General features: G+C 63.0%; 51 protein-coding genes and 2 pseudogenes (1 of these 53 cut by a window edge). 23 read left to right on the forward strand and 30 right to left on the reverse strand.

Going from position 1 to position 57,445, the window contains the following annotated elements; all coding sequences use genetic code 11:
* Positions 1–850: 850 nt before the first annotated feature.
* Positions 851–1,612 (reverse strand): Crp/Fnr family transcriptional regulator, encoded by a 762-nt coding sequence (locus tag FXV83_RS21865; RefSeq protein ID WP_148741449.1) that lies wholly within the window; start codon positions 1,610–1,612, stop codon positions 851–853.
* A 732-nt stretch (positions 1,613–2,344) separates the two neighbouring features.
* Positions 2,345–2,776: a site-specific integrase gene (locus FXV83_RS42905; protein ID WP_347341076.1), complete on the reverse strand. Its 432-nt coding sequence runs from the start codon at positions 2,774–2,776 to the stop codon at positions 2,345–2,347.
* Between the two features lie 44 nt (positions 2,777–2,820).
* On the opposite strand from FXV83_RS42905, the gene FXV83_RS21875 reads away from it, so the two are divergent.
* Positions 2,821–3,684, forward strand: coding sequence for an aldo/keto reductase (locus FXV83_RS21875; protein WP_187436066.1), 864 nt, complete (start codon positions 2,821–2,823; stop codon positions 3,682–3,684).
* A 281-nt stretch (positions 3,685–3,965) separates the two neighbouring features.
* Here the strand turns inward: FXV83_RS21875 and FXV83_RS21880 are convergent, their stop codons facing one another.
* On the reverse strand, positions 3,966–4,277 hold the full coding sequence (locus FXV83_RS21880; protein ID WP_235940039.1) for a DUF992 domain-containing protein: 312 nt from the start codon (positions 4,275–4,277) through the stop codon (positions 3,966–3,968).
* Between the two features lie 470 nt (positions 4,278–4,747).
* On the opposite strand from FXV83_RS21880, the gene FXV83_RS21885 reads away from it, so the two are divergent.
* From FXV83_RS21885 to FXV83_RS45465, 3 genes and pseudogenes are all read left to right on the forward strand, one after another.
* On the forward strand, positions 4,748–5,638 hold the full coding sequence (locus tag FXV83_RS21885; RefSeq protein ID WP_148741453.1) for a S41 family peptidase: 891 nt from the start codon (positions 4,748–4,750) through the stop codon (positions 5,636–5,638).
* Positions 5,635–5,952, forward strand: a complete 318-nt coding sequence (locus FXV83_RS21890; protein ID WP_148741454.1) for a S41 family peptidase — start codon at positions 5,635–5,637, stop codon at positions 5,950–5,952. Before FXV83_RS21885 ends, FXV83_RS21890 begins: the two co-directional genes overlap by 4 nt.
* 126 nt (positions 5,953–6,078) lie before the next feature.
* Positions 6,079–6,353 (forward strand): annotated as a pseudogene (locus tag FXV83_RS45465) (transposase); the annotation flags it as partial.
* 366 nt (positions 6,354–6,719) lie between these two features.
* On the opposite strand, the pseudogene FXV83_RS21905 reads toward FXV83_RS45465, so the two are convergent.
* Positions 6,720–7,049, reverse strand: a pseudogene (locus tag FXV83_RS21905) (enoyl-CoA hydratase-related protein); the annotation flags it as partial.
* Positions 7,050–7,199: 150 nt separating this feature from the next.
* Positions 7,200–9,290 carry a molybdopterin-dependent oxidoreductase gene (locus tag FXV83_RS21910; RefSeq protein WP_148741457.1) on the reverse strand — a complete coding sequence of 697 codons (2,091 nt, stop codon included), beginning with the start codon at positions 9,288–9,290 and terminating at the stop codon, positions 7,200–7,202.
* Between the two features lie 234 nt (positions 9,291–9,524).
* Between FXV83_RS21910 and FXV83_RS21915 the strand changes: the two genes are divergently transcribed.
* The 4 genes from FXV83_RS21915 to FXV83_RS21930 are packed head-to-tail and all read left to right on the forward strand — an operon-like array spanning position 9,525 to position 13,809.
* Positions 9,525–10,499 carry a Bug family tripartite tricarboxylate transporter substrate binding protein gene (locus FXV83_RS21915; protein WP_187436067.1) on the forward strand — a complete coding sequence of 325 codons (975 nt, stop codon included), beginning with the start codon at positions 9,525–9,527 and terminating at the stop codon, positions 10,497–10,499.
* Positions 10,500–10,514: 15 nt separating this feature from the next.
* Positions 10,515–10,985: a (2Fe-2S)-binding protein gene (locus FXV83_RS21920; protein WP_148741459.1), complete on the forward strand. Its 471-nt coding sequence runs from the start codon at positions 10,515–10,517 to the stop codon at positions 10,983–10,985.
* A complete protein-coding gene (locus tag FXV83_RS21925) occupies positions 10,982–13,114 on the forward strand; it encodes a xanthine dehydrogenase family protein molybdopterin-binding subunit (protein ID WP_187436068.1) in 2,133 nt (710 codons plus the stop codon). The genes FXV83_RS21920 and FXV83_RS21925 overlap by 4 nt, the downstream gene beginning before the upstream one ends.
* A complete protein-coding gene (locus FXV83_RS21930) occupies positions 13,111–13,809 on the forward strand; it encodes a molybdate ABC transporter substrate-binding protein (RefSeq protein WP_148741460.1) in 699 nt (232 codons plus the stop codon). The genes FXV83_RS21925 and FXV83_RS21930 overlap by 4 nt, the downstream gene beginning before the upstream one ends.
* Before the next feature lie 15 nt (positions 13,810–13,824).
* On the opposite strand, the gene FXV83_RS21935 is transcribed toward FXV83_RS21930, so the two are convergent.
* The 4 genes from FXV83_RS21935 to FXV83_RS21950 form a co-directional block, all read right to left on the reverse strand.
* Positions 13,825–14,631: an SDR family NAD(P)-dependent oxidoreductase gene (locus tag FXV83_RS21935; protein ID WP_148741461.1), complete on the reverse strand. Its 807-nt coding sequence runs from the start codon at positions 14,629–14,631 to the stop codon at positions 13,825–13,827.
* 78 nt (positions 14,632–14,709) lie between these two features.
* On the reverse strand, positions 14,710–16,002 hold the full coding sequence (locus FXV83_RS21940; protein ID WP_148741462.1) for a TRAP transporter large permease: 1,293 nt from the start codon (positions 16,000–16,002) through the stop codon (positions 14,710–14,712).
* Positions 15,993–16,541, reverse strand: coding sequence for a TRAP transporter small permease (locus FXV83_RS21945; RefSeq protein ID WP_148741463.1), 549 nt, complete (start codon positions 16,539–16,541; stop codon positions 15,993–15,995). The genes FXV83_RS21940 and FXV83_RS21945 overlap by 10 nt, the downstream gene beginning before the upstream one ends.
* A gap of 78 nt (positions 16,542–16,619) precedes the next feature.
* The gene (locus FXV83_RS21950) at positions 16,620–17,591 is read right to left on the reverse strand and encodes a TRAP transporter substrate-binding protein (RefSeq protein ID WP_148741464.1); all 972 of its coding nucleotides are present in this window, start codon (positions 17,589–17,591) and stop codon (positions 16,620–16,622) included.
* 691 nt (positions 17,592–18,282) lie between these two features.
* Between FXV83_RS21950 and FXV83_RS21960 the strand changes: the two genes are divergently transcribed.
* Positions 18,283–19,059, forward strand: coding sequence for a cyclase family protein (locus tag FXV83_RS21960; protein WP_148741466.1), 777 nt, complete (start codon positions 18,283–18,285; stop codon positions 19,057–19,059).
* A 10-nt stretch (positions 19,060–19,069) separates the two neighbouring features.
* On the opposite strand, the gene FXV83_RS21965 is transcribed toward FXV83_RS21960, so the two are convergent.
* Positions 19,070–19,798 carry a Crp/Fnr family transcriptional regulator gene (locus tag FXV83_RS21965; protein ID WP_148741467.1) on the reverse strand — a complete coding sequence of 243 codons (729 nt, stop codon included), beginning with the start codon at positions 19,796–19,798 and terminating at the stop codon, positions 19,070–19,072.
* 498 nt (positions 19,799–20,296) lie between these two features.
* On the reverse strand, positions 20,297–21,010 hold the full coding sequence (locus tag FXV83_RS21970; RefSeq protein ID WP_148741516.1) for a helix-turn-helix domain-containing protein: 714 nt from the start codon (positions 21,008–21,010) through the stop codon (positions 20,297–20,299).
* A 158-nt stretch (positions 21,011–21,168) separates the two neighbouring features.
* Here FXV83_RS21970 and FXV83_RS21975 point away from each other — a divergent pair, with 158 nt between their 5' ends.
* Positions 21,169–21,486, forward strand: coding sequence for a c-type cytochrome (locus FXV83_RS21975; RefSeq protein ID WP_148741468.1), 318 nt, complete (start codon positions 21,169–21,171; stop codon positions 21,484–21,486).
* Between the two features lie 6 nt (positions 21,487–21,492).
* Here the strand turns inward: FXV83_RS21975 and FXV83_RS21980 are convergent, their stop codons facing one another.
* Genes FXV83_RS21980 through FXV83_RS21990 form a run of 3 tightly spaced genes read right to left on the reverse strand, consistent with a single transcriptional unit; the run spans position 21,493 to position 24,518 of the window.
* Positions 21,493–22,596, reverse strand: a complete 1,104-nt coding sequence (locus FXV83_RS21980) for an ABC-type transport auxiliary lipoprotein family protein (RefSeq protein WP_148741469.1) — start codon at positions 22,594–22,596, stop codon at positions 21,493–21,495.
* A 3-nt stretch (positions 22,597–22,599) separates the two neighbouring features.
* Positions 22,600–23,379: an ABC transporter ATP-binding protein gene (locus FXV83_RS21985; protein ID WP_187436069.1), complete on the reverse strand. Its 780-nt coding sequence runs from the start codon at positions 23,377–23,379 to the stop codon at positions 22,600–22,602.
* Between the two features lie 2 nt (positions 23,380–23,381).
* Complete coding sequence (locus tag FXV83_RS21990) at positions 23,382–24,518, reverse strand: ABC transporter permease (RefSeq protein WP_148741471.1); 1,137 nt, start codon at positions 24,516–24,518, stop codon at positions 23,382–23,384.
* Positions 24,519–24,682: 164 nt separating this feature from the next.
* On the opposite strand from FXV83_RS21990, the gene FXV83_RS21995 reads away from it, so the two are divergent.
* A complete protein-coding gene (locus FXV83_RS21995) occupies positions 24,683–24,958 on the forward strand; it encodes a hypothetical protein (protein WP_148741472.1) in 276 nt (91 codons plus the stop codon).
* Positions 24,959–25,447: a phage holin family protein gene (locus FXV83_RS22000; protein ID WP_148741473.1), complete on the forward strand. Its 489-nt coding sequence runs from the start codon at positions 24,959–24,961 to the stop codon at positions 25,445–25,447. It abuts the gene before it with no gap.
* Positions 25,448–25,457: 10 nt separating this feature from the next.
* Here the strand turns inward: FXV83_RS22000 and FXV83_RS22005 are convergent, their stop codons facing one another.
* Together FXV83_RS22005 and FXV83_RS22010 are read right to left on the reverse strand one after the other, a co-directional pair.
* On the reverse strand, positions 25,458–28,151 hold the full coding sequence (locus tag FXV83_RS22005; protein ID WP_148741474.1) for a bifunctional acetate--CoA ligase family protein/GNAT family N-acetyltransferase: 2,694 nt from the start codon (positions 28,149–28,151) through the stop codon (positions 25,458–25,460).
* A 70-nt stretch (positions 28,152–28,221) separates the two neighbouring features.
* Positions 28,222–29,061, reverse strand: coding sequence for a universal stress protein (locus tag FXV83_RS22010; RefSeq protein ID WP_148741475.1), 840 nt, complete (start codon positions 29,059–29,061; stop codon positions 28,222–28,224).
* A 177-nt stretch (positions 29,062–29,238) separates the two neighbouring features.
* Between FXV83_RS22010 and FXV83_RS22015 the strand changes: the two genes are divergently transcribed.
* The 3 genes from FXV83_RS22015 to FXV83_RS22025 all read left to right on the forward strand — a co-directional run bounded on the left by FXV83_RS22015 (position 29,239) and on the right by FXV83_RS22025 (position 32,772).
* Positions 29,239–30,222 (forward strand): zinc-dependent alcohol dehydrogenase family protein, encoded by a 984-nt coding sequence (locus FXV83_RS22015; protein WP_148741476.1) that lies wholly within the window; start codon positions 29,239–29,241, stop codon positions 30,220–30,222.
* Between the two features lie 25 nt (positions 30,223–30,247).
* A complete protein-coding gene (locus FXV83_RS22020) occupies positions 30,248–31,771 on the forward strand; it encodes a bifunctional aminoglycoside phosphotransferase/ATP-binding protein (protein ID WP_148741477.1) in 1,524 nt (507 codons plus the stop codon).
* A 116-nt stretch (positions 31,772–31,887) separates the two neighbouring features.
* Positions 31,888–32,772, forward strand: a complete 885-nt coding sequence (locus FXV83_RS22025; RefSeq protein WP_235940059.1) for a CHAD domain-containing protein — start codon at positions 31,888–31,890, stop codon at positions 32,770–32,772.
* Here the strand turns inward: FXV83_RS22025 and FXV83_RS22030 are convergent.
* Positions 32,769–34,610, reverse strand: a complete 1,842-nt coding sequence (locus FXV83_RS22030; protein WP_148741479.1) for a PHA/PHB synthase family protein — start codon at positions 34,608–34,610, stop codon at positions 32,769–32,771. The two genes, FXV83_RS22025 and FXV83_RS22030, sit on opposite strands and share 4 nt — an antisense overlap.
* Positions 34,611–34,811: 201 nt before the next feature.
* On the opposite strand from FXV83_RS22030, the gene FXV83_RS22035 reads away from it, so the two are divergent.
* Positions 34,812–35,540, forward strand: a complete 729-nt coding sequence (locus FXV83_RS22035; protein WP_148741480.1) for a CBS domain-containing protein — start codon at positions 34,812–34,814, stop codon at positions 35,538–35,540.
* Between the two features lie 39 nt (positions 35,541–35,579).
* Here FXV83_RS22035 and FXV83_RS22040 read toward each other — a convergent pair whose 3' ends face one another.
* The 3 genes from FXV83_RS22040 to FXV83_RS22050 all read right to left on the reverse strand — a co-directional run bounded on the left by FXV83_RS22040 (position 35,580) and on the right by FXV83_RS22050 (position 38,415).
* Positions 35,580–36,044, reverse strand: coding sequence for a RidA family protein (locus FXV83_RS22040; protein WP_187436070.1), 465 nt, complete (start codon positions 36,042–36,044; stop codon positions 35,580–35,582).
* Between the two features lie 15 nt (positions 36,045–36,059).
* Positions 36,060–37,751, reverse strand: a complete 1,692-nt coding sequence (locus FXV83_RS22045) for a benzoate-CoA ligase family protein (protein ID WP_148741481.1) — start codon at positions 37,749–37,751, stop codon at positions 36,060–36,062.
* A 145-nt stretch (positions 37,752–37,896) separates the two neighbouring features.
* The gene (locus FXV83_RS22050) at positions 37,897–38,415 is read right to left on the reverse strand and encodes a MarR family winged helix-turn-helix transcriptional regulator (protein ID WP_187436071.1); all 519 of its coding nucleotides are present in this window, start codon (positions 38,413–38,415) and stop codon (positions 37,897–37,899) included.
* Positions 38,416–38,665: 250 nt separating this feature from the next.
* On the opposite strand from FXV83_RS22050, the gene FXV83_RS22055 reads away from it, so the two are divergent.
* Together FXV83_RS22055 and FXV83_RS22060 are read left to right on the forward strand one after the other, a co-directional pair.
* Complete coding sequence (locus FXV83_RS22055; RefSeq protein ID WP_148741482.1) at positions 38,666–39,841, forward strand: ABC transporter substrate-binding protein; 1,176 nt, start codon at positions 38,666–38,668, stop codon at positions 39,839–39,841.
* A 30-nt stretch (positions 39,842–39,871) separates the two neighbouring features.
* On the forward strand, positions 39,872–40,327 hold the full coding sequence (locus FXV83_RS22060) for a cupin domain-containing protein (protein ID WP_148741483.1): 456 nt from the start codon (positions 39,872–39,874) through the stop codon (positions 40,325–40,327).
* Positions 40,328–40,335: 8 nt separating this feature from the next.
* Here the strand turns inward: FXV83_RS22060 and FXV83_RS22065 are convergent, their stop codons facing one another.
* The 4 genes from FXV83_RS22065 to FXV83_RS22080 all read right to left on the reverse strand — a co-directional run bounded on the left by FXV83_RS22065 (position 40,336) and on the right by FXV83_RS22080 (position 45,728).
* Positions 40,336–41,586: a flavin-dependent oxidoreductase gene (locus FXV83_RS22065; protein WP_148741484.1), complete on the reverse strand. Its 1,251-nt coding sequence runs from the start codon at positions 41,584–41,586 to the stop codon at positions 40,336–40,338.
* Between the two features lie 52 nt (positions 41,587–41,638).
* Positions 41,639–43,990 carry a bifunctional salicylyl-CoA 5-hydroxylase/oxidoreductase gene (locus FXV83_RS22070; protein WP_148741485.1) on the reverse strand — a complete coding sequence of 784 codons (2,352 nt, stop codon included), beginning with the start codon at positions 43,988–43,990 and terminating at the stop codon, positions 41,639–41,641.
* A 96-nt stretch (positions 43,991–44,086) separates the two neighbouring features.
* Positions 44,087–44,923 (reverse strand): enoyl-CoA hydratase family protein, encoded by an 837-nt coding sequence (locus FXV83_RS22075; protein ID WP_148741486.1) that lies wholly within the window; start codon positions 44,921–44,923, stop codon positions 44,087–44,089.
* 43 nt (positions 44,924–44,966) lie between these two features.
* Positions 44,967–45,728 (reverse strand): SDR family NAD(P)-dependent oxidoreductase, encoded by a 762-nt coding sequence (locus FXV83_RS22080; RefSeq protein WP_148741487.1) that lies wholly within the window; start codon positions 45,726–45,728, stop codon positions 44,967–44,969.
* A 193-nt stretch (positions 45,729–45,921) separates the two neighbouring features.
* On the opposite strand from FXV83_RS22080, the gene FXV83_RS22085 reads away from it, so the two are divergent.
* Genes FXV83_RS22085 through FXV83_RS22105 form a run of 5 tightly spaced genes read left to right on the forward strand, consistent with a single transcriptional unit; the run spans position 45,922 to position 51,654 of the window.
* Complete coding sequence (locus tag FXV83_RS22085) at positions 45,922–46,752, forward strand: alpha/beta fold hydrolase (RefSeq protein ID WP_148741488.1); 831 nt, start codon at positions 45,922–45,924, stop codon at positions 46,750–46,752.
* Complete coding sequence (locus tag FXV83_RS22090; protein ID WP_148741489.1) at positions 46,749–48,038, forward strand: acyl-CoA dehydrogenase family protein; 1,290 nt, start codon at positions 46,749–46,751, stop codon at positions 48,036–48,038. The genes FXV83_RS22085 and FXV83_RS22090 overlap by 4 nt, the downstream gene beginning before the upstream one ends.
* Before the next feature lie 2 nt (positions 48,039–48,040).
* Entirely contained in the window at positions 48,041–49,576 is a 1,536-nt protein-coding gene (locus FXV83_RS22095) for a class I adenylate-forming enzyme family protein (protein ID WP_148741490.1), read from the forward strand.
* Positions 49,573–50,661 (forward strand): NAD/NADP-dependent octopine/nopaline dehydrogenase family protein, encoded by a 1,089-nt coding sequence (locus FXV83_RS22100; protein ID WP_148741491.1) that lies wholly within the window; start codon positions 49,573–49,575, stop codon positions 50,659–50,661. The genes FXV83_RS22095 and FXV83_RS22100 overlap by 4 nt, the downstream gene beginning before the upstream one ends.
* Before the next feature lie 3 nt (positions 50,662–50,664).
* Positions 50,665–51,654, forward strand: a complete 990-nt coding sequence (locus tag FXV83_RS22105; protein ID WP_148741492.1) for a 3-hydroxybutyryl-CoA dehydrogenase — start codon at positions 50,665–50,667, stop codon at positions 51,652–51,654.
* Here the strand turns inward: FXV83_RS22105 and FXV83_RS22110 are convergent.
* The 6 genes from FXV83_RS22110 to FXV83_RS22135 all read right to left on the reverse strand — a co-directional run.
* Positions 51,651–52,697, reverse strand: coding sequence for a 2,5-dihydroxypyridine 5,6-dioxygenase NicX family protein (locus FXV83_RS22110; protein ID WP_148741493.1), 1,047 nt, complete (start codon positions 52,695–52,697; stop codon positions 51,651–51,653). The two genes, FXV83_RS22105 and FXV83_RS22110, sit on opposite strands and share 4 nt — an antisense overlap.
* A 38-nt stretch (positions 52,698–52,735) precedes the next feature.
* Positions 52,736–53,503 carry an ABC transporter permease gene (locus FXV83_RS22115; protein ID WP_148741494.1) on the reverse strand — a complete coding sequence of 256 codons (768 nt, stop codon included), beginning with the start codon at positions 53,501–53,503 and terminating at the stop codon, positions 52,736–52,738.
* Positions 53,500–54,285 (reverse strand): ABC transporter permease, encoded by a 786-nt coding sequence (locus tag FXV83_RS22120; RefSeq protein WP_148741495.1) that lies wholly within the window; start codon positions 54,283–54,285, stop codon positions 53,500–53,502. The genes FXV83_RS22115 and FXV83_RS22120 overlap by 4 nt, the downstream gene beginning before the upstream one ends.
* A complete protein-coding gene (locus FXV83_RS22125) occupies positions 54,282–55,127 on the reverse strand; it encodes an ABC transporter ATP-binding protein (protein ID WP_148741496.1) in 846 nt (281 codons plus the stop codon). Before FXV83_RS22125 ends, FXV83_RS22120 begins: the two co-directional genes overlap by 4 nt.
* A gap of 125 nt (positions 55,128–55,252) precedes the next feature.
* The gene (ilvD, locus tag FXV83_RS22130) at positions 55,253–56,947 is read right to left on the reverse strand and encodes a dihydroxy-acid dehydratase (RefSeq protein ID WP_148741497.1); all 1,695 of its coding nucleotides are present in this window, start codon (positions 56,945–56,947) and stop codon (positions 55,253–55,255) included.
* Between the two features lie 77 nt (positions 56,948–57,024).
* A protein-coding gene (locus FXV83_RS22135) for an ABC transporter substrate-binding protein (protein WP_187436072.1) crosses the window boundary here: on the reverse strand, positions 57,025–57,445 show its final stretch. The gene runs 563 nt beyond the window's last position; only the last 421 of its 984 coding nucleotides appear in the window; its start codon lies beyond the right edge, outside the window; the stop codon is at positions 57,025–57,027.

The following is a 57,445-nucleotide window of genomic DNA, read 5'->3' on the forward strand; positions in this document are numbered from 1 at the left end:
TGAAAGGAGAGGCCCCCACAATCGCAATCCACAGTGTCTCGAACAGCGCCGAATGACCTTTGTACGTCGCGGCGACAATTTTATGATGGCTCGGACTGCGCATTCGCCGTCAAGCCCCGCGCCTTCGGCGCGCCGCAAGCGGCTTTGGGGCTTGACCGCTCAGCGCAGCCGAGCAAGGGGCTGTCCATGCCGCAAATGCAATCTGGTGACGTGACAAAATGACTCAACAGCACCGACACTCTCTACTTGACACCAATAGGCCCCATACAAGGTTTTCGGATGCCGGCAGGCCCGGCTCGCGACGTCTGTTCTTGAGGGTAGGGCGGACTGCCGAGTTGCGCCACCGTCTGTCTACTAATGGACAGACAGAAGCCACCAATGAGCGTCAACTTTTGAACATCACCGCCCGGCTCGTGGCTTTTAGCGGCGATGAGCGCCCGTGTGCTCCCGCCTTTCTATAACGAAATATGGAACAGCGCGGTGCAGCAAATTTTTCTCATCAAATATACCGTACCGATCAGAGCCCGTCTGCTCAGGCAGAACGGCTACGTAAGAAGCCCGCGGCACCCCGCCTGGGGTTCGGCGGGACCAGTTGCTTCGCAGAGCTCGACAGCTCGAGACGGTTGCCCATACCGACCAGTGGCTCAATTCAAAGGGGCTCTCGCCTCCGACCTAGCGGTAGACCAGTCAGCGTGAACCGGCCGGAAGGCCCGGCTGACGATGTCTCTTCTTAGAGTTAAAGCAGACTGTCGAGTTACGCGCCGGGACTCCCGAATTTAACGACGCAGCCGACATTGGCTGACTGCTAACTCTCTCTCTTACGTCAGCAAGCGGTCGGGCCGAAACGCCCTCATATAGCATCGCCGGATTCAACTCCTGTGACGCGCCACCGCGCGAGATCGGGCTTATTGATCGACAAGATCTCCTCGACTTCGAGACGCATGGTATTGTGGCATTCGCACGCTGCAGCCGCGAGCCGCCATCGGTCGACCTCGATTCGGCCTCGTTGATCAGACCTGATCGCCCCACGCGCGCGCAGATTGCGCATCGAGAGCGTCACCGTCGTTCGTCGTACACCGAGTATTTCCGAAAGCGCCTGCTGGGTGAGCGGGAGTATGTCGTGGTCGATGCGGTCGTGGAGATGGAGTAGCCAGCGAGCCATGCGGGCTTCGACCGGGTGCAGCGCATTGCAGGCGGAGCCGAGCTGGAACTGTATCAGCATCGCCCTGACGTGATCCTGGACCAAGTTCCGGATCGCCGGACTGCGGTTGAAAGCGGCGTGAAATCGCGACGCAGAGATCCGCGCGGCGGTGCCCGCCGCATGGACGACTGCGGTAGCGGCCGACGGTGACGGCCCGAGCACCGAGAGCATGCCTACTGCCCCCTCGCGTCCGACTGCGGCTGTGGCAACCGTCTGTCCGTCCGCCATGTCGATCATCAACGAGATGGCCCCGCCATGAGGGAAGAAGACATACTCTATCGGCTCACCCGCGCGCGAAAGGACCGCGTCCTGATCGAGCGCGACCATCGCTAGCTCGGGCCTCAGAAAATCGAGGTCCGTCGCCGGCAGCGCTGCAAGAAGCCCGTTAGAAATTCCGCCGGGAGCCGTCACCGCGGGGAACCAGCGGTGAGGCATCCGCAGCCTGCTCCACTTGGAGCGTTATACGACATCGCGGAGAGCCTAAAGAGCGCGTGCAATTAATGCCGCTACCCGCCTCTGGAAGCTGCCGATCTCTCTGAACGCATCCTGCCGCTCTGATCCCTCAGGAAGGCGTTGCGCGGCTTCCCATAAGCTCGCTAACAACCTCGTCATGTCTTTCAATTCATCGGCCTCGGACATTCCAACTGTGTGTCGGCTCAACGTTAAGTCCTCATTGTACGAACGGACAAATGTGCGTGCGGGCGGCGGGCGCGCGGCGGGTAAAAGAAGAGAGTAAGTGCAAATTGTAGTATCGATGTAGTTGCCGCGCGGAAGGACTGACGCAGCAGAGGTCCTCTCTTCACAAACGTCGCGTAGCACCGATAGCCGTCTCCTACTTATGTTGAATATGACGATCAGCCAGCGGTTGCTGGCATACATTCAAGGGAGTTCCGTGCGCCATTGGGAATGGCTGTCCTTTCTGACGCGTTTCGCAAAAAAGCGAGGGCACTTATGAAAGAGCCGCAACTCAATCCGCAAGTCGCTGATCTCGCGCCTGCCGGTCCGACGCTCACTGCATATGACGAGGAGCATGCCGCCGGCTACGTTCGCCTGATTTGATGCTGATGCGGAAGGTGCCTCGGTAACGCTAATGGGACAGCGCGCAGAGCGGCCGTTCGCCCGGCAGATTTATAGTTTCGTGGCTTAGATTGTTCGAATGCTGCGAGTACCGATAGCTGGTTTAGCCGTCTCACGGGCGCCGACGACCCGCTTGGCCGTCTCCCGCTTCTTGGTAATCGCGCCAGCTGCTTCCTTCATGTAGTCAGGGTGGTGGTGACCGTAGGTGTCGATCAGAACCTTCACCGACATTCCGAGGAAGCCCGCTGCCTCCCACGGGTCAGTGCCCAGCTGCATAAGCAAGGTGGCCGCCGTGTGGCGCAGCGTATGGGGCGTGACGTTGCCGTCCGATAGGTCGAGCTTCGCCACCTCCACAGCACGAGCGAAGCCGTTCTTGACCGACTTCACGCCCGCGCCCTGCCACTCGACGAAGTGGTTGGCGATGATCTTCCTGTCGTACCAGCGCCGCATGTGGACCAACAGTCGATCTATGGCGTAATCTTGAAACGCCAGCGTCATCACACCGACCGCAAACGGCGCTTTCGCTTTGAAGAGGTCCAGCGATGCCCGCAGATCATGATACGCGGCCCCTGGGTCGAACCGGCATCCATGTGCTGCCCTTGGGCATCGGCACGAACAAGTGGCGGCGTGCCGATCGTGGAGCCGTGTTGGAAACATACAGGACCATTCATGATGCCGGCCCGTGCATGATCGACACGGCTGAGATCTATTTCTCGGAGCGCGTCGTGGGTGACTGCTTGCGCGCCGATCCCACCCGCGCGGTGATAGCATCGAAATTCCTTCCCTTTCCGGGCCGAACCTCTCCGCGCCGTCTGATGAGCGCGCTTGACGGTTCGCTCGCGCGGCTGGGCCTCAAGACAATCGATCTCTACTATGTTCATTATCCGCTGCCCTTGATCGACGTGGGAGTGTTCGCCGAAGGTCTCGTCGAAGCGGTGAAGTCCGGCAAGGCACGCGCGGTCGGCGTGGCAAATTTCAATGCGGACCAGATGCGCGGCATCGCCGATCACCTCGCAAGGGCAGGCGTTCCGCTCGCCGCCAATCAGGTCAACTACAGCCTACTCCGACGAGCAGCGGAAACAAATGGCGTGCTCGAAGCCTGCCGTGAGCTCGATGTGGCACTGGTCGCGTATTTTCCCCTTGCGTCCGGCCGCCTCACGGAGCCATCGGACAGCATGGGCACGAGAGCGCTGCGGACGTGTCTTGCCGATATTGCCCGCGCGCACGACGCCAGCCTCAGCCAGGTCGCCCTGAACTGGCTGTTGGCGCGCGACAGTCACGTGATTCCCATCCCCGGCGCGACCAAGCCTCATCACGCCAGGGCCAATCTCGATGCACTGAGTTGGCGCTTGAGCGAGACCGAGTTCGACGCGATCGACCGAGCCTCAGCAAAGAGTGGAACATGAAGCCAGCGTCCCATCAAACCCCTCATCTTCACCTCTGACCTCGACAAGGTCGACGTCCGCATCGGGACCATTCTCGCTGTCGAGGACGTGGCACATTTGGAGCAGCTCGTACGGCTGCGTGTCGATTTCCGGCGACCACGCGCGCGCTCCATTCTCGTCGGCATGAAAAAGGAGCGGCCATCTCCAAAGCCGGACGGCCCGTTCGCGACGCAAACCGCGACACGGGCCACTCCTTTTTAGCCTGGCAAGCAAAAGGTCTCAATCACGCAGCGACGGACGCGCTATCGAGCTGCCGGCTGGAGCGTCATGTGCGAGATGCCGAGGGCAAGGTTGGCACCGGACTGCCCCTGAACGGCGAGCGGTTGCAAGACAACCGCCTGATCCGGTCCGCGGGCCAACGTATTGGTTCCCGGGCCGGCAGCACCGACAGTCACCCCCGCGGCGGCGCCTGAGTAGTCGCCGGCCAGCATGCCGGGACGCCCTCCAGCGGGGGCATAGACGACCCAGCTCATGCGGCCGCCCGACATGGCCCCGATATCAAGGCCAAGCGTGTCCACGGTGCCGACATAGGCCTGGCGCGGCCCATGCCGCATGGAAGCATAGATGCAGTTTAGTTGTGCTTGCGACCCGACGACGAAACCTACACTCGGGACTTGGAGCAGGTAAGGGTGCCTACCCGCGCGCGGGCAAAATCCTGAGCTGTTGCTGGCGTCGCGGCAAGGGCAAGGGCCAAACCAGCCAATGCACATATCGGCCTGTTCATGGTGCAAACCTCCTTGAGGGGGAACAATTTGAAAAACGCGGTCAGCGTTTCAGTTGTTCCTTCCATGTTCCGGCGAAGCAGCCGCCTTCTCACTGTCAACCAGTCCGAGCGATCGGATGCAGTCTCGAAACCGGCAGGCTATACATCCGACCGGGCAAACACCGTGACTGTCGGCCCAGAGCTTATTCACCATCACGTTCCAACCTGGTGAGCAGCGACGAGCTCCATCGCAGGGTTGTACGATGAAGAAGCTCATCAACTTCAGCACCGTCGCGCCGCCAATTTTTGCGGCTGACATCAATGGCTGCGGCATCAGCCCTGGCCCCAACGGTTTTGTGGGCCGAGCAGCGAGAAGCAGCGGATTCGGCCACATCCCAGGCCGTGTCCGCACGCATCGCCACGTTCGAGGAGATATGGCGGACCGTGCGAGACCGGTTCTACGATCCGCACCTACACGGGCTCGATTGGTCGGCGGCCCGGGACCATTACTTGCCGGACGCCACACGGGCGAGTTCCGAAGCGGCGCTGGCCAGCGTCATCAATAGCATGCTCTCCGAGCTGCATGCTTCGCACACCCGCTACTACACACCGCACGAACCAGAGTACTACCAGCTTTCCGATATCTTTGCTGGTGCGCTAAGGCGACGCGGACTGGAACGCGCTTTTCCGGGTGGCCGTATCTCCTATCCCGGCATTGGCGTCCTCTCGCGTCTCGACATGCAGGGCCACAGCGTGATTACCGGCGTTATCGAAGGCACGCCGGCCCAACAAGCCGGCCTGCTCGCTGGCGATGTGATCGTCTTCGCCGATGGTGCACAGTTTCAGCCGGTCCAGTCATTCCGTGGCAAGGTCGGCAAGGAGGTTGTGCTGGGGCTGCGTCGTACCGGCGCGTTTATGCAAATATCGGTTACTCCGGTCGATATTGAGCCCAACATGTTCTTGGATGGCTTGAAAGCCAGTGCCCGCATAATACGGGCCAACGGCCGAAGCATCGGCTATGTTCATGTCTGGTGCTACGCTGGCTCCGTGCATCAGCGGACGCTCGAGCATCTTCTATCGCAAAGTCCCTTGAACGGCGCCGACGCGCTGATCTGGGACTTGCGCGACGGCGGGGGCGGCGCGATCCCCGGGTATCTTGATTTGTTCAACACGGGCGCGCCGACCATGGCGCCAGCGAACTCCGGAACGTGAAGTGGCGCAAGCCCGTCGCCATGCTTGTCAACGGTGGCACCCGCAGCGGCCAGGAGGTCCTTGCCTATGGCTTCAAGAAATATCAGCTTGGAGAGGTCATCGGTAGCCGGACCGAGGGAGCTGTCCTCGCTGCGACGGCATTCCTCATCGGCGGCGGCTTGCTGTTGCTCGCGGTCGAGGACGTGCGAGTTGACGGTGAGCGGCTGGAAAGCGTCGGCGTCGCACCCACGATCGAGGTCCAAGCTGACCCGGCCTCCATGGGTTTAGGTGATCCTCAACTGGATCGCGCAATCGCGGTCCTATCCGGGGCCTGATCCTCGGGAGACAGTCCTGCTGGCTCTTGCACCTATCCACGAGGACCTAATCTATCGGGGTTCGCTCCCCTCACGCTCCCTTGTGAGTCTCGAGAGCCGAGGCTTTCTCAATTGTACAAGTAGTGCAGCGAATGGGTCGTCTACAGCAAACGGCCGTTCGGTGGCCCCGAGGAAGTGTTGCGCTATCTCGCTGCGCTACACCCACCGCATGCCATCTCCAACCGGCGCCTGGTCGCGCTCGACGACAGCGCCGTCACCTTCCAGTGGAAGGACTACCTCATCGAAGGTCCCGAGCGATACAAGCTGATGACGCTCGATACCCCACGAATTCATCCGGCTTCCTGATGCATGTCTTGCCGCAAAGCTTCCACCGTATCCGTTATTACGGTTGGCTCGCGAGCTAAACCCGCGTCAACAATATCGCACGCCATTCGAACTTTCGAGGCCTGCTCGGGCTTCATTTTTGTTACGGCCCAGCGGATCGCTCAGCGGCCCAGGGCCGCCTTCCTCGCAGGGCTCCAACCCAGCCCGTTACCCGGCCGAGCCGCCTGCCAGCTTCCGAACCAATCGACAATTATCCGGGTGAGACTATCCCTCACGAGTAGTTCGCGCCCTCGGGGCGCTGCGCAAAGATGCACCTGCGGACGTTTACTCTGCTGTGCGCGAAAAGATCTCTAAAACCTTGTTAGCTAGGGCGTTGCCGAGATCCGCATTGTTTTTTTCGGAGAAATGGATTCCATCCAGACCGCTTGTTGAGATCACACTTCCATGCAGACGCCACCGACCCGCGCAACCGCCGGCTTGGTCGCGTTCTGGGACAACCGCAACAGATCGGCATAGTCGACATTCGGCTTGGAATGATTCATCGCGAACGCCGCGCCGGAGTTCTGCAACTCGGCGCCGGCGCAGAACGCCTTGTCGCCCGCGCCCGTCAGCACGATGAGGCGGACATCCTTGTCGTCATGCGCGTTCCGATAGCCTTTGGCGATGCCGGCAATCACGTCGCCGTTCAGTGCGTTGCGTTTCCCCGGCCGGTTGATGGTGATCCAGAACGCCTGCCCGCGCTTCTCGGTGATGACGCTTGTGGTGTCGGTCATGGCACGCTCGCTTCCTTGCTCCCGCTTGCCCGACATTTGCGGCAGACTGCACTACAGGCGCAAGCGCAATCTATGATGCAATCTACGATGATGTGCCGCCTTAGCGCCCCGACACGATTTTGCAGCGCGATCGAACCAGGGAAGCGTGCCTCAGGCAGCAGCCGCCTTCCTGATCCAGACCTTGTTGTCGTGGAACGCGGCGCCGCCGATTGGCGCGATCGTGTCCGCGCCGGTCAACATGTTGATGCCGCGGCCGCCGATATGGTCCTTGTTCGGATGAACGGACTCCGCGATCAGCACGCCACGCCGCACGCCCTCGAACAGCGTGGCCATCAGCGTGGTCTCGCCGCGGGTGTTGCCGAGCGTCACCGCATCGCCGTCGGCGATGTCGAGCGCGGCCGCGTCCAGGGGATGGATCATCACCCTCGCCTTGCCCTCGCGCGCCTGCGAGGACGGCGTCTCGTTGAAGGTGGTGTTGAGGAAGCTGCGCGAGGGGCTGGTCGCAAGCCGGAACGGATGCGCCTGGTCGGCCTGCTCGATCACCGCCCAATGGTCCGGCAGCGCCGGCATCTTGTCGAAATCGCCCATCATCAGCCCGAACGGCGGGTGGGCCCAGTCGGCCTTGAAATGGAATCTTCGATCGGCATGGGCAAAGCCGTCGAGAAAATGCGAGGTGCGGAAGTCCGGTTGCAGGTCGCGCCAGAGATCGGCTTCGAGACCAGCGATGTCGCCGTGGCCGCTCAGCTTCAGCGTCGCGTCGATCAATTCGCGCGGCGTCAGCTCGAAACCCGGATGCTTGGCGCCGAGCCGCGGCGCCAGCGCCTGCAGCACCTGGTGGTTGGAGCGGCATTCGCCGGGCGGGTCGATCAGCTTGGGGCCGACCGAGATGTGCTGATGGCCGCCGCCGTAATAGAGGTCGTCGTGCTCCATGAACATGGTCGCCGGCAGCACGATGTCCGCCATCTGCGCCGTCTCGGTCATGAACTGCTCGTGCACCGCGACGAACAGATCCTCACGCGCAAAGCCCTGCCGCACCAGCGCCTGCTCCGGCGCCACCGTCATCGGATTGGTGTTCTGGATCAGCATCGCCTTGACCGGTCCCTTGCCGCGCAGGGCCTCAGTGTCTCCGGTGAGGATGCGGCCGATCTGCGACTGGTCGAGGACGCGTACGGTCTTGTCGATTGCGTCGTGGCCCTCGATGAGGGATTCGTCGAAGTGCCACAGCGCGTAATTGTTGAAGAAGGCGCCGCCACCTTCATATTGCCAGGCGCCGGTCACCGCGGGAATGCACAGCGCCGCGTGCATCTGCGCAGCACCGTTGCGGGAACGGGTGAAACCGTAGCCGAGGCGGACGAAGGTCCGCTTGGTCTCGCCAACCAGCTTGGCGAAGGCCTCGATCTCGGAGACCGGAACACCACAAATGGCAGAAGCCCATTCCGGCGTGCGCGTCTTCAGGTGTGCTTCGAGCTCATCAGGGCAATCGGTGTACTTGTCCATATAAGCGCGGTCGGCATAGCCGTCGCGGAACAGGACATGCATGACGCCGCAGGCGAACGCGCCGTCGGTGCCGGGGCGCAGGATGATCTTGATGTCAGCCTGCTTCATGGTGTCGTTGTCGTAGATGTCGACCGCCGCGATTTTCGCGCCGCGCTCCTTGCGCGCCCGCGCCGCGTGCGTCATCACGTTGACCTGGGTGTTGACGGGATTGGTGCCCCAGATCACCACGAAGTCGGAGACCGCCATCTCGCGCGGATCGACGCCGGCGATTTTGCCGGTGCCGATCGCATATCCGATCCGCGCGACATTGGCGCAGATGGTCTGATAGAAGCGCGAATATTTCTTCACATGCGTCAGGCGATTGAGGCCGTCGCGCATCACCAGCCCCATCGTGCCGGCGTAATAATAGGGCCAGACCGATTCGGCACCGAACTTGCGCTCGGCGGCATTGAAGCGATGTCCGATCTCGTCCAGCGCCTCGTCCCAGGAGATCCGCGCGAATTGCCCGGAGCCCTTCGGCCCGGTGCGGCGCATCGGGTACATCAGCCGCTCGGAATGATGGATGCGCTCGGCGTAACGGGCGACCTTGGCGCAGACGACGCCGGCCGTGTAGGTCTGCTTCTTCGAACCGCGGACGCGACCGATGCTCCGGCCCTCGATCACCTCGATATCGAGCGCGCAGGCCGAGGGGCAATCATGCGGACAGGTGGAGTGGCGGATTTCGATTTTGGCGTGCTGGTTCATGGCCAGATTCGTAACACCAAAATACCGGCCCGCCGAGCGCCTTTATCCGGCAACGCCCATGCGAATTGCTCAGACCGCGCATAGGGCGGGTTCCTGCCGGGCGCCCGAAATGCGGGTCAGTCACACCGAAAACGGCCCGATATTCCCGGCACGATCGACCTTGTGAGGCGTCGACAGTCCGCGCGTCCAGCCGCTAAAGTGCCGTCCAACAAGAACGATATCAGGGAGGTGGGCATGACAGCCCGAAGATTCGCGCAGGCGTTCGCGGTCGGCCTGCTTGCGGTATTTTCCGCCGCCCCCTCGTTCGCACAGGATTATCCCGCTCATGCCGTCCGGATCGTGGTGCCCTTCGGCGCCGGCGGACCGGCGGACGTCGCGGCCCGGCTGATCGGCAACGCACTCCAGGAGAGCTTTGGGCAACCCTTTGTGGTCGAAAACCGCACCGGCGCGGGCGGCGTCATCGGGACGGTCGAGGCGGCGAAATCGCCGGCCGACGGCTACACGCTGCTCATGATGTCCAACACCCAGACCGCGAATGAATCGCTGCTGACACCTGCGCAGCGCAAATACGAACTGATGCGCGACCTCGCGCCGATCGCGCCTGTGAACTATTCCGATCTCGTCATCGTGGTGAACCCGCAGGTCGCGGCGAAATCGTTGCAAGAGTTCATCGCACTCGCCAGGGCGCAACCGGGCAAGCTGAACTACGCATCCTCCGGCCAGGGCACGCCCTACCACATGGCCGGCGAGCTGTTCAAAGCCATGGCCGGCATCGACCTTGTTCACGTTCCCTATCGCAACAGCGGCGAAGCGCGCAGCGGCGTAATCGGTGGACAGGTGCAGATGATGATCGACGCCGTGCCGGCGATGGCACCGAACGTCGCCGAGAACCAGGTCCGCGCGCTCGCGACCACAGGCAAGCAACGCTCAGCGGTGCTGCCGAACGTGCCGACCGCGACTGAGGCAGGCGTGCCCGGCTATGAGGCGACGATCTGGCTCGGCCTGATGGCGCCTTCCGGCACCCCAAGGCCGGTCATCGATAAACTCAACGCCGCCGTGAACGCATTGGTGAAGCGCCCCGACATCGTAAAGCTCTGGACCGAGCAAGGTGCCGTGCCCATGTCGATGACGCCGGAGCAGTTCGACAAATTCCTGCGCGGCGACATCGCCAAATGGGCCGACGTCGTCAAGAAGTTCAACAAATCCTGAGGCCGCAGAGCGACGATGCCTACCATTGAATTCCAGCTCAACGGCACCGCAACGGCCGTCGATGCCGATCCGGATCAGGCGCTGCTGGACGTGCTGCGCGGCCGGCTCGGCGTCACCGGGCCACATTTCGGCTGCGGCGCCGGCGAGTGCGGCGCCTGCCATGTCATGGTCGACGATCGCGCGATCGCGTCCTGCGACATGCCGATGTGGTCGGTCGCAGGCAAGGACGTCGTCACAGTCGAAGGCCTCGGCACGGCGGAACAGCCGCATCCGCTGCAACGCGCCTTCATCTCCGAGCAGGCGATGCAATGCGGCTATTGCGTCTCGGGAATCCTGATCAGCGCGGCGGCGCTGCTGATGCACAATCCGTCGCCGACGGAGGCGGAGGTGAGAGCGGCGCTCGATCGCAATCTGTGCCGCTGCGGATCGCATAATCGCATGGTGCGCGCCGTGCTGCGCGCGGCTTCGCAGATGGCAACCTCATGATGACGCCGCCCCCTGCCCCGAAACTGCCGATCAGCCTGACGGCCAATCCAAGGCTGTCGTCGTGGGTGAGGTTCACCGGCGAAGGCCGCGTGGCGATCTCGCCCGGCAAGGTCGAGATCGGCCAGGGCATCGTCACCGCGCTGGCGCAGATCGCCGCGGACGAACTCGAAGTCGATATGTCCCGGATCGAGATGATCCGTGCCTCGACGGCGACCAGCCCGAACGAGGGCGTGACCTCGGGCAGCCTGTCGATCCAGCAATCCGGGCGCGCGCTGCGCCACGTCTGCGCCGAGGTGCGCCAGCGCTTCCTCGTCGCGGCATCGGAACGCCTCGGCGTCGATGCGGCGCGGCTCGAGGTCAACGACGGTATGATCTCCGGGCCCGGCAATGTCAGGACCAGCTATTGGGAACTGGCCGGTGACGTCTCGCTCGACCACGACGCCACCGCGGGCGCCATTGCGAAGAGCGCGGTGAAGCGCGCCGTCGCCGGGCATTCGGTCGAGCGCATCGATATTCCCGACAAGGTGTTCGCCCGGCCGCGTTTCATCCATGACGCCGCGCTGCCGGGCCTGCTGCACGGACGCGTGCTGCGGCCAGACATCTCCGGCGCCAGATTGGTCGCGCTCGACGAAGACGCTGCGCGCGCAATTCCCGGACTGGTCGCGATCGCTCGCGACGGCGGCTTTGCCGGCGTGGTTTCCGACAGCGAGGCGGCGGCCGAGGCTGCGTTGAACGCATTGCGCAAGCGCGCGACATGGTCGGGTGGCGAACCGCTGCCCGACGAAGATGATCTGGCGGGCTTTCTGAGGTGCCAGCCGGCCCAGACCACCATCATCGACACCAGGACGACAGCGGCGACGCGCCAGCACGCCCGCACTCTCCGCCGGCAATATACCCGTCCCTACATCGCACATGCCTCGATCGCGCCATCCTGCGCGATCGCACAATGGGACGGCGATCGCATCCACGTCTGGACGCACAGCCAGGGCGTCTATCTGCTGCGCACCGATCTTGCGATCGTGCTCAAGCTGCCGGCCGAAAATATCGTCGTCGAGCACGTGGAGGGCGCCGGCTGCTACGGACACAATGCGGCCGACGACGTCGCGCTCGACGCGGTGCTGCTGGCGAAAGCCGCCAGTGGCCGTCAGGTGCGGGTGCAGTGGTCGCGCCACGACGAGATGTCCCACGCGCCATTTGGCGCGGCCATGGCCATCGAGATCGAGGCCGATCTCGATGAGGACAACGAGATCATCGGCTGGCGCCACGCGATCTGGAGCAATGGCCATGCCGCCCGACCCGGGCGCGCGGCACAGCCGGCGCTGCTCGGCGCGACCGAGATCGCGAACCCCTACCCGCGCATGATCTCGACCAATCCGCCGGCGGCCAATGGCGGTGGTGGCGATCGCAATTCCGTTCCGCTCTATGACCTCCCGGCCTGGACGATCACGAGCCATCGGCTGCTGACCATGCCGGTGCGCACCTCGGCGCTGCGGACCCTGGGTGCGCAAGGCAATGTGTTTGCCATCGAATCCCTGCTCGACGAGATCGCCGCCTTGCGCGGCGAAGACCCGATCGCGTTCCGCCTGCGGCATCTGCGCGACGAGCGCGCGAAGGACGTCATCCGCGCCGCGGCGCGACGCGCAGCATGGAAGCCGCAGAGACGATCCGGCACCGGCCATGGCGTTGGCTTTGCGCGCTACAAGAACACGGGCGCCTATTGCGCAGCGATCGCCGAGATCGAAGGCACTGATGAGATCCGGGTGAAAAGGCTGACGCTTGCGATCGATGTCGGCGAGACCATCAATCCGGACGGCGTCGTCAATCAGATCGAGGGCGGCGCGATCCAGGCGACGAGCTGGGTCCTGAAGGAACGCGTCCGCTTTGACGGCACGCGCATCACATCGACCTCTTGGACGGACTATCCGATCCTGACCTTCACCGAGGTGCCGGCGGTGGATGTCGAGATCATCCAGCGGCCCGAGGTCGAGCCGGTCGGGGCCGGCGAAGCCGCGCACGGCCCCGTGACGGCGGCGATCGCGAATGCAGTTCATGACTGCCTCGGCGTGCGCGTGCGCGACCTGCCGATCACGCGCGACAGGATCATTGCAGCCATGGAGCTTGCATCGTGACGACCTTGAACATCCTCAGCGGAGGCGCGGCGCAAGGCCTGGTTCGCGGCCTCACCGAGCCCTTCAAGGCTGAGACCGGATTTGCAATCGACGGCGAGTTCGGTCCGGTCGGCGTCATGGCCGACAAGCTGCGCGCGGGTACGCCGGCCGATCTCGTGATCGTGACGCGGACGCTGCTTGCAAAGCTGGCCGAGGAAAGTCTGGTCATCCCCTCCTCGATTGCAGATATCGGCCGGGTCGAGACGGCGCTGGCGGTCCGTAGCCGCGATCCCAAGGTGACGGCGAAGACCGAAGCCGATCTGCGCGAGGTGCTGCGCAGCGCCGACGCGATCTACGTTCCGGATACCAAAGCCTCGACCGCGGGACGGCACGTCGCAAAAGTCCTGGATCAGCTCGGCATCGCCTATGAGGTCGCCTCGCGCCTCAAGATCTTTCCGAACGGCGCAACTGCGATGCGGGAGCTTGCGACCTCGACCGCTGCGCGCCCGATCGGCTGCACGCAGGCAACCGAGATCATCGCGACCGACGGTATCGCGCTGTCAGGATCGCTGCCGCCGGGATGCGAGCTCGTGACGATGTACACGGCCGCTGTGAGTGCACGGGCCGCACATCCGGGCGAAGCCGCCGCGCTGATCACGCTGCTGACCGGCGCAGACCGGAAGGAGCTGCGCCAACGCGCGGGCTTTGGCGGTTAGATGCGATAGATCGCGCTATTTGCTCATCTGGGTGAGGCCAGTCGGCGGACCATCGACGGCGGTCCAGCCGCCATCGACGAACAGCGTGCTGCCGCTGACATAGCTGGCGGCATCCGAGGCGAGATAGGCAACGGCTGTTGCGACCTCGTCGGCACTGCTCCAGCGGTTGAACACGGTGTGGCCGGCGTAGAGATTGTAGATGTCGGGCCGCTGCTTGAACGGACCGGTCAGCGCGGTCTCCGCGATGCTCGGCGCAATCGCGTTGACGCGGACGCCGGCGCGGCCGACCTCGGAGGCAAAGCCTTTCACCAGCAGGCCGATCGCTGCCTTGGTCGAGCCATACACGGCAAGACCGGGTTCGATGGTCACCGCGCGTACCGACGAGCAGGCGATGATGCTGCCACCCTTCTGCTCCACCATGATGCGGCCGAACGCCTGGAAGAACCAGACCGTGCCCTTGACGTTGAGGTTAAGGACGCGGTCGAGATCCTCCTCGGTGTAGTCGAGGATGGTCTTGCGGATGTTGAGCCCGGGCGTCGTCACGGCGATGTCGAGCCGCGAAAATTTCTGCATCACGCTCGCTGCCAGAGCGGTGACGTCAGCAGCGCTCGCGGCATCGCACGCGGCGGCTTCTGCCCAGCCGCCCTTGTCGCGAATGCCGGCGGCAGTCGCCTCAGCGGCGTCAAGCGTCCGATCGGCGCAGACGATTCGGGCACCGAGGCCCGCCAGCGCTTCCGCGGACGATTTGCCGATGCCGGATGCGGCGCCGAGCACGACAGCCGTTTTGCCGGTGAGATCGAAGAGCTTGCGATAGTCAGTCACAGACAGATTCTCCCTGTTGATGTGACGCAAAGTATCGCAAGCCCGGCCCGCCGGCCAAGGCCGGCGCACGCACGACAGCTATCCCTTGTATCCCATCAGCAGGCGCGGCAGCCACAGCGAGAAGGCGGGCACATAAGTCACGAACATGAGCGCTGCGATCAAGGCGGCGTAGAACGGCAGGATGGTGCGCATCACCGCGCCCACCGAGATGCCGCCGATGGCGCAACCCACGAACTGCGTCGTTCCGACCGGCGGGGTGTTCAGCCCCAGGGCGCAGTTGATCAGCATCAACATGCCGAACTGCACGGGGTCCATGCCCGCCTTCATCGCGATCGGCAGGAAGATCGGCGTGCAGATCAGGATGGTCGCCGCCATGTCCATGAACGTGCCGAGCACGAACAGGATGACATTGATGAGCAGGAAGATGACCCAGGGCTGCGAGGACACCTTGCTCATCATCTCGCCGGCGAGATCGGCCACTTCGTAGAGTCCCATCAGATACTGGAACATGGTGGAGACGCCGATCAGCAGCAGCACCACGCCGGTTGTCTTAACCGCCTTGGACGCGGCTCGCAGGAAGTTGCTCCAGGTCATGGTGCGGTAGATGAAGAACGTTAGCAGGATCGTGTAAGTGACCGCGACGGCTGCGGATTCAGTTGCCGTGAAGACGCCGGACAGGATTCCGGCCAGGATGATGCCGACGATCAGAAGTCCGGGCAGAGCGGCCGCGAACGAGCGCAAAACCTCGGCCCATCCCGGGAACTTGCCGGCCGGATAGCCTCGCTTCACTGCGACTGCGTAAGCGGCGACCAGCATGCACACCATCAGCACGAGCGCCGGCAACAGACCGGCGGCGATCAGCGCGCCGATCGACACCTTGCCGCCGGCGGCCAGGGCGTAAATGATCATGTTGTGACTGGTCGGCATCAGCGCTCCGACCAGCGAGGCATGGGTGGTGACGTTGACGGCGTAGTCGGTGTCGAAACCTTCCTTTTTCATCATGGGGATCATCACTGCCCCCATCGCCGATACGTCGGCCACAGGCGAGCCGGATACACCGCCGAACAATGTGCAGGCGACCACGTTCGACATGCCAAGCCCGCCACGGATGTGTCCGACGAGATTCTTGGCGAGCTGCACGATCTTGTCGGCAACGCCGCCATGCAGCATCAGCTCACCGCTGAAGACGAAGAACGGGATGGCGAGGAAGGAGAAGATGTTCATCCCCGACATCATCTGCTGGAAGATGACGGCGACCGGCAGGCCTTCGTACAGGATGGTGCAAATCGCCGAGAGGCCGATCGCGAAGGCGACCGGGACGCCGAGAACCAGGAATCCGAAGAAGGAGGCGCCGAGAATGATCAGTTCCATGAGGGGACGACCTCTTCGCCGCGCAGGAGAGCAATAATGTGCTCGATTGAAAAGGAGACGATCAAGACGCCGGAGGCGATCAGCGGTACGTAGCGGACCACCTCAGGCAGGCCGAGATTGGGGATCTTCACGGTTCCGACCGACGCCCCGAGTATCCAGCCATTATACGCCATCGCAATTCCGAACACCGCCACCAGAACGTGAATCACTAGCTCGATCTTCTCTCGCGTGTGATCCGGAAGCATTACCAGCAGACTGTCCATTCCGATGTGTCCGGCATCGCGCACGCCCACCGCTGCGCCGATCAGCGTGACATAGAGGATGAGAACCAGAGCAAGGTTCTCCGTCCAAGTCGGGCTAGAATTGAGCACGTAACGTCCGAACACCTGGTAGAAGACGATGGTGACGATGACGAGCAGGCCGCTCACGGACAGGTACATGCCCGCGCGAGCGACGGGGGCATTGATCCGCGACAGCAAGCCGGTAGCCCGGCGTCCGGCGACCTCCTGCTCGTGGCTTGCGACGTGTGGGTCTGTCATCCCGCGTCTCCTTGCGCGTCTTCTTGCGAGCGTCCGGTGTCACCTCGCGGCGACACCGGACCCGACGCTGCTATGGTCTTACTTCGTGTTCTGGATACGCTTGACGAGGCCCTTCAGCTTCTCGTCGCCGGCGAACTTGTCATAGACCGGCTTCATCGCGTCGACGAATTCCGCCTTGTTGGCGATCGTAACGACCTGAACGCCGGCCGCCTCGACGGTCTTGCGGGAAGCCTGCTCACGCTCGTCCCAGAGCTTGCGCATGACGGGCACGGATTCCTTGGCCGCTTTGCGGATCATCGCCTGATCCTCCTTGCCCAGCGTGTCCCAAACCTTCTTGGACATCACAAGAACTTCGGGAGCCAGGGAGTGCTCGGTAATGTTGTAGAACTTGGCTGCCTCGAAGTGGCGCGACGACTCGTAGGAGGGCCAGTTGTTCTCGGCCGCGTCCACCAGACCGGTCTTGAGAGCGGTATAGACCTCTCCATACGGCATCGGCGTCGGGTTTGCCCCGAGGCTCTGGATCATGCCGACCCACAGGTCGGATTGCTGGACGCGAATCTTCAACCCCTTGACGTCCGCGAGCGACTTGATTGGTGCCTTGACGGTGTAAATGGACCGGGCGCCGCTGTCGTAATAGGCAAGGCCGACCAATCCTGCGGGTTCCATCGCCGCGAGGATTTCATCGCCGATCGGCCCGTCGAGGACGTTGCGCATATGCTGTGTGTCCCGGAAGACGAAGGGCAGGCACAATGCGACGGTTTCCGGGACGAAGTTGTTCAACGGCGATGCGTTGATCCGCATCATGTCGAGTGCGCCGATCTTGAGTTGCTCGATGGTGTCCTTCTCGGAGCCCAGAGCCCCGTTGGGAAACACCTTCACGCCGAGCTTGCCGCCGCTCGCGGTCGCAAGCTGCTTGCCCATGAACTTGACGGCCTCGACTGTCGGATAATCGGCGGGGTGGACGTCGGCGGAGCGGAAATCGCGTGCGGTCGCCAAGGGCGCTGAGACCGCCAGCACGGCGGCTGCGATGATACCGGTTATTGTCTTCATCTCGACGTTCCTCCTGGGTTGATTATGTCGTCGTTGGGCAGATGCTGCGGGCCGCCTTGGGTCGCTCCTCTTCACGTGTGAAGTCAAGCGTCACAAACGCACCACCTTGGTAGGATTGCACGGCCAAGTCGAGCGGATTCGGCCGCTTCATGATTCCCTCGCGCTGCGGCGCGATCGAAGGCTTCCGGCCGGAATGCAGGTCGATGCCGTGCCTCCGCGGCTGATTGCGCAGCAGGTTGCCAGTATTCTGCTTGCCGGGGAAAGTGCGACCTTCGTCGCGCCCTCGCCGGCGGGGATCTGCGCGGCAAGTGCCGCCCCCTGCAATCGCCCCCGCCGTCGGCCAATGCCGGATACGAGGTAACGATGCTCGTTGCATCCATGGACGTTCCTCTCGTTTATGCTCGACCGCCATTGGTTGCGGCTTGGAGGTTCGGGCGAGACGGTCGCCCCATCCCTGTGCGAACGCGCTGTATCAGCGCGGAGTCGCCAATGTCGTCCCTAGGGCGGGCGGCATTCCGAGTCCAACCCAATTCCGGTATCGATCAATGCAAGAGTTGTATCGATGGATGGCCCAGTGCGCCGGGGAGACACGCTAGACGTCAGCGGGACATCGCCGGCGCGTCACTTGACGCTGCCTGCGCCGGCCCCTCAAGATGCCGCAAAACATGGGAATATGTCGAGGGAAACGCCGATGCCGCGAAAGCTGATCGATATTTCGGTGCCGCTTCAGAACGACGTGCCGGCCGATCCGCCGGGCAATCATCCGACGATCCAGTATATCGACCATCAGCAGGGGCTGCCGCGCATGCTGCAGTTCTTCGACGGCCTCAAGGTGCAGGATCTGCCGGATGGCCAGGGCTGGGCCGTCGAGCAGGTCTCGCTCTCCACGCATAACGGCACGCATCTCGACGCGCCCTGGCACTTTCATCCGACCATGAACCGCGGCGAGCGGTCATGGACCATCGACGAGGTGCCGCTCGAGTGGTGCTTTCAGCCCGGCGTCAAGCTCGACTTCCGGCATCTGCCCGATGGATACGTCGCCACCGCCGACGACGTCGAGAAGGAGCTCAAGCGCATCGGACACACGCTCTCTCCGCTGGAGATCGTTGTCGTCAACACCAGCGCCGGCGCGAAGTTTGGGCAAGCCGATTATGTCAATTCCGGCTGCGGCATGGGCTATGAAGCCACCATGTACCTGCTCGAACGCGGCGTGCGGCTGACCGGCACCGATGGCTGGAGCTGGGACGCGCCGTTCGTCTTCACCGCAAAGAAATATGCCGACACAAAAGACGCTAGCCTGATCTGGGAAGGCCACAAGGCGGGACGGCACATCGGCTATTGCCATCTCGAGAAGCTGCACAATCTCGACAAGCTGCCCTCGACCGGATTCACGGTCTCATGCTTTCCGGTGAAGATCGAGCGCGCCTCCGCGGGCTGGACGCGCGCCGTTGCGATCATCGACAGCTAGCCACGCGCCATCAGTTGCCGCCGAGGCCACTTTCGGCGAGCTCGCGTAGCGCCTCGGTATCGAGCACGACGATGGCACCATGCTCGAGACGAACCCAGTTGCGTGCGGACCAGGCGCGCAATTGCTTGTTGATGCTCTCGCGCGTCATCCCCACCATCTCGCTGATCTCCTGCTGCGTGATGGCGAGAGTGCCGCTGCCGGAGTCGAACTTGCGCTCTTCGGTAAGACCGAGCAGCGCACTTGCAAGCCGGCCCGGAAGATCCTGCAGGATCACCTGCTCGACCTGCTGGCTGGTCCAGCGCAGACGTGCACAGAGCAGCTCGATGAATTTCATCGCCAGCGCCGGCTGGCTCTTCACGAACGGCAGGAAGTCGCGGCGGTCGATGATGTAGAGCTCGCAATTGGTGTTGGCGGTCGCATCGGCCGACCGCGGCGCACCATCGAGGACGGCGATCTCGCCAAATATTTCTCCAGGACCGATGAGATTGAGAATGGCATTCCGACCATCGGGCGACGAGGAGGATATCTTCACCGTCCCCGAGATCACCGCGAACAGGTTGTTGCCGGGATCGCCTTTTGCGGCGATGGTCGCACCGCGCTTCACCGTGGAGTGCTTGGCGTAGCGGCAAAGCTGATCGAGCGCATCCGGCTCCAGATCCGCGAAGATCGGGTGCTTGCGCAGGACCGATAGCTTGTTGCCCGCTGATTGTCGGGGATCGCCGGTCTTGTCCTGAGGCACGCCGGGGCTCCTAAGACTGCGAGGCACTGGAGTTCCTGCGTAGTCAACGTTGCCTGGCTTTTCAACCGTAAAGCATGCACGCGGTTTTAGTCGAATGCCGCAAAAATGCCGCGGTCAGGCTCGGATCTGCACGTGAAGGATGCGCCGATGCATTCCGCTCGATGCAGAGTTGCGGGCACCGCAGGTTGCGATTGCGCTGAGGCGCTGCCGCACAGCTGATAATTGGCCGAGCAGCACCCACGGTCGAAAGGTCAAATGCGACTGTGATCTCAGGAGCTTCGGCGCTTGGACTCCGGATCGAGCCGGACAGCGCTGGTTTGTCGGTCTGCCCAGGCCAAAGCCGCGGCGAATGTGACAAAGACGGCTGCGACGGCAATTGTGACTAGCAATGCGTCAGTCGGCATCATGACTCCCGGATTATGTGACGCATTATCTCCGGCACACGGCCGGCAGCATTGATCGGGATCAAAGATTGGAGAGCCTTGCGCGACTGGGTCTTTAGGCTGCAGCCAAGGCCTCGACCTGTGCGGGGTCGAGCAGGCTGATGCCGCCATGGATGATCTCGATCACGCCGCGGCGCTCCAGCTTGGTGAAGGTCCGGCTGACGGTTTCGATGGTCAGGCCGAGATAGTCGGCGATGTCTTGGCGGCTCATCGGGAGTGAGACCGTGTCCGACGATCCCCCGAGCGAAGACAGCCGCTCGCGCCAGCCAAGCAGAAAGGCCGCGACCTTCTCGTCCGCCGAACGGCGGCCGAGCAGGACCATATGGTCCCGTGCATGGCTCAACTCCCGGATCGCCAGTTCATTGATCCGCCGCAGCAGATGTGGTCGGGTCTCGATGAAGCGCCCGAAAGCGGCTTTTGCGAACTGGCACACGGTCACCGCGACGATCGCATCTGCCGAAAAATTGTGGCGGCCGGAGATATTCATCCCCAGGAAATCGCCGGGCAAGGCAAAGCCTACGATCTGCCGGCGACCGTCAGGTAACAGCTTGTGCAGCCGCATCACGCCCTCAAGGACATTGTAGAACGATGTCGTGATGTCCTCCTCGGAGAACGCGGTCCCGCTCGCGGCAAAATGGACGCGGCGTCCCAGGTGCTCGAACTCCCTGAGCTCGGCTGGGTCTAGCGACGAACAGACCGCGGCGTCGCGGACCGCACAGTCGCTACAGAAATGCCCGTTCGGCTCGATCGTCACTACGGAAGGTTTCATCCACGCCCCAAGCGCCAGCTGCCACGCATCAGGCCGAGTGCACCGCGCGCGCTGCATTTTACTGCAATGAGCCAAAGGCAGTTGACGCAGATCAATTTTGACCAACATCACCGCTCTATTCTGCATTCAGCTTCCAGAGTTCGACGGGGTCACCTTCCATGCTGCAAAGCACGCTGCGTCACGGCCTGATCGGACTGCTTCTGATCACTCCTGCGTTCGCCGCCCCGACCGCCGAACAGCGCGGCAAGGCCTTCGCGCGGGCCAAATGCGCGCGCTGCCATGCGACCGATCGTGTCTCCGAGAGCCCGCTCAAGATCGCGCCGCCGCTGCGGGCCCTGCACCAGCGTTATCCAATCGAGACCCTCGGAGAAGCGCTGGCCGAAGGCATCTATACAGGCCACGCCGACATGCCCGCCTTCGAGCTCAGTCCTGACCAGATCCACGACCTCCTGTCCTACCTTAAGACACTGGAATAGCCGGCGTCACACCGCCTGCACGGTCCAGCCAATCAAATCCTTCGCGATGCGAGCAAAGGCGGCGTCGAACGCCGCGATTGCTGCGGCTGGCTCGACCTTGTCGAGCTTCTCACTGGTCTCGATCAGGCGTGATGCGACCACCTTGCCATTCCTGTCGACGAGGCGCGCTGACAACCCGATCTCCACCCGTGTCTCACCCTCGGTGGCGATTCGAAAGCGTCTGATATCGATCAGGAGCTGATAATCGGCCTGTCCGAGATCGGTCGTTCGCAATGGCGCGTGGGCGATATCGTAGTTCTCGAAACTGTCGATCAGCCGCGCCTGCACCAGCTTCGGAATGCTGTCGGCCCAGAGGAAATCGGCAAAGCCCGGATTCTCGCCCACCGGCGAAAACAGCATGCGTTGGGTCTGAAGCATTGCGACCGCGGTCGGCTCGGGAATGGCCAGGGACGCCGGCAGCGTTTTGCCGGCCGGCCCGAGATTATGCGGCGTGCGCAGGTCGTAGGTGCGCTTCTGTGCGGGCGTGCCACCGCCGGTCATCTTTTCGAGGCCCGCCAGGATACCGTCGAGCTTGCCGGTATTGCGCGCCAGGCCGTCGGAGAACGTCTTGAAATTCGCGATGGTGTCTTTGAGCGGACCGGAATTATCCTCCAGCACGGAATCGACCCGCCGCAGCGCCTCGCGCGCCGCCTGCGTCATACTCTGGCCAGCGCCGGCTTCGGCGATCAAGGTCAAGGGCTCGCCGGATTTGGCGACCATCACGCCACCCTCCAGCGTCACCACCGGCACGCCGGTCAACCCCTGGAAATCGAGCCCGACCTTGGTATCGGCACGCACCGGCGTCTTCGAAGCAACCGAGATCGTCGCGTTGACGAAGCGCGGATTATCTGGCGCGAGCCCGAGCTCTGTCACCTCACCTACGCGGATGCCGTTGAACAGCACGCCAGCGCCGACCAGAAGGCCGGGCACCGGTCCCTGGAATTCCACATGGTAGGTCGCGCGCGGCCCTATGCCAGCGGTGTTGTTCAGCCAATAAACGAAGCCGAACACCGCAAGAATGGCGGCCAGCACGAAGGAGCCGATCAGCACGTAGGGAGCCCGGGTTTCCATGTCTCATCTCATCTGGGGTTGCAGCATCTGCGAGCGCTTGCCGTGGAAATAGGCGCGCACCCAGGGATGCTCGGATTGAAGCAGTTCGCGCATCAGACCGATCGCCACGATCTTGCCGTCGGCAAGCGCCGCGACGCGGTCGCAAACCGTCGTGAGGCTGGCAAGGTCATGGGTCACCATGAACACGGTCAGCCCAAGGGTCTTCTGCAGGGTCTTGATCAGCGCGTCGAAATCGCCGGCTGCGATCGGATCGAGCCCTGAAGTCGGCTCGTCCAGGAACAGGATCGGCGGATCGAGCGCCAGCGCGCGCGCCAGCGCCACGCGCTTGGTCATGCCGCCGGACAATTCCGCCGGATATTTGTCGCGGTCCTGCGCCCGCAGCCCGACCATCTCGAGCTTGGCGGTCGCGACCTCGTCCATCAGCTCCTGCGACAGCACGAGGTTCTCGCGCAACGGAAACTGAACGTTCTGCCGGACCGTGAGCGAGGAGAACAACGCGCCCTGCTGGAACAGGATACCCCATTTCGCGGCCGCGCCTTGCGTGGTGCGGTCGTGCGTGCCACCGATCGGCTGTCCCATGACTTCGATGGTCCCGCCTTGGCGCGGAATGAGGCCGATGATCGTGCGCATCAACACCGACTTGCCGCCGCCGGAGGCACCGACGAGACCGAGGACTTCGCCCCGGCGGACGTCAAGCAACAGATGGTCGAGCACGGCCTGGCGGCCGAAGCCGACTATGAGGTCGCGAACGCGGATCGCGAACTCCTGCTGGGCTTGGGGCATCATCACATTCCGATCGAGGCAAAGAAGATCGCGAACAGGCCATCGAGCACGATCACCAGGAAGATCGACTTCACCACCGACGTCGTGGTCTGCCTGCCGAGCGACTCGGCGCTGCCTTTCACGCGCAATCCTTCGCTGCATGCGACGATCCCGATCACCAGCGCCATGAACGGCGCCTTCAGAATGCCGACCTCGAAATGGGTGACGGAAATGGCCTCACGTAGCCGCGCGATGTAAATCGCCGGCCCCATATCGCCGTAGAACTGCGCAACCAGGCCGCCGCCATAGAGCGCGGCAATCGATCCGATAAAGGCAAGAATGGGCAGCGCTATGACAAGGGCTGCCACGCGCGGCAGGATCAGCACGTTGATCGGGTCGAGACCCATGGTCGAGAGCGCATCGATCTCCTCGCGCATCTTCATCGAGCCGAGCTCGGCCGTGTAGGCACTTCCCGAACGGCCGGCGACCATGATGGCGACAATCAGCACGCCCAGCTCGCGCAGCACGAGGATGCCGACCATGTCGACAGTGTAGGATTCCGCCCCGAACCGGCGGAAATGGAAGAACCCCTGCTGGGCGATAATGGCACCGATCAGGAACGTGATCAGAACGACGATGGGAATCGCCTGCCATCCGATCCGGTAAAGCTGATAGACGAGCGATGTCAGCCGCAGCGAGCGCGGCTTGCGCAGCACGCCGACCACGGCCATGAACAATGCGCCGAGCATTTGAAGAAAGATCGTGATGTCTTCGCGAGCTCCGATCGTTGCCTTGCCGAGATCGCTCAGCCTGAGCAGAACAGGGTTGGGCAAGGAGGCCGGTGCCGGCACATTACGGTTGACCTGACGCACTTCGTCCATCAAGCCACCGAAATTATCGGCGACTCCGACGAATTCGGCCGATCTGCCGGATGATGTTGCTCCGCGCAACAATTTCTCCAGGAGCCAGGCGCCGAGCGTGTCGAGCTCGCTGACACCCGCCATATCGAGCGTCACGGCTTTCGATCGGGCCACATCCTTGCCGACCGATTGCGAAAGCGCTTCGAGCTTCGACACGTTGGCGGAAATCCATGGCCCCTCGGGCCGCAATTCGAGGCCCTCGCCGGACGGCGTTGCCAGCAACAGAGGTTCCGAGTTCACGTTCATATCCTTAAGGGGGCGATGGGTCCCCGATAGATGGTGTTCTAGGCCGGCATAAGTCCGCTCGATTGACCTGCCTCAAACACGCCGGATCCGTCCCTTGACGCAAATCAATGGCTGGCGGGCTCGCTCGCATAGGCTTTCGCCATTCAATGGAGACCGCCATGTTCGACACCGGCAGAATGAGCGATGAACTGAAGGCGCTGAAGGTCGACGTCACTCGTCTGCTGAGCACCGCCGGCGAGGAGATGCTCGATGGATCGAAGGACCGCGCCGAGGCGCTTGCCGCGCAGATTAGGGCCGCGCTTGCCGAACTCGGCGAGACTATCGACGAGGAGCAGGAGCAACTCCATGACCTCGTCACAGGGCGCCCGATCGCCTCGCTTGCCTCCGCTTTCGCGCTCGGTGTTGTCGTAGGCTTCATGCTGAGGAGGCACTAAGTGAACACCGAGAATGTCGTCAGGCATCTGCGTGTACTGTGGCGCACGGACAAGATCATCGCGGACATCAGGCTGCGCCACCTGCTGGTCGGGCTGGGCCTGCGCGCTTTCGCGGCGCTGATCGCCGCATTCGGGCTTCTGATGCTGGAGCTATCGGCCTATTTCGTGCTGGTCCAGATCTGGAGTGCGATCGCGGCGGCCGCCGTTCTCGGCGCGATCAATTTCGCCATTGCAGCGATCCTGTTCTTTGTCGCCGGGCGTTCCCCGTCGGGCCGTGACATCGAACTCGCCGATGAAATTCACGGCGCGTCGATCGAAGCCCTGCAACTTGAGGCCCGTGCGCTCCAGGCCCAGATGACCGGCGCGATCCATCATCCGCTCAGCACGATCCTGCCAGTGCTGGTGCCGCTGATCGCGATCATCGTGAAGAGCCAAGGGAAGGCGGCCAAGAAGGTCGACGCGGCAACGACGGCTGAAGCGCGCTCCTAGCCGGCGGCACTCAGAGCTTCAGCCTAACGTCACAAATATCGGGTTCGGTCGGATCCGGCTTCACCTCGAAGCCGAGTTGCCGGCACATGGCGAGCATCACGATATTTTCCTTGAGCACGTCGCCCGATATGGTCTTCAGGCCTTCCGACCTCGCATAGTCGATGATCAACTGCATCAGCGCCCATCCGAGTCCCCTGCCCTTGAGGTCGGAGCGCAGCAGAATAGCGTATTCGCCGGTCTCGTAGATCGAGTCCGAATGGAGCCGGACCACGCCCACCATCTCGTTGGCTGCTTCGTCGAATGCGATGAAGGCCATCGCGCGTGCATAGTCGAGCTGGGTCAGGCGCGCGATAAATTCGTGAGTGAACTCCTTCATCGGTGCGAAGAAGCGCAGGCGGAGGTCGTGGGGCGTCACGTGACGCAGGAATTCGTGGATGGTCGGCTCGTCATCCGGGCGCAGGGGCCGCACGAAAATGCGCCGGCCGTCCTTGAGCTCCATGTGGCGCTCCCACTGCGACGGGTAGGCACGAACGGCGAAATTGGCGGGACCAGAGCCTGCGAACTTCCGCTGCGGTGGCCTTACCGCGACCCGTGCATCGACTGACGTCACCCCGGTTTCATCCGCCAGCAGCGGGTTGATGTCGAACTCCCGGATCTCGGGGATGTCGGCCGCCATCTGAGCGAGCTTGACCAGCACCATCGCGACGGCGTCCTGCTTGACCGCGGGAACGTCTCGATAGGCGCGCAGCAGCCGCGAGACCCGCGTGCGGTCGATCAGGTCGCGGGCGAGCTGCAAATCGAGCGGCGGCAACGCCAGCGCCTTGTCGTTGATAATCTCCACCGCCGTCCCGCCCCGGCCGAACACGACGACGGTACCGAAGGTCGGATCGTCGGCGAGACCCAGGATCAACTCGCGTGCCTTCGCCTTGACGACCATCGCCTGCACGATGACGCCGCCAATACGGGCCTCCGGACGCAGCTTCTTCGCTCGCGCCAGAATGTCGGACGCAGCGGCGCGCACGGCGGCCGGCGTGGTCAGGTTGAGAACGACGCCGCCGACATCGGACTTGTGGACGATGTCCCGCGACATGATCTTCAGCACCACGGTTGCGCCTTGCGCGAACATTTCGTTCGCATAAGCCACCGCCTGCTCGACATCGGTCGCGGCATAGGTCGGAACCATTGCGATGTCATAGGCTTCCAGCAGGAGCTTGATCTCGACGGGTTCGAGCCATTCGCGGCCGTCGGCGATCGCAGTCGTAACAATCTGCCTGGCAGCCCGGGCATCAGGCACGAACGTGTCGGGCATCGCGGGAGGAACCTGACTCAGCTCCTCGACGACCTCGCGGTGCCTCACGAGGTACATGAAGCCGCGCACCGCGTCGTCTTCGGTCGGATAATTCGGAATGCCGGCGCCGGACAGCGTTTCGATGATGTTCTGGTCGGCTCCGATCCAGGAGGCGAGCACGGGCTTCATCCATCGGCGCTGCTGCTCGCGATATTTGCCGACGAGCTCCGTCACCGCGGTCGCGATATCGGCGGCCGAGGCGATCGCGGTCTGCACGTTGAGGACCAGGACGGCGTCATTGCCGGGATCGGAAACCAGCACCTCCAGCGCCGCCGCATAGCGCGACGCATCGGCGTCGCCGACGATGTCGACAGGATTTGCGCCGGACCAGGTCGGCGGCAATACCGCATCGAGATTTTGACGCACGTCCGCGGTAATGGATGCAGGAATACCGCCAAGCTCCACCAATCGGTCGACAGCCAGGACGCCGATGCCGCCGCCATTGGTCAGGATGGCGAGACGCTTCCCCGATGGCGATTCGACGCGGCCGAGTGTTTCAGCGCAGTCGAACAGCTCGCGAAGATCGGACACCCGCAGGACGCCGGCGCGGCGGAATGCCGCGTCGTAGACGGCGTCCGCACCCGCGAGCGCGCCCGTGTGCGTGGCGGCCGCCCTCGCGCCCTGCGCCATGCGTCCGGACTTCACGACGACGACGGGTTTTACGCGAGCCGCCGCGCGCCCCGCCGACATGAACTTCCGCGCGTCCTTGATGGCCTCGATATAGAGCAGGATCGCACGGGTCTTGTGATCCATTGCGAAATGGTCCAGCAGGTCGGCAATGTCGACGTCGATCTGGTCGCCAATCGACATGATGCCGGAAAAGCCGACGCCACGCTGCGCGGCCCAATCCACCATTCCGGCGGCGATCGCGCCCGATTGCGAGATCAGCGCGAGGTTTCCCGCCCCCGGCATGTGCGCGGCGAAGCTGGCGTTGAGGCTCACGCCGGGCATCATGATGCCGAGGCAGTTTGGGCCGATCAGCCGCATGCCATATTTCCGCGCGGCAGTCATTGCGGCCTCCTGCAGAGATCCCGCTCCGTGACCGAGCCCGGCCGAGACGATCAGAGCGCCCGCCGAGCCGCGGCGCCCGGCCTGATCAATGATGCCGGGAACCGCGGCAGCCGGCGCCGTAATGACGACGAGCTCGGGCACGAACGGCAGCTTGTCCAGATTGCTCACCGCTGCCACGCCGCAGATCTCGGAATGGCGTGCATTCACCAGACCGAATGCTCCCTTGAATTCGGCGTTTCGAATGTTCTCCAGAACGGCGCGCCCTACTGACCCCTGACGAGGGCTCGCACCGACGAGCGCGACTGACCTAGGCGACAGCAGGTTTTTCAGGCGGTAGGTCGACATGATTGCAATCGTCCGATCGGGCGGCGGCTCCGACAGTCGCGAAGCTGGCCCGGATATCGAGCTAACGCAGTTAGTGCGACATCATAACCCAACAAGGTGGCTGGCCGATGACGGTCTTGGTCACGCCGCCCCAGACGGTCTCGCTCAGGCGCGAATGGTGGTAGGCCCCCATAATGATGGCGTCGATGGCGTGCGAATGCGCCCAGCTCCCGAGCACCTTGCCGATCGAGCTGCCGCTGCCCTTCACCGTTTCGAAGGACCCGTGGACGCCGTGTTCCCTGAGATGATCGACGAGGTTCGTCCCAGATTGCATGATCGCATCGGTCTTGTCATCCGCCACGGTGATCACGCGCACCGAGGCGGCAGCCTGGAGGATCGGCAACGCGTCGCCGACCGCGCGTGCGGCACGTGCGGAGTGATCCCAGGCGATCACGACGTTCTCAAATTCCGCCCGCAGATTGTCCACCTGCTGCTCCGGACAGAGCAGCAGCGGCCGGCCGGATTCGAACAGGAACGTTTCGATGATGTTCTCAGTTTGGCTATCGTGCGGCCTCACGGGGATAAGGATGAGATCGCTGAAGCGCGCATACTCGGCCAAGGTCGATGCGATCTGGTCCGCCGGAACCTTGCCCGATCGGCTTTGGGCGCGAATGCCCGTGCGGGAGGCGGCATTGGCGAACGCATTCAGGAGCTGCTGCATATCGCTCACCTCCCGCACGCCTTCGGGCTCGGCCGAATCGCGACCGCCTGGAACCATCACCCTCGGCCGCACGAAAACATCTTCCTCCAGCGCCAGCGCGGTGATCCTCGCACCGAGGTCGGCGGCGACGGCCACGCATTTCTCGATCGCGGCAAGCTCCGGTCCGCGAGGCTGGCCGACAAGTGGCAGAAAGACGTCGTTGATGGGCATCGGGATTCTCCTTGGCGGCCAAGATAGGCCATCTTTCGCCGGAACGCTTGATCCTCCTCAAACCGGGGGGAGGACCTTCCAGCCGGACACAGGCTGGCATTGATGAAAGTCAAGGAGTGGCCGCACTGTGCCATTCTATGATTAGTTCGATCGGAGCGGTCAGCCGCGGAGAGACGGATGCGTGCGATGGTATTGGCTGGCCCGCGGGCGCGGCTCCGAATGGAGGAGCGCCCCGATCCCGTCCCCGGCGAAGGCCAGATCCGGGTGAGGGTCAGCGCTTGCGGCGTCTGCCGGACCGATCTTCATGTCGTCGACGCCGAACTACCCAACATCCGCTATCCCATCGTACCGGGCCATGAAATCGTCGGCCGCATCGATCTCATCGGCCCGAATGTCACAACGCATGCGCCGGGTGACCGGGTCGGCATTCCCTGGCTCGGGTTCACCTGCGAAGACTGCCGGTTTTGCCGGGAAGGCATGGAGAATCTCTGCGACAGGCCGCTGTTCACCGGCTACACGCGGGACGGTGGCTATGCCACGCACACGATCGCCGATGCCCGCTACGCGTTCCCGCTCGGCGAATCCGGGGAAGACGAGGCCCTCGCCCCTCTGCTGTGTGCAGGCCTGATCGGCTGGCGTTCGTTGGTCCTGGCCGGACAAGCGGACAGGCTAGGCATCTACGGCTTCGGCGCCGCCGGCCACATCATCGCCCAGGTCGCGATTTGGCAGGGGCGATCGGTCCACGCGTTCACACGACGCGGCGATACGGCCGCACAGGACCTCGCCCGCCGGCTCGGCGCCGTCTGGGCGGGCGCTTCGGATGAACTACCGGACACGCCGCTCGATGCCGCCATCATCTACGCTCCCGCCGGCGAGCTCGTGCCGGCCGCGCTGCGCGCCGTTCGCAAGGGCGGACGTGTGGTGTGCGCCGGCATCCATATGAGCGACATTCCGAGCTTTCCGTACGATCTGCTCTGGCAGGAACGGCAGTTGATTTCCGTGGCCAATCTCACCCGACAGGACGGTCTCGATTTTCTTAGGATCGCCCCGCAAGCCGGCGTACACACCGAGACGACCGCATTCCCGCTCGACCAAGCCAATGAAGTCCTGGACATGCTGCGGAACGGACAGATTCTCGGCGCAGCCGTGCTCAGACCCTGACCGCATCTCGGGACACCAAGCTTCGATGGCAGACGAAACGGCTACCCAGGACCGCATCTTCACAGCGCTCTGCGCGCATCCCGGCGTGACAAGGATCGATACGCACGCGGCTTCAGTCTTTCTCGACGGGGCTCGCGCGCTGAAGATCAAGCGGGCCGTCCGGTTTCCGTTCCTCGACTATTCGACACTCGAGAAACGCAAGGCGGCGTGCGAAGAAGAGATCAGGATCAACCGGCCGCTGGCCCCACAGATCTATCACCGCGTCGTCGCGATCACGAAAGAGCCGGATGGATCGGTGAAGGTCGACGGCTGCGGCCGGCCCATCGAATATGCAGTCGACATGTCACGCTTCGACGAGAGCAGGACGCTGGATCATCTTGCCAAGGCTGGCCCACTGGATACGAACCTTATCGCGGCGGCCGCCGACGCGATCGTGGCTGCGCACGCAACGGCGCCCCGCGCCGACGGTGAGGCATGGGTCTCCTCCGTTCCCGGCCTGATCGATGGAAACAGCAATGGCCTGCGGACCGTCAATCATCTCGAAGCTGAAGAGATCGCGCAACTCGGAAAAGACTCGCACGCGATGTTCCTGCGCCTGCGGCCTTTGCTCGAAGAGCGCGGCCGTCGGGGTTTTGTGCGCCGCTGCCATGGCGACCTGCATCTTGCGAACATCGTGTCGATCGACGAACAACCGGTGCTGTTCGATGCCATCGAGTTCGATGCGCAAATGGCAACTGTCGATGTACTCTACGATCTCGCATTCACGCTGATGGACCTGCTGCGCTACGATCAGCCCCTCGCAGCCAACATCGCCTTGAACCGATACCTCGCCGCGACGCCGCCCGAAAATCTCGACGCCCTCTCCGCCCTGCCGCTGTTTATGTCCATTCGAGCCGCGATCCGCGCCCAGGTGGCGCTGGCACGGCTGAAGCCGCCCCATTCTGGCGATCCTGATATTGTTGACGACGCACGGCGCTATTTCAGCCTCGCCCGGACGCTGATCCGCCCTTCCGCTCCCCGCCTGATCGCAATCGGCGGCCTGTCGGGCACCGGAAAGACGGCCTTGGCGCGAGCGCTCGCGCCGGTCGTCACGCCGCAGCCGGGGGCAATCGTGCTGCGCAGCGACGTCGTCCGCAAGCAGATGTTCGGGGTCAAGGAAATGCACCGGCTGCCCCCCTCAGCATACACACAGGAGGTCGCAGCCCGCGTTTACGAAACGTTGTCCCAGCAGGCCCGGCGGGTGCTGACGCAAGGCCATTCGGCGATCGTCGACGGCGTGTTTGCCCGCGAGGGCGAACGCGACGCAATCGCCGCATTGGCGCGCGAATGCAACGTGCCTCTGAGCGGCCTATTCCTGGTTGCGGACCTGGCGACGCGGCAAGCACGAATCGGAGGCCGTCACGGCGACGCATCCGACGCCACGCAAGAGGTTGCCGCGCTGCAGGAGCACTATAATATCGGCCATGTCGGTTGGACGACCATCGATGCATCCGGGACACCAGAGCAGACGCTCCGGAGCTGCCGGAACGCGATCGCTGAGGGCAAATAAGGCAATCTTGATTGACGCGGGCAAGGAAGTCGCGACCCACCACGACCCCGACAGCGATCGCTCGCGCCAGGCCCGCGACGAGACGCAATGCCCTGCCCGGGCGGCTAAGCGCCGGCATGGCCTGTGACACCGCCTTTCGGATCATCGCTCGCCGTCATCTCGACGCCGTCCTCGCCCAACATGACGGCACCTGCCGCGGCGATCCGGAGGCGCTGCACCAGATCAGGATCGCGCTGACGCATCTGCGGACGGCCATTCGCTTCTTTACGCCGATGGTCGGCGACGCGCTGCGGCCGGAGATCTGGAGAGAACTGAAGTGGCTGAACAGCCAGCTCGGCATGGTACGGGACCTCGACGTGGCGATTGAACGCGTCGTTGCCGAGAGCGGCGACGAGCTCGCCGTGATTGCCGAGCTCCAGCATTGGGACGAGAAGCGCGCCGAGAGTCATCGCCTGCTGGCGCGCGCGCTGCAATCGGCGCGATATCGCCGCCTGGTCGAGCAGACCTCGGCCTGGATCGAGAGCGGACCCTGGTCGACCAGGCGCAGCAAGGAGGCCATCCGGCTTCGCCGCTGCGCGCTCGCCGACCACGCGACGGCGCAGCTGGCCGGATGGGAAAGGACGTTGCTCAAGAAGGCTCGGAAGCTCGGCCAGCTCAACGTCAAGAAACGGCACAAGCTGCGGCTTCTCAACAAGCGAATGACCTATTCGATCGAGTCGCTGCAGGACCTGTTCGCCGACGGAGCGCTGACGAAGCAGAAGTCCATCCTCAAGCAGTTGCGCAAGGCGCAACGGTCGCTCGGACAGCTGAACGACGACGCGCGAGGCCAAGCGCTGGCGGCATCACTGAACGGAGCCGGCCTCGAGGCCGGCATGCGTTTCCTCGACCGCAAGCGCGAAAAGAAGCTGTTGCAAGCCGCCTCGACGGCCTACCGGAAACTGGACAAGACCAAGCCCTTCCGTTCCTCCGACCTCGCCCCGAATTCGGAACCAGACGACTAGCTACGGACGTAGTCTCCCGGCGCGTCGGGCAGGCCGTCAACGTCTCCAAACCCGATCGGCGGTGGACCTCCGAACTCGCCAGAACGGGACGCAAGCCATCCGGCCCATTCCGGCCACCACGACGCCTCAACATGCGGTGCCAGCTTCAGCCATTCGTCCGGGCCGACATAGGGCGCGTCCGCGGCCTTGATCATCATCTGATAGCTGTGTCCGGGCTCGTCGGGCGGCGCGACGACACCGGCATTGTGGCCGCCGCTGGTCAACAGGAACGTCACGTCGGCGTCGACCTGATAGTGGATCTTGTAGACCGACCGCCACGGCGCCACGTGATCGGCCAGCGTGCCGACCACGAAAGTCGGCGCGTGGATGTCGGAGAGGGAGATACTCCTGTCTTCGACGCGATAGCGGCCCTCGGCCAGATCATTATTGAGGAACAGCTTGCGTAGATACTCGGAGTGCATGCGATAGGGCAGCCGCGTGGCGTCGGCGTTCCAGGCCATCAGGTCGCTCGGCGGCGCCGACTCCCCCATCAGATAATCGTGCGACAGCCGCGACCAGATCAGATCGTTCGAGCGCAGGAGCTGGAATGCGCCCGCCATCTGCGTCGTATCGAGATAGCCGCGCTCCCACATGACGTCTTCGAGGAAGGAGACCTGGCTCTCGTTGATGAAAAGCGTCAGCTCGCCGGCCTCGGTGAAGTCGGTCTGCGCGGCGAGGAGCGTGATCGTGCCGAGGCGGTTGTCGCCATCGCGCGCCATCGCGGCGGCGGTGATCGACAGCAAGGTGCCACCCAGACAATAGCCGAGCCCATGTATCTTCCGAGCGGGCATGATCCGGCCGATCGCATCCAGAGCGACTATCACACCCAGCTTGCGATAGTCATCGAAAGCGACGTTCCGGTCCTTCGCATCCGGATTACGCCAGGAGATCATGAACACAGTAAAACCCTGACCGGTAAGATACCTGACCAGCGAATTCTGGGGCGACAGGTCGAGGATGTAGTATTTCATGATCCAGGCCGGCACGATCAGGATCGGCTCCGGCCGCACTTTTGCGGTCGTCGGCTGGTACTGGATCAGTTCGATCAGCTCGTTGCGGTAGACGATCTTGCCAGGTGAAGCCGCAACCGTCTTGCCGACGACGAACTGCTCATCGCCGGCCGGCCTTGCGGCAGAGAGCAGGCGCATCAAGTCGCTGCACCAGTTCTGCCAACCGAAGACAAAATTCTCTCCGCCGCTCCTGAACGCCTTCCCCAGCACCTCCGGATTGGTCACGGCGAAATTCGACGGCGCCAGCATGTCGAGCATCTGACGCACCGAGAACTCGACAATGGCTTCATTTGCACGCGAAACACCCCGCACGCCGATCGCCGCGTCGTGCCACCAGCGCTCGCCAAGCAGAAACGCCTGCGCAAGTAGATTGAACGGCGCTGTCTCCCATTGTGAGTCCTTAAAGCGGCGATCCCGCCCCTGCGGCTGGATCACCGACCATGGCTTTTGCTCCGCAGAGGTCGCGTGTGCGACAGCTTCCAGCAACCGGCCGGTGTCGCGAAGGACGTTGCGCGCCATCTCCGTCTGGCGCTGCGGCGCCGCGGCCAGATGCGCACTCCAATCGAGCCAGGCAAGCGACAGAGCCACCGGCGAAATCCCGCCCGTGAAGCGCGCCAGCAACGCATGGAACGCGCGGTCGAGGGGATATGGTTCCAGCGGAGCCTCGGGATTGGCGGCTGGATTGTCGGCCGGCCTTTTGGTGCTTGTCGTAGAGGGGGCAATGTGCTGGACGGAGGGCGTCAGCGCCGCCGGCCCTTGGGTCCGCGGAACGATCGGTACGACGCTCATGGCTCAATATTCCTGCGCGGTTCTGGTCTTCGTCGGCAGCAGGATATGGCCACGCGGTTCGTACGCGTTTGAGCTGCATCAATTTCGCACGACGATTACAAGGCACGACCGGCCTTCCCCGCTTGACCTGGGTCAAACCGCGCCCTGCCGCCTGCACTAGATTTTGCCTATCGAAATTGTCCACGCCTGCGGAGTCCCACCATGCGCGCCCACCAGATCATGACCCGGTCGGTCATCTCGGTTACCCCCGACGCCAGCATTGTCGAGGCGGCGAACATCATGCTGCAGCGGCATGTCAGCGGTCTCACCGTGATCGACGAAGCGGGCAAGCTCGTCGGCATCGTTTCAGAAGGCGACTTCATCCGCCGCAGCGAAATCGGCACCGGACGCAAACGCGGGCGTTGGCTGAGATTCATCCTCGGTCCCAGCAAGTCGGCGAGCGACTTCGTCCATGAACATGGTCGCAAGGTCTCGGAAGTGATGACCGCCTCGCCCGTGACCATCACCGAGGATACCGCACTCGCCGAGATCGTCGATCTCATGGAACGCAACAATGTGAAACGGCTGCCGGTGGTCCGCGGCGACAAGGTCGTCGGCATCGTATCGCGCGCCAATCTATTGCAGGCAGTGGCGGGTCTCGCCCGCGAGGTGCCGGATCCGACGGCCGACGACGATCACATTCGCAGCCGCATCATCGACACCATGGAGAAGAGCGACTGGTGCCCGTTCGGCCTCAACGTCATCGTTCGCGATGGCATCGTTCACCTCAGTGGCGTCATCACCGAAGAGCGCGCCCGGCAGGCCGCGGTCGTTGCAGCTGAGAACGTAGTTGGCGTGAAAAAGGTGCACGACCATCTTTGCTGGGTCGACACCATGTCGGGCGTCTATCTGAACTCGCCTGAGGACGACGAGCTTGCCAAGGCAAGCTGATCGGCGGTCAGGATCGAAGGGTAGAGCGACGAACGCAGCTTAGCGCGGAACGACGGCGGTGGCCTCGATTTCGACGCGCGCTGCCTTCTCGACGAGACGGACGACCTGAACCAGCGCCATCGCAGGATAGTGTGCGCCGAAGATCGTCCGATAGATCTTTCCGAGCTCCTTCAGGTTCGCCATGTATTCGTCCATGTCGACGACGTACCAGGTCAGGCGCACGAGATGCTCGGGTCGCGCGCCGGCCTCGGCGAGAATTGCCGCAATATTGCGCAGGGTCTGCCCCACCTGCCCGACAAAGCCATCCGCCAGACGCTCCTCGGCATCCCAGCCGATCACCCCGCCGGTCACGACAATGCGGCCATCCGCGGCCATGCCGTTGGCATAGCCCTTCGGCATTGGCCAGCCGGACGGCTGAAGCACTTGCACCGTTGAAGGGGCTTCATTCTCGGCGGCGGTCGGCAGCACCGCAAGCTGCGGCCCCTTCGGCGTCGTCCCGGACACTTTTCTATCCTTTTCTCATTCTGGCGCGACGCCCGATGACGTCGCTGCGGCCTGCGCCAGTTGCCGCAGGGCAAAGCGCTTCAACTTGCCCGTCTCTGTCTTCGGCAATTGCGTCACAAACTCGATCGCGCGCGGATATTTGTAAGGCGCGATCTCGCGCTTGACATGCTCCTGCAATTCCGCCGCGAGCTGGGCATCCGGCGTTACGCCGGGTGCGGCGATCACGTAGGCTTTCACGATCATTCCGCGCGCCTCGTCCGGCGCACCGACGACTCCACACTCGACGACGGACGGATGCGTGAGCAGCGCCGCCTCGACATCCGTGCCGGCGATATTGTACCCGGCCGACACGATCATGTCGTCGGAGCGCGACTGGTACCAGAAGTAGCCGTCGGCATCCATCAGATAGGTGTCGCCGGTGATGTTCCATCCGTTCTGGACGTATTTGCGCTGGCGTTCGTCAGCAAGATAGCGGCAGCCAGTCGGCCCGCGCACCGCGAGATGCCCCATCGTGCCCGGTGGCACATCATTGCCGGCGTCATCGACGATCTTTGCCTCATAGCCCGGAACGGGCTTACCAGTCGCACCGGGGCGGATCTCGTCTTCGGTCGCGCTGATGAAGATGTGCAGCATCTCGGTCGCGCCGATGCCGTCCATCAACTTGATGCCGGTCGCCTTGAGCCAGGCATCGAAGGTCGGCTTGGGCAGCGTCTCGCCCGCCGAGACGCATTTGCGGAGCGAGGAAATGTCGCGGCCAGCGAGCTTGCCGATCATGGCCCGATACGCCGTTGGCGCGGTGAAGCAGACGGTGATCTTGTACTGCTCGACCGCCGTCAGGATATCGTCGGGCGTCGTCTTCTCCAGCACAACGAAGGAGGCGCCGATATGCATCGGAAACAGCACGCCGCCGAAACCGAAGGTAAATGCAAGCGGCGCCGAGCCGACGAAGCGGTCCTTCTGCTCGGCCCGCAGAATATTGTGCGCATAACCATCGCACACCGCCAGCATGTCCCGATGAAAATGCATGGTGCCCTTGGGATCGCCAGTCGTGCCCGACGTGAAGGCGATCAGGCAGATGTCGTCGGAGGCGGTATCGACCGCCGTGAACTCGGGACTTGCGTCGGCGATCAACGCCTCGAGCGAGCCCGCCGCGCCGTTGCCCCAATACACGACCCGTTTGAGAGCGGGCGCGACCGCTTTGGTCTTTTCCATCTCGTCGGAAAGCTTGCCGTCACAGAGCGCGAGCGCGATCTCGGCCTTCTGGATCGGATAGGACAGCTCCTTTGCGCGCAGCAGCGGCATGGTGGCGACGACGATGCCGCCGGCCTTGATCACCGCGAGATAGGTCGCAACCATCATCGGATTGTTGGCCGAGCGCAGCAGCACGCGGCAGCCGGTCACCAGACCGAGCTTGCCGACCAGCACATTGGCGATGCGGTTCACGAGCGCTTGCAGCTCGCGATAGCTGTAGCTGGCGGCGGGACTGACGACGCAGGGCGCATCGCCATGCCCCTGCTCGACCCAGCGATCGAGGAAATAGCTGACGCAGTTCAATCGCTGCGGATAGTGCAGCTCCGGCCGCGTGAAGATGAATTCCGGCCAGAGCTCTCGCGGCGGCAGATGTTGCCGCGCAAACGTATCGACATGGGCGGTCGCGGCGTTGCCGTCATGCGAGCCCGAGACTTGAACCTTGGCGGCGTTGGCCATCGCACGCTCCTTTGCGCATGGAAAGCACCCGGCAGCACTAACTTGGAAACATTTTAGGCTTAAAACAATTTCGTGCAATAGCGGATTTTGGGCAGCCCATGGTTTTTCCTGCGGCAAATGGGGATCGTGGACGGAGCCGGCGGACCTAGGCGCGGCGGCGACCGGCCGATTTCTGCGCCGACGCCTTGGTCTTGGCTAAGAGCCGCATCAGCTCGCGCACATCCTTCGGAGACAGATCAGCGAAGAGATCCGCGATCCAGGCCTCGTGTTCCGCAGCCATCCTGCGAAACTCAGCCCGACCAAGCTTGGTGAGCCGGATCACCTGAACCCGACGGTCGGTGTCCGACGTGCGACGATCGAGATGACCGGATTCCACAAGCCGCTCGACAAGGCCGGTGACGTTGCCGTTGGACACCATCATACGCTTGGAAACGTCGGAGAGGGTCATGCCGTCAGGCGCCTTGTCGAGCTGCGCCATCAGATCGAAACGGGGGAGCGTGACATCGAACCGCTGCCGCAGCCGGCCGCGGACTTCGCCTTCGATCAGGGTCGTGCAGGTCAGGAGGCGCAGCCACAGCCGCAGCTCTTCGGCGTGGTCCTCCGGGGTTTCAACGGCCTTGGTCTCGGAATCGAGCATCTGGGTGCAGTCACTGGCGGCTGGCATTGGCGCCGGCACGGATTCCCTAACATTTTGAGCTTCAAATAAATTGGCGGTCGCCGCAAGTCCAAAGCTGCAACAATCGACCGCAGCCAATTTCTTTTAGGCTTCAAATAATTGGCCCGCAGCTTGCATGAAAGCTGCCCGCGATGACGCGACGCGCGCGGCCTTGCTTGCTGCGGAAGCCATCATCGGCATAAGCTCGGATCAGATTACACGGCTTGCGACGCAAGCCCGACAGTCACGGGGACAGATCATGAAGACGCAATTGACCTTGGCCACGGCCGCTTTGCTGCTCGGCACCGCGGTGACCCCTGTCCTCGCGCAAGAGAAGATCAAGCTAGGTGTGATCGTGACCCTGTCGGGACCCGCCGCCGCGCTTGGCCAACAGGTCCGCGACGGCTTTGCGCTCGCGGTGAAGGATCTCGGCGGCAAGATGGGCGGCCGGGATGTCGAGGTCGTCGTGGTCGACGACGAGCTCAAGCCGGACGCTGCGGTGACCAAGGTCAAGGGTCTGCTGGAGCGCGACAAGGTCGACTTCGTGGTCGGCCCTATCTTCTCCAATATTCTCCAGGCAATCCACCGGCCCGTCACGGAATCGAAGACCTTTCTGATCAGCCCCAATGCCGGTCCGTCCACCTTTGCCGGCAAGGACTGCAATCCGTTCTTCTATGTGACGTCGTACCAGAACGATCAGGTCCACGAGATCCTCGGCAAGGTGGCGCAGGATCGGGGCTACAAGCGGATGTATCTGATGGTGCCGAACTACCAGGCCGGCAAGGACTCGGTCGCCGGCTTCAAGCTCGACTACAAGGGCGAGATCGTCGAAGAATCCTACATGCCGCTGAACACGCTGGACTTCCAGCCGGAGCTTTCCAAGATCTCGTCGCAAAAGCCCGACGCGCTCTTCACGTTCATGCCGGGTGGTCTCGGCGTCAACCTCGTCAAGCAGTACCGGCAGGCCGGCCTTGCGGATAGCATTCCGGTGCTCTCGGCTTTCACCGTCGATGAATCGACCCTGCCAGCGCAGCAAGATGCCGCGGTCGGCATGTTCGGCGGCGCGAACTGGGCGCCCAATCTCGACAACCCCCAGAACAAGAAATTCGTTGCCGCCTATGAGGCCGCCTATAACGGCGTGCCCGGCACCTACGCCTTCCAGGCGTACGATGCCGCCTTGCTGATCGACAGCGCCGTCAAGGCGGTGAAGGGCGATCTCTCCAACAAGGACGCTGTTGGGGCCGCGTTGAAGAAGGCCGATTTCACGTCGCTGCGCGGCTCCTTCAAGTTCAACGCCAACGGCTATCCGATTCAGGACTTTTATCTCACCAAGGTCGCCAAGCGTCCGGACGGAAAGTTTCAGACCGAGATCGTCCAGAAGGTCTTTGAGAACTACGGTGATCGCTATGCCAAAGATTGCAAGGCGGCGAACTAAGGCCGCACGTCAAGCTACGGGAGGACATCAATGAAAAGCGAAATCACCGGGATCACGCGGGCCAATGAAGGCATCCAGGGCATTTCCTGGAACATCCTCGGCCAGACCTATGTGCCAAAGAGCAATACCGAGCACAGCTTCTCCTGGCACGCGACATTGCCGCCGGGCACATTCGTGCCGCCACACATTCATCCCGACCAGGATGAATACCTCTATATGCTGGAAGGTAAGCTCGACTTCATGCTCGGGAATTCGGAGTCGCAGGCGACCGCGGGCGACCTGATCCGTCTCGGGATGGGCGTGCCGCATGGCATCTTCAATAAGTCGGAGCAGACCGCCAAGGTGCTGTTCTGGGTCTCGCCGACCCGCAAGCTCTTCGACCTGTTCTGGGGCCTTCACAACATGAAAGAACAGAAGCCGGAGGACGTGGTGGCGATGGCCGCCGAGTTCAACGTCCACTTCCTGCCGCCGCCTCCCGGCGGCTAGCGCCGGCGTTAAGCGCGCACTGCGGCAAGGCCCGGCACTGCGGCGAAGCCGGCCTTGGTGGCATAACCGCGCACGATCGCCTCGCGCTGGGAATAGCTCAGCACGTTATCGACATTGTCGAAGCCGTCAGGCGCAAGTTGCTCGACCGCGTCGATGACGCCCTCGGGGCCGCCGCGACGATTGGAGCGGACGATATCCGCAGTCATCGGCAGGCGCTTCTTCTCGTATTCGAGTAACGCCTGGCGCGGATGCTCGGCGCGCACCAGCACGTCCGCGAGGCAGCGCGCATCGATGATCGCTTGCGATGCGCCGTTCGAGCCGACCGGATACATCGGATGTGCGGCATCGCCAAGCAGCGTGACGCGGCCGGACGACCAATAAGGCAAGGGATCGCGGTCGCAGGTCGGATATTCGTAGAATTCGGGCGTCGCCGAGATCAGGCTCCTCACGTCGATGTAAGGCACGCAGAAGCGCGCGACATGCGGCATCAGGTCTTCGCGCCGGCCCGGCCGCGACCAGTCCTCTTTCCGCGGCGGCGGCGCATTGCCCTCGCCTACTTTCACCAGTACCGCCCAATTGGTGAGGCGGCTCGCGGGGCTCGATCCCTCGGCAATCGGATAGATCACCACCTTGGCATTGAGCCCACCGGCCACGATCATTGATTTTCCGGTCAGGAACAGCGGCCAGTCGCGCGCCCCGCGCCACAACATCAGCCCGTTCCAGCAAGGCGGCCCCTCGTTCGGGAACAGCGTCTCGCGGACGCGCGAGTGGATGCCGTCAGCGCCGATCAAGATATCGCCGCGCGCGGTGTGAATGTGCGCTCCGGTACGATCGAAGAAATAGGCCGTCACGCCGCCTTCGTCCTGCGTGAAGGCGCCAAGCCGGCAGCCGGTGTGAATCGCCTCTGGCCCGAGCCGCTCCTCGACAGCGCGATGAATGACGCCCTGAAGCCGGCCGCGATGAATCGAAAATTGCGGAACGTCGTGGCCGGCGTCGATGCCGCGGGCTTCGCGCCAGACTTCCTGGCCGTGGCGGTTGAGGTAATAGAGCTGGTCGGTCCGGATTGCGACATCGTCGAGCTTCTGCAACAGGCCGAGGCCTGCGAGCTCGCGCATGGCGTGCGGAAGCGTGTTGATGCCGACGCCGAGTTCGCGGATGGTATCGGCCTGCTCGAAAATCTCGCAGCCAATGCCGCGCGAGCGCAGCATCAATGCCGTGGTGAGACCACCGATACCGCCACCGACGATAATCGCCTTCATCGCCCTAACTCCACAATACACGCAGGCAATGGCGTTAACGTCGCACGGGCGGTCACTCCGCCGCAAGCGGCTTTGTCGCCTCCGCCTTGAGCTCGGCCCGGGTCTTGGGCTTAGCCTTAATTCTCAGCTCTTCGAGATCCTGCCGGTCGCGCTCGCTGTTGCGGAAAATTTGCTCTTTTCCAGGCAGATATTGCGGCGGGCAGAACACCCCGTCCGCCCCGTACCAGGCCGCCGCCTTCATGGTGAAGAAGGGGTCAACCAGATGCGGCCGCCCCAGCGCAACGAGATCCGCCCGGCCGGCGGCCAAAATCGTGTTGGCCTGGTCCGCGGTCGTGATGTTGCCGACGCACATGGTGGCGACGCGCGCCTCGTTCCGGACCTGGTCGGAAAACGGCGTCTGGAACATACGCCCATAGATTGGTTGCGCATCGCGCACGGTCTGCCCGGTCGAGACGTCGACGAGATCGACACCGGCTTCAGCAAAGGCGCGCGCGATGGCGACGGCGTCGTCACCGTCGATGCCGCCATCAGCCCAGTCGGTTGCGGAAATACGTACCGACATCGGCTTGTGCGACGGCCACACCGCCCGCAGCGCTTCGAAGACTTCGAGCGGGAAGCGCAACCGGTTCGCCAGCGAGCCACCGTATTCGTCCGTCCGGGCATTCGTCAGCGGCGAGACGAAGCTTGCGAGCAGATAGCCGTGAGCGCAGTGCAATTCGAGCATATCGAAGCCGCAGCGCTCGCCGCGCTCGGCCGCCGCAACGAATGCATCTTTCACCGCGTCCATACCCGCGCGATCGAGCTCGCGCGGCACCTGGCTGTCGGGAAAATAGGGCAGCGGCGATGCCGAGAACACGTCCCAGCCGCCCTCGTCCAGCGGCCGGTCCATGCCGTCCCACATCAGCTTGGTCGCGCCCTTGCGGCCGGCGTGCCCGAGTTGCAGGCATATCTTTGTGGCCGAGTTGGCGTGGACGAAATCCACGATGCGCCGCCAAGACGCCTCCTGCTCGTCGTTCCAAAGGCCTGCGCAGCCCGGTGTGATCCGGGCGTCGCGGCTGATGCAGGTCATCTCGGTGAAGATCAGGCCGGCGCCACCGATGGCGCGCGAGCCATAATGCACCAGATGAAAGTCGGTCGGCACGCCTTCATTGGCCGAATACATGCACATCGGCGATACCACCGCGCGGTTGGCGATCTCCATCTCGCGCAACCGGAATGGCTGAAACAGCGGTACCATTGGCTTGTTGGTATCGACATCAAAGCCGTTGTCGTGAACCTGCTTGGCAAACGACTTCTCAACTTCGGCAACGAAATCCGGAGCGCGTAGCTTCAGATTGTCGTAGGTGATCGCCTTCGACCGCGTCATCACGCCGAACGCGAACTGCACGGGATCGAAATTCCAGAAGCGATCGACATGCTCGAACCAGACCAGCGAGACGTCGGCAGCGTGCTGTGTCTTCTCGACCTCCTCGCGGCGGCCGTGCTCATAGATCTCCAGCGCAGCCTTGATACTGGGCGCGTTCTGCATCGCCTCGGCCAGCGCAATGGCGTCTTCCATCGCAAGCTTGGTGCCGGAGCCGATCGAGAAATGCGCGCTCGCCTTGGCGTCGCCAAGCAGCACCATGTTGCCCTTGACCCAGCGCTTGCTGCGGATCATCGGGAAATTGCGCCACATCGAGCGGTTGGTGAGCAGTTGGTGCCCGTCCAGGAACCAGCCGAAGATCTCGGACATCCGCGCCGCGGATTGGGTCTCGTTCAGCCCGGTCAATCCTGCCCGCTCGAACGTCTTCGGATCGGTCTCGAAGATCCAGGTCGAGTGCCCGGCTTCGTATTGATAGGCGTGGGCGATGAAAGGCCCCCACTCCGTCTCCTGGAAGATAAAGGTGAACGCATCGAGCGGCTTGGTCGAGCCCATCCAGGCGAACATGTTGGTGCGGACGTCGACTTCCGGCTGGAAGTGGTCGACATATTTTTCGCGGAAGCGGCTATTGATGCCGTCGGCAAGCAGGATCAGATCGGCGTCGGCGAAGCGGGCATCGTCTTCGATATCCACTTCGAAAAGCAATTTGACGCCGAGCTCGCGCGCCCGCTCCTGAAGGATCAGGAGCAGTTTCTGCCTTGAGCAGCCGCAGAAACCGTTGCCGCCGACCCGATGCACCGTGCCGCGAAAATGCACGGCGATGTCGTCCCAATAGGCGAATTCCTGGGTGATGCGCCGATAGCTCGGAAGATCATGTTTTTCGAAGTTGTCCAGCGTGGCGTCCGAAAACACCACCCCGAAACCGAAGGTGTCGTCGGCGCGGTTGCGCTCATACACCGTGATTTCGGCGCCCGGGCGCTGCTTCTTGAGCAGGATCGCTGCGTACAGACCCGCAGGTCCGCCACCGATGATCGCGACTTTCATGGGAGCCTCGCCAATTCAACCGGCCACGAAACTATTTTAAGCCTAAAATAATTTCGCGCAAGCCCCCATTCGATGGGGTAGATCGCAGCGCCCGATTTAGTCGCCCCTGAAGACCGGCTTGACCTTGTTGGCGAAGGCCTCGAAGGCGCGACCAAAATCGGCCGTCGTCATGCACAGCGCTTGAGCAATGGCCTCCGCTTCGATCGCCTCTTCCACCGACATCGCCCATTCCATCGCCAGCATGCGCTTGGTCATGGTGTTGCCGAAGGTTGGACCTTCAGCGATCTGCTTGGCCAGCAGTTGCGCCTGGGGCAGCACCTGCTCCGGCGTGACGATGCGGCTGAAGAAACCCCAGCGCTCGCCCTCCTCAGCGGTCATGAACCGGCCGGTGTAAAGCAGCTCGGAAGCGCGGGACTGTCCGATGATCCGCGGCAGGATCGCGCACGCCCCCATATCGCAACCGGCAAGACCCACCTTGTTGAACAGGAATGCAACCTTGGCCCCGCTCGCCGCAAGGCGCATGTCAGAGGCCATGGCGACGATTGCACCGGCCCCGGCACAAATGCCCTCGACTGCCGCCACGATCGGCTGCGGGCACGCCCGCATTGCCTTGACGAGGTCACCCGTCATTCGCGTGAAGGCGGTGAGCCCCTTGGTGTCCATTTTCACGAGCGGGCCGATGATCTCGAACACGTCGCCGCCGGACGAGAAATTGCCGCCGGCGCCGGTGACGACGATGACCTTGACCGCATCGTCAAACCCACAGGCTCGGAAAAAATCGGTCAGCTCTCGATAGCTCTCGAACGTCAACGGATTCTTCCGCTCGGGACGGTTGAGCGTCACGGTGGCAACCCCATCCACGACGGCCAACAGGAAGTGCTCTGGCGAATAGTCCGCGAGCGGCACGGTCACGGGATTGGCTGGTCTGCTCATGCGATCTCCTTAGCTTCCATGTTCCGCGCGCGTGCTGCGCGCGCTAGATCTCGCCGCCCGCGACGGCAACCGCCTGTCCTGTGATCGCGCTAGCACCCTCGCCGCACAGCCAAAGCACGGCGTCTGCCACCTCCTGAGGCGCGATCAGACGCCCCTGCGGATTGTGCTTGGCGAGCTCGGCAACCGCCTGCTCGCGGCTACGACCGGTCTTCTTCATGATATTCTCGATACTGCCGGCAACCAGATCGGTGTCCGTGAAGCCCGGACACACCGCATTCACGGTCACGTTGCTGCCGGCCATCTCGAGGGCAAGGGATCGTACCAGACCGATGACGGCGTGCTTGGCAGCAGCGTACGCGCTCACATAGGCATAGCCCTTCAGCCCAGCCGTCGATGCGATAGCGACGATGCGTCCGTAGGGACGATCCTTCATTCCAGGTAGCACCGCGCGGACGGCGTGGACCACGCCCATGAAATTGACGTCCATCATGCGCGCGAAAAGCGCACTGTCTGACTTCGAGAATGGCGCGGATTCAGCGCTGCCGGCGTTGGCGATCAGGATATCGATGGGTTGTCGTGCGTGTGCTTCGGCGATGGCCGCCTTCAACGCAGCTTCGTTCGAGACGTCGGCAACAGCCGCGAAATGCGCCGCCCTTACGCTGATCGCCTCTTCGAGTGTTGCTGCATTCCGGCCAAGCACCGTGACCGTGGCACCGGCACCGACAAGAGCCGCCGCAATCGCGCGACCTATGCCGCGGCCGCCACCGGTCACCAGCGCGTGGGTCGAATGCGGCAATCCGGACATGCGCTGACTCCCTGACACCTATTGGTCGCCTCCCGATATATTTTAACCTTCAAGTTTTTGCAATGAAGCCCAACTTGACGTCGCAAATGGCGCGCGGTGAGGCTCGGCCCAAAAATTGCTTTAAGCATAAAATTATCTCTTCCCATCCCCTGCAGGCCTGTTAGCATCCTCAGACCAAGCAAAAGGATATCACGTGTCGCAACCTGCGCCGATGATAACAAAGGACGGTCGCTTCGCCTACGAAAGCGCAGGCGATCCGGGCGCGATACCTTTGATCTTCCTGCATGGAATCGGCGGCGCGGCGCGGGCCTGGCGGCATCAGCTTGCCACGTTCGACGACCGTTTTCATGCGATCGCGTGGGACATGCCTGGCTATGGCGGATCGGTGCCGCTTGCGAGCGTCAGTATCGCTGCCCTGGCGGATGCATTCCAGCAATTCATCGAGCAGCTTGGCGTCACCAAGCCTGTTCTGGTCGGTCATTCGATCGGCGGCATGATCGTCCAGAAGTGGCTCGTCCAGTTTCCCCAGCTGGCACGTGCAGTCGTCCTGGCGCAGACGAGCCCAGCCTTCGGCAAGACCGATGGCGACTGGCAGAAATCGTTCATCGCTGCGCGGCTCGGTCCGCTCGACCGGGGGGAAACCATGAAGTCGCTCGCGCCCTCACTGGTGAAAGAGCTGGTCGGTGACGATCCCGATCCGGAAGGATTGGAACTCGCACGCGAGTGCATGGCGAGCGTGCCGGAAGCAAGCTATCGCACCATGATGCTGGCCTTGATCGGATTCGACCAGCGCGGCTCTCTCAAGGATATTTCCGTACCGACGCTGCTGCTGTCCGGTTCCAAGGATAACAACGCCCCCGCTCCGATGATGGCGAAGACGGCGACGTACATTCCTTCAGCCGACTATGTCGAGCTGGCCGGCGTTGGCCATCTCGCCAATCTTGAGCGCCCTGAGGCTTTCGACGCGGCTCTCAGTCGGTTCTTGGAAGCTGTCGTGGCCAAAACACAGGTGACCGCACAATGACCCTGCAAGTCAGCAAGACCATTGGCGCCACGGATAAGGTCGCGCTGGATGCGCCGATCTTCGATCCCGTCGCGTTCCGCTTGAGCGACGAACAAGCTGGCATCATCGCGCGGGCGCGCGAGATCGGCCAGAGCGTGTTTGCCGCTCGCGCTGCGGCCTACGACCGCGAAGCTATCTTTCCGTCCGAGAATTATCGCGACCTGCACCGCGTCGGCCTGCTCGGCATTGCTGTCCCGAAGAAGCATGGAGGTCTTGGCGCGACCTACCAGACCTATGCCCTGGCAGCAGCCGAGATCGGCCGCTATTGCGGCGCAACGGCGCTCACCTGGAATATGCATGTGTGTTCGACCCTGTGGTCGGGCCCCCTCGCCGACGATCTCGATATGGATCCAACGACCCGCGCGGAACACGAGCGGCGACGTGCAGTCCACTACAAGCGCATCGTCGAGGACGGCGCGATCTATTCGCAGCCATTCTCGGAGGGCGGTGCAGCGGCGGCAGGCGGCGTCGCTTTCGGCACGCAAGCAAGGCCGGTCGAGGGCGGCTGGATCGTCAATGGCAAGAAGATCTTTGCATCGCTCTCCGGCCACGCGGACTATTACGGCGTGCTCTGCACCGAGATTGAGGAAGGCAAGAAGGCCTCGCGCCGCAACACCCTTTACTTGGCGATCGCCGCCAAGTCTGAAGGCGTCTCGGTCGTCGGCGACTGGGATCCGCTCGGCATGCGTGGCACGGTCTCACGGACGCTCCTGTTCAAGGACGTGTTTGTGCCGCACGAATCAGCGTTGATGCCGCGCGGCGTCTACTTTCAGGCCGCGATGCGCTGGCCGCACATGTTTCTGACGCTGTCCCCGACCTATATGGGTCTCGCGCAGGCAGCTTACGACTTCACCGTGCGCTATCTGCGCGGCGAGCTGCCCGGCACGCCGCCGGTCAAGCGCAGGATGTATCCGACCAAACAAATTGCAGTTGCGCAGATGCAGATCAAGCTCGAGCAGATCAAGGCGATCTGGTTCCAGGCAGTCACCGAGGCGCACGCCAATCCAAGCAAAGAGCAAGTGCTGCGTGCCTATGCCGCGCAATATTCGGTGATGGAAGGCGCCAACGAACTCGCGGCTCTCGCCATCCGCACCTGCGGCGGCCAGGCCATGCTTCGGTCACTGCCGCTGGAGCGGATCTATCGTGACAGCCGCTGCGGTTCGCTGATGCTGCCCTGGACAGCCGAGCTCTGCCTCGACCGTATCGGGCGCGAGGCGCTGTACGAGGCCGGCGAAACGGACGATTGACGGTGGACCTCTGTAGTCTGATCGATCGCAACGCGGCGTTCGCGCCAGACAAAACAGCCATTGCCTTCGAAGGGGAGCGGCTGAGCTATGCCGCGTTGGCCGCGCGCATCGCGCAGACCGCCTCGGCGTTGAAGAACGAATTTGGCGTCAGCCGGGGTGACCGTATCGCGATCCTGAGCCTGAATCGGCCGGACTATCTGGTTCTGCTCTACGCATGCGCACGGCTCGGCGCGATGCTCGTGCCGCTGAACTGGCGATTGGCCGTCGCTGAGCAACTCTTCATCCTCTCGGACGCTGGCGCCAAGATTTTGGTACTCGAGCAAGCACTTGCGGAGCTTCTTCCCGAGCTGGAGCGGACCTCGCTGGGAACAGCCGTCATCGGCTTTGACTTCACCCCGCTTCGCGGCGCAACATTTGAAAGTCTATTGGCTCGCGGTGACGGTAGCGGACGAAACCCGCATACCGACCTCTCCTGCCCGCTCCTTATCGTCTACACCTCAGGGACGACTGGACGACCGAAGGGCGCTGTGCTGCGTCAGGATGCGCTGTTCTGGAACGGGATCATGAGCCAGCACATGCACAACATGACGTCCGACGACCACGTGCTGACCGTGCTGCCGTTCTTCCATGTCGGCGGCCTCAACATCCAGACCACACCGGCGCTCCAGCTTGGGGCCACCGTCACGATCCAGGCGCGCTTCACGCCAGAGGCTGCGCTCGCCGCCATCGCGCACGAGCGGCCGACACTGACGGTGATGGTCCCGGCCATCATCCAGGCCGTGAGCGATCATCCCGACTGGGCTACCACCGATCTCTCGTCACTGAAGGCTGTCGCGACCGGCTCGACCATCGTGCCACCGCATCTGATCGATCGCTTCGTCGCACGCGGCATTCCAGTGCTTCAGGTCTACGGTTCGACCGAAACCTGCCCCATTGCAATTTACACGCGGCTTGGCGGCGATCATTCTCGCGCGGGATCGACCGGACTTGCCGGCTTGTGCTGCGAGGCTAAGGTGATCGATCAGGGCGGCACCGAAGTGCCGGCGGGCACGCCGGGCGAGATCGCGGTGCGCGGCCCCAACGTATTTTTCGAATATTGGGGCAATGCGGACGCCACGCGCGATGCGTTGCAGGACGGCTGGTATCGCACCGGCGATATCGGCCTGCGCGATGCCGACGGCTATTTCTGGGTCCGCGACCGCAAGAAGAACATGATCATCTCCGGCGGCGAGAACATCTATCCAGCCGAGATCGAACGCGTCTTGCTGGGACATCCTGATGTCAGCGAATGCGCTGTGATCGGCCGACCGGACCCGCGCTGGGATGAGGTGCCGGTCGCCTATGTGATCAGGCGATCCGGCTGCCGGCTCGAAGCCGACGAACTAAGAACCCACCTTCAGGCGCAGCTCGCACGCTACAAAGTTCCGCGCGATATCGTCTTCGTGGCCGACCTGCCGCGCACAGCGCTAGGCAAGGTCCAGCATTTCCTGCTGAAGCAGCTTGATGCGCAATCACGCGCGCAAGGAGAACCATCTTGAAGATTGCGGTTCTGGGCGGCGGGAACGGCTCTTTCGCAGCCGCAGGCGAATTTGCGCTATCGGGACATGAGGTCCGGCTCTGGCGCCGCGATGCAGATCAAGTCGCGGCACATCGCGCCGCTGGCTCTCGCATCCTGGTGAAGGACCACAACGGCCGCCACGACCTCAAGCTCGCACTCGTCACGACCGACATGGCCGAAGCCGTCGGCGGCGCCGAACTGATCCTGTGTCCTGCCCCTGCTTTCGCGCAGCCCGACATTGCCCGCCTGCTTGCTCCGCACCTACGGGACGGCCAGGTCGTGTTTTTACCACCGGCGACATTCGGCTCGATGATCTTCGCGCAAGCGGCGCGGGATTCCGGCAACCGCGCCAAGGCGAGTTTTGCGGAAACGGGTACGTTGCCTTGGCTGACCCGCAAGCACGGGCCATTCGAGGTCGCCATCACTATCCGCGCCAAACGGCTGCCGGTCGGCGTGTTTCCGCTCGATCAGGCATCCCACGCGATCGAGGTGATCGGACGTGCGTTCCCAGGCGTGATCGAACCGTGCGGCGACGCACTTTCCGGCGCGCTGATGAACGCGGGACCCATCATCCATCCGCCGTTGATCGTGATGAATGCAGGCCCGATCGAGCATTTCGAAAAGTGGGATATTCACAAGGAGGGAACGCAAGCCGCGATCCGCCGGGTCACAGACGCGCTCGATGCCGAGCGCATCGCGGTGCGTGAGGCGCTCGGATACGGCGCGCCGCATTTCCCGCTCGCTCATCACTATGCCAAGGAAGGCGAGATCTGGATGTATGGCCGCGGCTCGCATGATCGTCTGACCGATTCCGGCGACTGGCGTGAACGCATCGTCCTGACCGAGCATCGCTACATGCGGGAGGACCTGCGGCTTGGGCTATCGCTGCTGGTCTCCGTCGCCGCGATGGCCGGTGTGGCGACGCCACTGGCGAGAGCATTCCTGGCAATCGGCGGCGGGATCTGCGGTGAGGATTTTGCGCAAGGCGGACGAACACTCGAAGCGCTGGGCATTGGCAACCTCGGCAAGACCGAACTGCAGACTCTGCTTCGCAAAGGATTTTGACCGATGGCAACCCGCGCCAATATCGCCTGTCTCGGGGCCGGCCGCATGGGGCGCGGCATCGCCGTCGCATTCGCCTATGCGGGGCACAGCGTCACCATGATCGACGTCAAGGCCCGTTCCGCAGAAGACTTCGCCAGGCTGGAGGCGGACGCACTCAGCGAAATCAGAAAGACATTTTCCAGCCTGTCGAGCCTAGGGCTGCTGACCGAAGCGGACGTCGCCCCGCTCGTCGCGCGGGTCTCGGTGGTATCGACCAGCCGCAGTGAGGCGGCGCTATCCGACGCCGGAATGGTCTTTGAGGGGGTTCCTGAGGTCGTCGAGCTTAAACGCGAGGTGCTGGGCTCCGCATCGAGGCAGGTCCGTCCCGACACGCTCATCGCATCGACGACGTCCACAATCCTCGTCGATGATCTGTCCGGCGCGGTCGAAAAACCTCGCCGCTTCCTCAATGTGCACTGGCTCAATCCGGCCTATCTGATCCCGCTGGTGGAGGTTTCGCCCGGCAAAGCAACCGATCCCGCCATCATCGACGAGGTGAAGGTGTTGCTGGAGAGTATCGGCAAGGTCCCGGTGGTCTGTGCAGCGACACCCGGCTTCATCGTTCCACGCATCCAGGCGCTTGCAATGAATGAAGCCGCCCGCATGGTCGAGGAAGGTGTCGCCAGCGCAGAGGAGATCGATAAGGCGATCCGCTACGGCTTTGGCTTCCGCTACGCCGTGCTCGGGCTGCTGGAGTTCATCGATTGGGGCGGAGGTGACATTCTCTACTACGCCAGCCGCTATCTCGAAGGCGCCCTCGGCAGCGATCGTTATCGCGCGCCGGAGGTGATTTCACGGAACATGCAGGAAGGCAAGATCGGCCTGCGAACGGGGGCGGGCTTTCTCGATTATTCCGGCCTTGACGTCGACGCCTACCGCCTGGGACGGCTCAAGGCCATGGTCGAACTGCTCAGGCACTTCGGCCTTGCCCGCCCGCCAATCCTTGATCGTTAGCCAAAGACGTCCTGAAGCACGCCTTCCCGCACCACCGCCACGCCATCGAGCTCGATGGTCGTTCCCATCATCGGCAGGTCGAAATGGCCCGCCGTGTAGCGGCCGGCGAATTCGTTCGCGCCGGTCGAGAACAGGAAGTTACCGGAAACGGCGCGAATCTCCGTACCATTGGTATCGCGCTGGTCGTACATCGACAGCGCCTCGTAACGCGCGCCGGGGTTCATGCCGAAGCCGACATGCGACACAGCGTAGGCCTCGCGATCGCCCCAGGCCGCCAGATAGGCGCGCATCATCGCGGCATCCGCGCCCTCGCCTTCCAGCTCGACGACATAATCGTCCTTCAGCGTCATCTTCACTGGCGACGTCAGGTAACGCTTGAAGGTGAGATTGATATCGCCCGGCGCCATCACCAGCGTACCGTTGATCGTCCCGCTCTTGGGAAAGCTGACCACGATCCCGCCCGGCCAATGCGCCAGCGTGCCAGGCTTATCGGTCCAGCCCCACACCCCGACCGTCGAAGCTCCCACCATATCGACGTCGAGCGCAGTGCCAGCCTTTGAGGTAACCCGCATCCGCTTGGTCCCACGAAGCATCTTGGCCGCCGCCCGAACGCGCCTTTCCAGCGCGGGATCGGGCACCATCCGCTCCAGCGCCTCGGGATGCTCGTTGGAAATCACCAGGATGCGCGCTCCCGCTTTCAGGATCTCCGGCGTCTCGACCGCATGCATCAAGCCTTCGATGGTGCAATCCACGACGAATCCAGCCTGCTGAAGTGCGCTGACCACCGGTGTCAGCCGCTGGATCGCCTCGCTCGCCCCTGTCGAACGAACCGGGACGACGTGCCGATTACGCGGGGTCGGCAGCACCACATGAAACGGCCGCGCGCCCATGCGCAGCAGAGCAAGCTCGGCCAGATGCACGTTCAATGCGCGCGATTGCGTTTCCGACAGGATCGCCGCGGTATCGCCGGCCTTGACCGCGCATCGTTCGAAAATCTCGCAAAATGCGTCGATCCATTTTGCCTCGATGCGATCAGCCAGCATGTTTCACTCCCGGTATCGTGGCTTTTTGTTTGGTCAGATCACGCTTCGGGAAAGCCCCGCAAGAGGTACGATCGCAAGGTTCCCAACAGCCCGTTCAGGATCAAACCAAGCAGCGAGATCGTAATCAACGGTACGAACATGTCGACTGCCTGAAACGTTCGGGCCGCCGTCACGAGGACATGGCCCAGCCCGTCCGTCGACGTGATCATCTCGGCCAGAAACACCACGATGCAGGAAATGACAAGGCCGATGCGACAGCCCGTCAATATCGAGGGCATCGCTGCGGGTAGCACCACCTTGAAGAGGATCTCGTAGCGTGGCGTGCCCGCCGCCATGGCCGACCAGATCAGCTTCTGCTCGACAGTCGACGCACCATAGTAGGTGGACAGCAGAATGGGAAAGAGCGCGTCCGCCGCCACCAATGTGATCTTCGATCCATGGCCGAAACCGAGCAGCAGCAGCAGCGCCGGGTAGAGCGCGACCTTGGGCAAAGGCGCCAGTACCCGCACGATCGGGCGGACTATGGCATTGATCGCAGGATTGGCGGCGGCAGCGATGCCGACGCCCACGCCAAGCGCGACCGCAATGGCGAAGCCGGCAAACAGCCGGAACAAAGTCGCCGCGATCTCCTGTTGAAACGTCCACGTCACGAGCTGCTGCAGCAGCCGCCCGAAGACCGCTCCTGGCGGCGGCAGCAAGGCTGCGGGCGCAAGGCCGGATGACACGAGGCCCTGCCACACCGCGATCACCAGCACGATTGGCACGAGCCCAAGAGCGACATTTGTCGGGAGGAGGCGTGCGGTCATGAGAAGCTCAGCGGCAGGTCGAACTGAGGCTCGGACCAACGCACAAGCCTTGCGCGGATCCGCTCGAAGGCCGCATCGAGGCAAATTCCCATCGCCCCAACGATGATAATCATCGCAAAGACCGTGTCGTACTGGCCCATGTCGAGCGCATTGAACAGGATATTCCCGGCGCCGGACTGGCGGGCGATCATCTCGCTGGTGATCATCGTGATCAGCGCCAGTACCAGCCCCGTGCGGCACCCGGTCAGGATCTCCGGCAGCGCTGCCGGCAATACGATCCGCACCAAACGTTGCAGGGGTGAGAGCCCCATCGCCGCGCCGGACCACAGCATCTTCTCTTCGACAGCCTTGGCGCCTTCAAAACTGTGATAAATCACCGGCAGGCTGACACCAAGAAAGATCACCAGTGTCTTCGTGATGTCGCCGACGCCGAGCCACAGCATGATGATCGGCATCAGGGCGGCCTTGGGCACTGGATAAATGATCATCAGCAGCGGATTGAAGAACGCCGCGACGGCGCGGCTGCGGCCCATCAACAGGCCCAGCGGGATCGAGAACAGCACCGCGACACCAAACCCGATCGCCATACGGCGGAGCGACGCCAGAATGTTGATCAGCGCCTCCTTGTCGCCGAGGATGTCCGGGATCGCACGGATCGCCTCGATCGCGGTCGGAAAGCTATCGTTCTTCAGCGCGAGCGACGCGATCTGCCATATCGCCAGCAGCCCGATGCAGGCGAACACGGGGGCAGCACGTCTGGCCAAGTCCGCCGGCGACATCATGGGGGTGATCCGGCTTCGTCGCTTTCATCAAACATCCGCTCGATGTCGACGACGTACTCCTGATAGCGTGCGTCAAGCAATAGCTCGCTCCGGCGACGCGGCCGCGGCAGATCGATGTCGATGACCTGCCGGATACGGCCAGGAGACTTCGACATCATCACGACCTTGTCCGACAGGAAGACGGCTTCATCGACTGAGTGAGTGACGAACAACACCGTCTTGCGGTCGCGCTCCCAGATGTTCAAAAGATCGTTCTGCAAGCGCGTCCGGGTGTGTGCGTCAAGCGCGCCGAACGGCTCGTCCATCAATAGAACTTCGGGGTGGTACGCCAGCGTCCGGGCCAGTGCCACGCGCTGCTTCATGCCACCCGATAGTTCCTTGGGATAGAAGTTCTCGTAGCCCTTGAGCCCGACCATTTCGATCAGAGCCAGGCTCTGTGCTTCGGCCTCAGCGGTACGCACGCCTTGCTGGCGCGGGCCATACATCACATTGCCGAACACCGTCTTCCAGGGAAACAGCGCGAACTCCTGAAACACCGGCCCACGATCCGGGCCGGGCCCTGTGATCGCCTTGCCCTTCATCTTTGCTGCGCCGCTGGTCGGGCTGACGAAGCCTCCGACGATGTAGAGCAGCGTTGACTTGCCGCAGCCGGACGGACCGAGAATGGAGACGAATGCTCTCTCTTCGATCGTCAAGGAGATGTCCGACAAAGCCAGATGATCCCTGCGCGACGAGGTCTGAAATACCTGCGAAACGTGGTCGATCTCGATGATCGCAGAAGCCGGCTTTTGTGGCGTCACCGGTCTCACCCATTCGCTCGATCTCGAAGGCACTACCTTCATCCCGTCTCTCGCCTCACTGGCGCGCGAATGCTGCGCAACCGATCTGCTGAATGTCCTCCATCAGCGATACGAGCTTAGCAAGAAACTTGCCAAATAGGCGGCCGTTTTCGCACAGGAGCGGCGCGTCATTCGAACCAGGGCCATTCGGCCGGGCCGTCATGCGTCACCGCTCCACCCGGCGCCTGGCCAACCAGTCGCGCATATTTCGCGAGCGCACCTGCGCGATGACGTGGCGGCCGTGGCTTCCAATCATGCCGTCGCGCCGCAAGTTCCTGCTCGCCGATCAGCAAATCCATACGGCGGCCGGCCGCATCAATCCGGATCCTGTCCCCGTTGCGAACAACTGCCAACGGGCCTCCAACAAAAGCTTCCGGGGACACATAGCCGATGCACATGCCGCGGGTCGCGCCGGAGAAGCGTCCATCGGTGATCAAGGCCACCTTCTCGCCCATGCCCTGTCCGTAGATCAGCGCAGTGACGCCGAGCATCTCGCGCATACCGGGACCGCCGACCGGGCCTTCGTTGCGGATTACCAGCACCTCGCCCGCCTTGTAGCTGCGGTCGCGTACCGCTGCGACGCAAGCTTCCTCGTCTTCGAACACTCGTGCCACGCCTTCAAAGAACTGGCTTTTCAGACCTGCAACCTTGATCACCGCGCCATCGGGACAGAGATTCCCCTTCAGCACCGCCACGCCACCATCGGGCATGATCGGTGCACGGGCCGCGTAGACGATCTCCCCATCGGGTGCGTTGGCCGCGCCATATTCTTCCGCGAGTGTGCGGCCCGTGATCGTCAGGCAGCCGCCATCGATGTGTCCGCTTTGAATGAGCTCGCGGATCACGACGGCGGCGCCGCCGATGTCGTAGACATCCTTCGCCGTGTACTTGCCGCCGGGTCGCAGGTTTCCGATCATTGGCGTCCGGGCGAAGACCTCCCCGACGTTATCGATCGTGAACGGGATGCCGGCTTCGTTCGCAATCGCCGGCAGATGCAGCGCAGCATTGGTCGAACCGCCGGTCGCGGCAACGATTGCCGCGCCGTTCTCCAGCGCTTTGCGCGTCACGATGTCGCGTGGCAGCGGCCCGCCATGTTCCAGCATCTGCATCACCAGCCGTCCGGCGCGCCGGGAGATCTGCGCGCGCTCGGTGTAGACACCGGGTACCATCGAGACATTGGGAATGGTGAGGCCCATGGCTTCCGACACCATTCCCATGGTGTTCGCGGTGAATTGTCCGGCACAGGCTCCGATCGTCGGCAGACACGCGCGCTCGATCCGTTCGAGCGTCGCCCCATCGATCTCTCCTGTCATAAAGCTGCCGACGGCTTCATAGGAGTCGAGCACGGTCAGAGTTCGTCCATCCAGGCGGCCAGGCAGCGAACTGCCGCCGTAGATGAAGATGGACGGCACGTTGCAGCGGACCATTCCCATCATCACGCCGGGAAGCGTCTTGTCGCACCCGCCATAGCCGATCAGCGCGTCATAGGCGAGACCATGAACGACTGCCTCGATGGAGTCGGCGATCAGCTCGCGCGAAAACAGGGAAAACTTCATTCCCTCGTGATTCATGCTGATGCCGTCGGACACCGAAACCGTCGAAAACTCCCGCGGCGTGCCGCCGGCCTCCTCGATCCCTGCCTTGGCTGCATCCACCTGGAAGTCGTGAGTCATGTTGCAGGGCGTCTGTTCGCCCTTCATGCTGACGACGCCGACCATCGGCTTCGCAATCGCCGCGTCATCGAGGCCCATGGCGCGCATGAACGCGCGATGCGGGGCCCGGTCAAGGCCGTCAGTCGTTATCCGCGATCGCAACTTCTTCATATTTGCATCATCTTCACGCAATGTCCCGCATATGGCGGGACATTACGACTAGGTTGATACGACAAACGGCCAACCGCCTATTGTAGCGGCGCGACGATCGTCGGATGCTTGAACTGCGCGACATCCAGCTTCGGCAGCATTCCCGTCTCCGCGTAGATGTCCAGCATCTTCTGGATCGCAGGGAAATTCGGCGCCGCACCCGGGTCGCGGCCGAAATCATTGTCCTTGAGCAGATATGTCTCGAGCACCGGGACCGGCGCCTTCAACACCTCCGACACCACCTTCAAAGTCTCTTCGCGGTTCGCCAGTGCCTTTTTCATGCCCGAGGTGATGTCGCGGACATAAGCCTTGACCGCCTCGGGATTCTTGTCGACGAAATCGGCACGGCAGGCTTCCAGGATGTGCACGATATTCGGCATGACCTGCGACAGCGAGAACAGCTTACGGGTGCCACCCTTCGCCTCCGCGCGCGCGGCAAACGGCTGATTCATGTTGACC

Source organism: Bradyrhizobium hipponense (assembly GCF_008123965.1).
GTDB classification, from domain to species: Bacteria; Pseudomonadota; Alphaproteobacteria; order Rhizobiales; family Xanthobacteraceae; genus Bradyrhizobium; species Bradyrhizobium hipponense.

Coding starts and splice junctions, on each gene's coding strand:
- FXV83_RS42905 (WP_347341076.1), bottom strand. CDS start 2,776: ATGACGCTGGCGTTTCAAGATTACGCCATAGATCGACTGTTGGTCCAC.
- FXV83_RS21875 (WP_187436066.1), top strand. CDS start 2,821: ATGCCCGCAGATCATGATACGCGGCCCCTGGGTCGAACCGGCATCCAT.
- FXV83_RS21880 (WP_235940039.1), bottom strand. CDS start 4,277: ATGCGGCATGGGCCGCGCCAGGCCTATGTCGGCACCGTGGACACGCTT.
- FXV83_RS21885 (WP_148741453.1), top strand. CDS start 4,748: ATGGCTGCGGCATCAGCCCTGGCCCCAACGGTTTTGTGGGCCGAGCAG.
- FXV83_RS21910 (WP_148741457.1), bottom strand. CDS start 9,290: ATGAACCAGCACGCCAAAATCGAAATCCGCCACTCCACCTGTCCGCAT.
- FXV83_RS21915 (WP_187436067.1), top strand. CDS start 9,525: ATGACAGCCCGAAGATTCGCGCAGGCGTTCGCGGTCGGCCTGCTTGCG.
- FXV83_RS21920 (WP_148741459.1), top strand. CDS start 10,515: ATGCCTACCATTGAATTCCAGCTCAACGGCACCGCAACGGCCGTCGAT.
- FXV83_RS21925 (WP_187436068.1), top strand. CDS start 10,982: ATGATGACGCCGCCCCCTGCCCCGAAACTGCCGATCAGCCTGACGGCC.
- FXV83_RS21940 (WP_148741462.1), bottom strand. CDS start 16,002: ATGGAACTGATCATTCTCGGCGCCTCCTTCTTCGGATTCCTGGTTCTC.
- FXV83_RS21945 (WP_148741463.1), bottom strand. CDS start 16,541: ATGACAGACCCACACGTCGCAAGCCACGAGCAGGAGGTCGCCGGACGC.
- FXV83_RS21950 (WP_148741464.1), bottom strand. CDS start 17,591: ATGAAGACAATAACCGGTATCATCGCAGCCGCCGTGCTGGCGGTCTCA.
- FXV83_RS21960 (WP_148741466.1), top strand. CDS start 18,283: ATGCCGCGAAAGCTGATCGATATTTCGGTGCCGCTTCAGAACGACGTG.
- FXV83_RS21970 (WP_148741516.1), bottom strand. CDS start 21,010: ATGAAACCTTCCGTAGTGACGATCGAGCCGAACGGGCATTTCTGTAGC.
- FXV83_RS21975 (WP_148741468.1), top strand. CDS start 21,169: ATGCTGCAAAGCACGCTGCGTCACGGCCTGATCGGACTGCTTCTGATC.
- FXV83_RS21980 (WP_148741469.1), bottom strand. CDS start 22,596: ATGGAAACCCGGGCTCCCTACGTGCTGATCGGCTCCTTCGTGCTGGCC.
- FXV83_RS21985 (WP_187436069.1), bottom strand. CDS start 23,379: ATGCCCCAAGCCCAGCAGGAGTTCGCGATCCGCGTTCGCGACCTCATA.
- FXV83_RS21995 (WP_148741472.1), top strand. CDS start 24,683: ATGTTCGACACCGGCAGAATGAGCGATGAACTGAAGGCGCTGAAGGTC.
- FXV83_RS22005 (WP_148741474.1), bottom strand. CDS start 28,151: ATGTCGACCTACCGCCTGAAAAACCTGCTGTCGCCTAGGTCAGTCGCG.
- FXV83_RS22010 (WP_148741475.1), bottom strand. CDS start 29,061: ATGCCCATCAACGACGTCTTTCTGCCACTTGTCGGCCAGCCTCGCGGA.
- FXV83_RS22015 (WP_148741476.1), top strand. CDS start 29,239: ATGCGTGCGATGGTATTGGCTGGCCCGCGGGCGCGGCTCCGAATGGAG.
- FXV83_RS22020 (WP_148741477.1), top strand. CDS start 30,248: ATGGCAGACGAAACGGCTACCCAGGACCGCATCTTCACAGCGCTCTGC.
- FXV83_RS22025 (WP_235940059.1), top strand. CDS start 31,888: ATGGCCTGTGACACCGCCTTTCGGATCATCGCTCGCCGTCATCTCGAC.
- FXV83_RS22030 (WP_148741479.1), bottom strand. CDS start 34,610: ATGAGCGTCGTACCGATCGTTCCGCGGACCCAAGGGCCGGCGGCGCTG.
- FXV83_RS22035 (WP_148741480.1), top strand. CDS start 34,812: ATGCGCGCCCACCAGATCATGACCCGGTCGGTCATCTCGGTTACCCCC.
- FXV83_RS22045 (WP_148741481.1), bottom strand. CDS start 37,751: ATGGCCAACGCCGCCAAGGTTCAAGTCTCGGGCTCGCATGACGGCAAC.
- FXV83_RS22050 (WP_187436071.1), bottom strand. CDS start 38,415: ATGCCAGCCGCCAGTGACTGCACCCAGATGCTCGATTCCGAGACCAAG.
- FXV83_RS22055 (WP_148741482.1), top strand. CDS start 38,666: ATGAAGACGCAATTGACCTTGGCCACGGCCGCTTTGCTGCTCGGCACC.
- FXV83_RS22060 (WP_148741483.1), top strand. CDS start 39,872: ATGAAAAGCGAAATCACCGGGATCACGCGGGCCAATGAAGGCATCCAG.
- FXV83_RS22065 (WP_148741484.1), bottom strand. CDS start 41,586: ATGAAGGCGATTATCGTCGGTGGCGGTATCGGTGGTCTCACCACGGCA.
- FXV83_RS22070 (WP_148741485.1), bottom strand. CDS start 43,990: ATGAAAGTCGCGATCATCGGTGGCGGACCTGCGGGTCTGTACGCAGCG.
- FXV83_RS22075 (WP_148741486.1), bottom strand. CDS start 44,923: ATGAGCAGACCAGCCAATCCCGTGACCGTGCCGCTCGCGGACTATTCG.
- FXV83_RS22080 (WP_148741487.1), bottom strand. CDS start 45,728: ATGTCCGGATTGCCGCATTCGACCCACGCGCTGGTGACCGGTGGCGGC.
- FXV83_RS22090 (WP_148741489.1), top strand. CDS start 46,749: ATGACCCTGCAAGTCAGCAAGACCATTGGCGCCACGGATAAGGTCGCG.
- FXV83_RS22105 (WP_148741492.1), top strand. CDS start 50,665: ATGGCAACCCGCGCCAATATCGCCTGTCTCGGGGCCGGCCGCATGGGG.
- FXV83_RS22110 (WP_148741493.1), bottom strand. CDS start 52,697: ATGCTGGCTGATCGCATCGAGGCAAAATGGATCGACGCATTTTGCGAG.
- FXV83_RS22115 (WP_148741494.1), bottom strand. CDS start 53,503: ATGACCGCACGCCTCCTCCCGACAAATGTCGCTCTTGGGCTCGTGCCA.
- FXV83_RS22120 (WP_148741495.1), bottom strand. CDS start 54,285: ATGATGTCGCCGGCGGACTTGGCCAGACGTGCTGCCCCCGTGTTCGCC.
- FXV83_RS22125 (WP_148741496.1), bottom strand. CDS start 55,127: ATGAAGGTAGTGCCTTCGAGATCGAGCGAATGGGTGAGACCGGTGACG.
- ilvD (WP_148741497.1), bottom strand. CDS start 56,947: ATGAAGAAGTTGCGATCGCGGATAACGACTGACGGCCTTGACCGGGCC.